Origin of the sequence: Nesterenkonia flava, assembly GCF_031432335.1 — a bacterium.
Taxonomy (GTDB): domain Bacteria; phylum Actinomycetota; class Actinomycetes; order Actinomycetales; family Micrococcaceae; genus Nesterenkonia; species Nesterenkonia flava.
In genome coordinates, this window is the sequence record NZ_JAVKGT010000020.1 from 1 (window position 1) to 57,018 (window position 57,018).

The following is a 57,018-nucleotide window of genomic DNA, read 5'->3' on the forward strand; positions in this document are numbered from 1 at the left end:
CCTCCATCATCGGAAGGCCTCGACTCTTATCCAGCCACCGCCACGCCGCTGCTCCCCGTCCCTGCCTCTACACCCTCAAATACGAAGAGCCGGCAAAGCTCAGGAGTTGCGAAGCCAATACGGCATGGTGTTCCAGGACCCAGCTTCCTCTCTCAATCCACGGGTGAGTATCGGGGAATCGATCGCCGAGCCCATGGTGGTCCAGAGGAAAGGCATGAGCGCTGGGGAACGCCGGGACCGAGTGGCCGAGCTGCTGCGGATGGTCAAGCTTCCAGCGGAATGGGCGTCGCGCTTCCCTCACGAGCTTTCAGGGGGACAACGCCAGCGAATCGGTATCGCCCGTGCTCTGGCGCTGGAACCTTCCGTGCTCATCGCTGACGAGCCGACATCAGCGCTTGACGTATCAGTCCAAGCAGCAGTTTTGGAGATCTTCCAGGAACTGCAGGAAAGGCTCGGATTTTCCTGCTTATTCATCAGCCACGATCTCGCTGTTGTTGAACTCCTGGCGGACCATGTGGGGGTGCTCCAGAAGGGGCAGCTGGTGGAGAGTGGCAGGACTGCAGATGTTCTCCGTAATCCCACGGAGACTTATACCCAGAAGCTGATCGATGCGGCGCCGGTTCCCGATCCGGTGGTGCAGCGTGCACGGCGTTCCGCTGCGGTTGCATAAGGAATCGCGCAGGCGGAGGGGTCCCGCACTATGATGTGGCGCCATTACGTTTGGGCACTATCTTGACTGCGTCTGGGCAGGCTTCACCCTGGTAACGGTCTCAATTCTCGCCCTTTATTGTGCATGCCTTTGATGTGGACCATGGGGTCTTTCCCTGCGCGCCGTGCGGTCGCGAGTCGCTCACCCCGCGGTCCAGTCCGCTGGAGAAGTGCCTTCTTGACGTTCGTAAGGCGAATCTTCGGCTGTCCCAAGGGGGTGCAAGAACTTGCTCAATCAGCTCGTTCCAACAGTTGACACCGTTCCCAAAGTGGGTAAGGCTATATGCGTTGGGAACGCTCCCAACTGTTCATCTTTCCCTGTTTCAAAGGATTCATAGCGCTCATGAGCGAAATCATTCCCGTCCCTGACGACTTTGAGGCGTGTGTTCAGCACGCCCTGGACCAAAACGACAAGGCCCGGGCCATTGTGGCTCAGGCGGTGGAGAAGGGTGTGGACAAGGTGTTCCTCGTCGGATGCGGCGGCTCGCACTTTGGAACCTACCCGGCTTTTGATCTCCTTGACCGTTATGCGCGTGGGTTGTCAGTACAACGCCTGACCAGCGCCGAATTTACCTCCCGAGATCCCCAGGGAATTGACGAGACAGCCCTGGTCGTGCCTGCTTCCCACTCCGGCAACACTCCGGAAACCGTTGCCGCGGCAGAGTCCGCCAAGGAACGAGGTGCTACTGTCGCGGTGATCGCCCGCGAAGGCGACAGCGGGTTGTCTCGCGTGGGGGACGTTCACCTGGATTATCCGGACACCATCTCCATTACCGAGCCCAAGCTGGTGCATAACGAGCAGATCGCACTGGCGCTGCTCGAGGCGTTCGGTGCAGAGGACCGGGCGGCTACGCTGCGCGCTGCACTGCCGGCCCTTCCTAAAGCTCTGCGTCTCGTCAAGGATGAGGTGGCTATCGCTGGAGAGCGCATCGCCGACATTCTGGAGGACTCGCCGCTTTCCTATGTCGTCGGCGCGGGGCCGGCCTACGGTATGGCCAAGATGATGGCCTGGTGTTATTTCCAGGAGATGCAGTGGATGAACTCCGCAGCGATCAACGGAGGGGACTTCTTCCACGGGCCTTTCGAGATGATCCTTGAGGAGACTCCCCTTATCGCCCTCTTGGCAGAGGACAGCAGCCGTCCTTTGGGGGAGCGCGTCGTCACGTTCGGCCAGAAGTACACGTCTAAGCTGGGTGTGGTCGATACCAAGGAGTTCAGCCTCCCAGGCATCGAAGGGCAGGCTCGTGAAGACCTGAGCGTCATCGCCCTCATGAGTGCCGAACGTCGGGTGCTCGACCACGTTGCTGCTCGTCGTGGGCATGACACCTCTGTCCGTCGATACATGTACAAGGTGCAGTACTAATGAAGATCCTCGGAGCCGGCGACAACGTCATCGACCGTTACAGGCGCCTAGGCGTCGGCTACCCCGGTGGCAACGCGGTCAACGTCGCCGTCTTCGCCTCCCGGCTCGGAGCCCGTGCGGCATACATGGGCGTGTTGGGAGATGACGAGGGCGGCAGGCATCTGAAGCGGGCGCTGGAGGTGGAGGGCGTCTCCACTGACCTGACAGAGGTGGCTCACGGTCACAACGCTTATGCCGAGGTCGAGATCGTGGATAAGGACCGGGTGTTTGTTGGCTCCGATCGATCCGTCCAGCCCTTCGACCTGAGCCAAAGCCAACTGAAGGCTATGGCGAACTTTGACACGGTCCATACGGCGTACACCGGGTCGCTGCGGTCGAACATTCCCGAAATGGCAGGACAATCGAAAGTGTCCTTTGACTTCGGCAGCCGCTTCACTCTCGAAGAGTCGGTAGAGCTGGCCCAGCACCTCTTTGTGGCTAGCTTCTCGACAAGCCATCTTTCACGGGAGGAATCCCTCGAGCTGGTAGAGGCAATGCTGGAACGGGGTACCAAGAACGTCATCGCCACGCGTGGGGGTGAGGGGGCCTACCTGGGCACTCCGGAAGGTGTGCTGTTCCAGAAGGCTGAGCGGGTGGCCGTGATTGACACCCTGGGGGCGGGGGACGCCTTCATAGCCTCGGTGCTGGTAGGTCTGCTCAGTGGCCGTGATGCCAAAACGGTAGCTGCCTCGGCGAGTGCCCATGCGGCCCAGGTATGCCTCATCCACGGAGCATTCGGACATCCGATCTCCTATCATCCCGTATCCGAAACAGACCCGAAGGTAGTCAACTCATGAGTCTTCGTATCGGTGTCGACACAGGTGGGACGTTTACCGACGTCGTCGCCTTCGACGACGTTACCCAGCATGTGCATGTGCGTAAGGTATCCAGCACCCCCGACGATCCGGGCCGGGCGATCCTACGTGGCGTTTCCGAGATCCTTGATCAGATCGGGGGCCGAAATATTAGCGAGGTCAACTACTTCGCCCATGGCACCACAGTCGGTACCAACGCGCTGCTCACCGGCAACGGCGTGCTCACCGGGCTGATCACTACCGAAGGGTTCCGGGACCTTCTTGAGTTGGGACGTGGCAGACGCCCCGATATGTACGACGCCCGTGCTGATAAGCCCGCCCCATTCGTGGCTCGGAGGCACCGTTTCGAGGTGGCAGAACGCCTGCGCAGCACAGGCGAGGTGGAGAGGGAGCTTGACGAGAGCGAGGTTCGCGAAGCGGCACGGCAGCTGAAGTCTGCCGGTGTTGAAGCGGTGGCCGTTTGCCTGCTTTACAGCTATGTGGACCCGAAGCATGAACGGCGCATCGCTGACATCATTCGGGAAGAGCATCCCGAGGCTTACGTCTCCCTGTCTAGTGAGGTGCTGCCGGAGTTCCGTGAGTATGAGCGGCTTTCTACCGTGGTCACCAATGCATATGTTGGACCTGTCGTTTACCGCTACCTTGCGGCTCTGCGAGAGAAGCTTGCCGCCGAAGGCCTCACCGCCGTTCCACACATCACTCAGAGCAACGGCGGAGTCATTCCCTTCGCGACTGCCGAGGCCATGCCGGTGCGCTTGGTCCTCTCAGGCCCGAGCACGGGTGTAGTCGGGGCGGCGCAGATCTGCTCTGCCGCGGGCTTTGATGACATCATCACCTTCGACATGGGTGGTACGTCTTCGGACATCTCGCTGGTCCAAGGGGGACGTCCCAAGGTCACTTCTGGCATGGAGCTGGACGGCCGGCCTATTCGGTCGCCGATGTTGGACATCCATACCGTCGGGGCTGGGGGAGGCTCTCTGGGATGGATCGACACGGGTGGTCACCTGCGCGTGGGCCCGGAGAGCGCGGGCGCGTTCCCGGGGCCGGCTTGCTATGGCAATGGCGAGCGCGCAGCAGTTACCGACGCCAACGTGGTCCTGCAGATGCTCAACCCTGAATATCTGCTCAACGGGCAGATGAAGATTGACCGCGAGAAGTCTGTTGATGCCGTGCGTCGCCTCGCAGATCCCCTCGGCCTCTCCGTGGAGGAAACCGCCTTGGGGATACTCCGCGTCGTCACAGCCAATATGGCGCGTGCCTTGCGGGTGGTCTCGGTGCAGAAGGGCTACGACCCTCGGGACTATGCTCTGGTGCCTTTTGGAGGAGCTGGACCGCTGCACGCTTCCCGGCTCGCCCGGGAACTGGGGATGTCCCGCGTAGTTGTTCCCGAGATACCTGGCGCTCAGTCAGCCATGGGGTTGCTGATGACCGACGTGAAGGCAGACTTCATGCGCACTCGTATCACGAGCCTCACCCACGAGACCGCTTCACAGGTAGCTAACGTCTTCGCTGAACTCTCCGCTGAAGCCGCGGCGTGGTTCGCCGAGGAGGATGTCGCTGAAGAGGGTCGTCGCCTTGTACGCCGGTTGGACTTGCGGTACGCGGGTCAGAACTTCGAGTTGCCGGTGGAAATGCCAGAAGAACTAGGTGAGGACGGGATGGAGGTCATTGCGCAGGCATTCCACGCAGAGCATGAGCGGGTCTATGGCTACTCCTCACCGGAAGCCCGTCTTGAGGCGGTGACGTTCCGAGTAGAGGCCCAGGGCAGCGCCCCTCGCGTGGAACTGCGTCATAGCGAACTGGGCGGGGAAGATCCTTCGGGCGCCGCAATCGGGACGCGTGAGACCTGTTTCGACCCGAAGGAGGGATTCCGCAGCATCACGGTCTACGACCGCAGCAAGTTGATGCCCGGCAACGTGGTTCAAGGTCCTGCCGTTGTCGAGCAGATGGACACCACCACAATTCTGTTGCCCGGGGACCGTTGCGTCGTCGACTCCCTGCGAAACCTCGTGATTACGATCGGAGAAGAAGCATGACAACTTCAGCACGTGCCACTGGCCAGCTAGACCCGGTCATCGTCGAGGTAGTGGGCTCAGCTCTCTCTACCATCGTCGAGGAAATGGGCGAGACATTGGTGAAAGCAGCTTTCTCCCCCAATATCAAAGAACGACGGGACTGTACCGCGGGCCTCTTCGACGCTGAGGGCCTAGCGCTGGCTCAGGACGAGGGCGGTTCCCCTATGCATCTCGGCTCTCTAATGGGCATCGTTGGTGCCATCAGGGGCCGCTTCAGTGAGGCGGATATCCGTGAGGGAGATGTCTTTATCGGCAACGATCCCTACACCGGAGGCGGCTCGCACCTGCCCGACATCGTCCTGGCATCCCCCATCTTCGTGGGTGGTCGAATTTCTGCGTGGGCGGCTACCCTGGCCCACCATGCGGACTTTGGTGACCGTGGGCACGCGCACATCTTCCAAGAGGCGATCCGCATCCCCCCGGTGCATTTGGTTCGCGAAGGGGTTCAGCAGGAGGAATTACTCAGTCTTATCCTGCTGAACTGCCAAATCCCCGAGGAACGGACTGCGGACCTGCGCGCACAGGAAGCTGCATTGGGCGTGGCCATCACTCGGTATCAGGAGCTCTGTTCACGCTACGGAGTAGATGTCATTGAAGGGGTTTCGTCGAACCTTCTTGACTACACCGAGCGTAGGACTCGTGCTGCTATCACTGAGTTTCCTGACGGTGAGTACACTTTCGAGGATCTATTCGACGCTCCCGAGCTGGACGAAGAGCTGACTCTGCGCGTCCGGATCCGGATCAGCGGGGACGAGATGCTCTTCGACTTCTCAGGTAACCCCCCGCAGGTGCGGGCCAGCGTCAATGTCGTTTGGACAGGGCTCTATGCGACGGTTTACTACACCTTAAAGACACTGATTGACCCCGACATCGTGCCGAACGCGGGACTGTACCGGCCGGTTACGATCGTCGCGGACGAGGGATCCATCCTCAACTGCACGGCGCCAGCGGCAGTCAATGGCCGTATCGAGACGTGCCAACGAGTCGTCGACCTCATTCATGGTGCTCTCGTGGATGCTCTGCCCGAAAGAGTGACTGCAGCCTCAAACGGAGCCGTTACGGGGGTGCACTTCTCCGGACATGACGCTTCCCGCGGTCGAGACTTCGTGTACTTGGAAACGATCGGGGGCGGCAGTGGAGCCTGTCATGACAAAGACGGCCTCGATGGAGTGCAGGTGCACATGACTAACACCTCCAACCTGCCGGTGGAAAGTCTAGAGGCCGAGTACCCACTGGTAGTGGAGTCCTATGAGCTGATAGAGGACTCCGGCGGCGTAGGACGCCACCGTGGTGGCATGGGTATCCGGCGCAAGATTCGGGTGGAGGCCCCCGACGTCCACTTCTGGTTAGATACGAGCCGACAGAAATCGCAGCCCTGGGGGCTCTTTGGAGGCGGCCCGGGGCAATCTGCCCGATGTGTTCTTAGCGAGGACGCACAGCCCGTCGACCACGGTTACACCGTCCTGCAGCCGGGACAGACCGCCTCGATCGAGACAGCGGGCGGCGGCGGCTATGGTCCTCCGGAGGAGCGTGCGGAAGCGCAGCTCGCAGCGGACCGCGCCGATGGACGCATTTCCGAGGCAACCGCGCAGCAGTACCGTCAGGACTGAGCTTCTGGAAGCCAGGGTCGCCTGTAGTCCGGCCCGTACGCCTGTGATACAAGCGTGCGGGCCGGTCTTTAACGGCTAGGTCTCCCACCCAGGTAGCTGGGCTCGCGGCGCTTGAGCGCGCCCACCACCGCATAGGTCACCGGCAGCAGCACCCATTCGATGAGGCACTTGTAGATCACGCCCAGCACCAGGTAGTTGCCGAACTCGCCCCAGCTCATCATGGGCTCCAGCCCGAGGAACACGGTGAACGCGCTGAAGGCCACCAGACCGAACAGGAACGTGTCCACGATCTGCCCGAAGACGGTGGACGACATCAGCCGTGCCCAGAGGTTCCGTTCGCCGAAGCGCGCCTTGATCCGGACGATCACCACCGCATTGACCAGCTGTCCGGCCAGGAATGCCAGCAGTGAGGCCACCAGGATCCGCAGGTAGACCCCGTCCCAGCCGAAGAGGATCTCGAAGGCTTCCTGATTCCACGCGCCCTCTGTGGCCGGAGAGGCGGTGACCAGACCGAAGACCACCGCGCCGATGACCATCACACTGAAACCCACCAGCACGGCCCGGAACGCGGCCCGGAAACCGTAGACTTCCGCGATCACCCCGCCGATCAGATAGGTCAGCGGGAACAGGAACACCCCGCCGTCCACCACCCATTCAGTGAAGCCGAGGTCAAAGGCCATGGTCTTGGTCGCGGCGATGTTGGAGATCAGATAGAACGCGGCCAGCAGCGCCAGCAGGGTCGGGTAGAACCGGCTGCCGACCTGGGCGAAGGGGGTCTCAGGAGTGCTCATGATGTCCTCGGGGTCTTGGTCAGCGTGATCAGGGTCTCGCAGAGCATCTGCGCCCAGCGATGGTCATGGGTGGTCAGCAGTACCGCGCAGCCGGCATGCGCCAGGCCGCGCAGCAGACGGGTCAGCCGCTCCATCGAGGGCCCGTCGCGGCCCAGGGTAGGTTCATCCAGCAGCAGTACGCGCGGCTGCAGCAGCAGCGCCGCGGCAATCACCACATCCTTGCGCTGGGCAGGCGTCAGGTCATAGGGGTGGGTCTGGGCGTGCTCGGACAGCCCGGTGCGCCCGAGCACCTCGGCCACCTCGTCCGCCGAGGGTGCACGACGACGTCGCCCCTCACCTCTGCGGGTCTGCCGGAGTTCCTTCTCCACCGTGGAGGCGGAGAGCTGCACCCCGGGATCCTGCCCCACCCAGGCGAGGTGGCCGGCGCGCTGATAGGCCGGCAGATCCGTGAGGTCGACACCGTCGGGGCCCAGGACAGTCCCAGATACCGTGGTGGCCCCCGCGCCGGAGGTTCTGTTTGGCAGAAGCCCGGCCACGGCACGCAGCAGCGTCGATTTCCCCGCTCCGTTGGGACCAAGCGCGCCCGTGATGCTGCCCGGGATCAGGGACAGGTCTACGCCATTCAGAACAGTGCTCCCGCCCCGGACAACGGTCAGGCCTCGGGTCTGCAGGAGGGGCGACCACCCCGGTGCGGAGGACGGCCCGGAGACCGGAACCTCTGCGATGGTGGGGGACGCTGCGGCCCCGGTGGTATCCCACACCCCGCGGGCGGCACGAGTCGGGCTTCCGGCGTTGTGTGAGGAGCGGTCTGCTGCAGTGCGGGCATCGTCGACAGCTGCCGGACTGAGGAGGCGGGCGACGTCGTCGTCCCGTTTCTCGGTGTTCGTCAGTGACGCGTTCTGCAGCGACCCGGCCTCTAGGAACAGGGTGCGCGGACAGAACGCCGTCACCTCGTCCCACTGGTGGGCGGCGATCAGCACGGCCCCACCCGCCGTGCAGTGCTGCCGCAGTGCGTTGAGCAGGCGAGCCCGGGCCGCGGCGTCGAGCGAGAGACTGGGCTGATCCAGGATGAGGACCGCCGGGTCCAGCGTGAGCAGGGAGGCCAAGGCCGTCAGCTGGCGCTCGCCTCCGGAGAGCTCCTCCACCCGGCGGCCGGCAAGCTCAGCGATGCCCAGCAGATCCATGACCTGCTGGGCCCGGTCAGCGCACTCGGTCAGCGGCAGCCCGGTCAGCCGCCCCGGGAGCTGGATCTCATCCAGGACCACCGAAGCCATGCCGGTCAGCTGGGCCTCCGGATCATCGCCCAGCAGGGCCACAGGTGCCGCCCCGCTCAACCGCGCGGGTTCCTGAGCCGGCAGCGCAGCGTCGCAGACGGTGACGCTGCCGGTGAGCCGCCCGTGTTCGGCCAGCAACCCGGCGGCGGCACGGCACAGAGTTGAGGTCCCCGACCCCTGGGGGCCCAGCACGGCCACGGCGTCACCGGCGGCCAGGCTCAGGGTGACGTCCCGCAGCGCAGCCGGCGCAGTTGCGTGGTCGGACGTCGCCTCCGGGTACCAGAAGCCCACACCGCGCAGCTGCAGCAGGGGGGTGGACCCGGCGGGACGGGCAGAAGGAAGATCAGCCACGGAGCACCTCCAGCAGGTCGCTTGCCGAGGGCAGCGGAAGAACATCGGTCAGGGAGGCGATGACCAGAGCCACGCTCAGCACCGGTGCCGCCCACCGCAGTGCGCGCTCGCCGGTGCCCTCACGGTAGGTCCGCGCCGGCGTGGGATGACGGTGCCGGCCGAATCCGCGCTGCACCAGCGCATCGTGGCGCTGATCCAGCTGGACCAGTGAGGTGGTCAGCAGTCCGGCGAGGATCCCGGGCAGCAGGCACACCCGAACAGCCCACCGGTCCGTCGCCCAGCCACGGGCCGCCCGGGAATCCAGCGCCTGGGACGTGCGACGACGGATCAGCGGCACCAGGGTCATGGCGGTGGCGCAGATATAGGCCACGCTCAGGGGCAGACGCAGCCCCACCAGGCCGTCGAACACCCGCGAGGCGTCAGAGGCGAAGGCCAGCAGGGCGCACAGGGCAATCATGGCCGCCACGCGCAGCCACAGCTGAGCCGCCACCGCCAGTCCCTCCACCGTGAGGGCGGCGGGTCCAGCCTGCCAGAGCACCGTGACGGCCTCTCCCGGATAGAAGAGCCCCTGGATGATGCCGACCATGACCAGCATGGGACCGGCCAGTACGACCAGCGCCGCCAGCCAGCGCGCAAAGCGCACGCGCGCGGAGAACACGGCCCCCAGGCAGGAGAGCACCAGGACCGACGCCGGCACCACCGGTGAGGCCACCCCGTAGACCAGCAGCAGGGCACAGCCCAGCAGCACCAGCTCGGTGGAGGGGTGCATCACGGTCGGCGCCGGCGTCCCAAGAGAACGTGGGCTGCCGGCGTCGTCGTCGTGGGTGGTGGTCACCGGGTGCGCGGTGAGGTGCGCCGGAAGGAATGCGCTGTGAAGGGGAACCGTCCGCGCATACGGCGCGGCAGGGCCCACAGCACGGCACAGGCCAGCGCAAAGATGATGGCCTTATCGGCGATGTCGCTGACTACCGACTGGGCGAAGGTCGCGTGCAGCATTTCCAGGCCGGCGGCCTGCAGGGTGGCCACGGCGCCGCCGGTGCCCACGCCAAGTCCGCCGCCGAACAGGTACGCCGCCACGGGTGCACCCAGTGCGCCGGCGGGAACTCCGGCCACGGCCCCGGCCAGTACGGCCCACCACAGCGCGCGGAAGGCGCCGGAGCGGGCGGCCCAGCCGGCGGCGGCACCGATGAACGCCGCGCCGGCGGTGAAGGCGATGACGGTGGGGTTGATGGTCACGCCCCAGATGACGTTGCTGAGGATGCCGGTGAGGGCTCCGGCGGCGGGACCGGCGATGACGCCGATGACGACCGTGCCCAGAGAGTCCAGATAGAGCGGGATGGGCGTGAGGGTGCCCACCACCTGACCCACCACGATGTTCAGAGCGATCGCGACGGGCATGAGCGCGTAGACGCTGCGCGGAATGCGGGGGAGTGTGCCGGCGGCGATGAGAGCGGCACCGATTAGATAGCCGAGCATCACACCCAGGGTGGTGTGGCCGAGATCCTGGCCGAGCGTGGCCGGCTGGGTGGTCAGCACCCAGAGATAGGTGCCGAGAATCACGAGGGAGCCGGCGGCGATGGCCGCCAGAGTCCATGCGGGAGCAGGAAGCGGTCGGTACAGGGATTCAGTGTGCTGGGATTCTCCGGGATCCGCGGCGGCTGCTGCGGACCCCTGCCCAGAGGTGGGCTCAGTGGCCATGGGGTGATGGTCCTTTCTTCAAGGTGTCGGTCAGATGGCTGAGGAAGGCCTCGGCGTCGATGCTGCGGATGAGCTCGGCATTGGGCTTCCGGCTCCAGCGGCCAAGCCAGTCGGCGACGGTCTCGCCACGGGTCAGGGTGCCGGCCAGCTCCACATCAACGGTGGTGGTCGCAGTCTGCGCCCAGGGGATCCGCTGCCGCTCAGCCTGGTCAAGGGTACCGTCACACTGGGCCAGTCCCCAGTGCAGGGCGGCGGCGGTCACATAGGGATCATGAATATGGGCCAGGTAACCGTGCCCGTCGGTCTCGTGGAATTCGAAGTAGAAGCGCAGGGCGGCGCCGAGCTCCTCCAGCCAAGCGGACCACTGCGGGGAGCACAACGACGCCGTCACCTCCGCCAGCCGCGCGGGTGTCATCTCCACTGCCTCGGTGGCCTCGAGGGGCGCGATGACGGGCAGCTGCTCAGCGGTGCTGAAGGCATCGATCACCTCTTTGGCGGCCTCGGGATCGTAGGTGACGTTCCACTCTGTGGTGGGGCGGGTGTTGCCCCGGTAGTTGAACGCTCCGCCCATGATGAACAGGCGCTTGAGCAGCCGCGGCAGCTCCGGTTCGATCCGCAGCGCCAGTGCAAGATTGGTGGCCGGGGCCGTCAGCACGCCGATGAGCTCACCGGGGTGCTGTCGGGCGGCGCGGACCCACGCGTGGGCGGCGTCGACGTCGCTGGCCCCGGGCACCTCAGCGGGCAGCCGCGCGTAGCCGGCTCCGGTGTCTCCGTGGGTCTCTTCGGCGTACTCGGACTTCCCCGCCAGGGCGTGGTCGGCGCCGGGATGCACCGGTATCTCGGCGCGGCCGGCCAGCGCGAGCCAGCCCAGGGTATTGGTCACTACCTGCTCGGTGGAGACATTGCCCCCGGAGGCCGCCAGACCTACGAGGTTCACGTCGTCGCGGCAGAAGAGATAGCCGAGGGCGACGGCGTCGTCGATGCCGGGGTCGCAGTCCAGAAAGAGGGGAATCACCCCGCTATTGTCCCGCGACTGTGCTGGGCTCAGGGCCCTCAGGCACCGCGTGAGGTGTCACGGCGCATCGAGTGGCACATTTTTCCCGCTTTTCTGGCCGATTTCAGGGCACAGAGGGGAGAAATCTTCCACTCGATGAAGGGATCAGCCGGCGTAGCTGCCGGTGAGCAGCACACCGCCGCCGTCCACGCCCTTGGCGCCCTGGACGAAGTCCTGACCCGCCTCGGCGATACGCGGCTCATCGGCGCTGTAGGCGCTGACCTCACCCATGATCCAGGCGTTCTGTCCGGATGCTGTGAGGTGAGCGACGGCGTCGTCGGCCTTGTCCGGGGCGACGACGGCGATCATGCCCACTCCCAGGTTCCAGGTCCGCTCGGCGTCGGCCTGCGGCACGGCACCCAGGTCGCTGAGCACGCGGAAGACTGGCTGCCAGGCCCACGTGGAGCGGTCCACGGTGGCCATCAGGCCCGCCGGCAGCACGCGGGCGAGGTTGGCGGCCAGCCCGCCGCCGGTCACGTGGCTGAAGCCGCGCACCGGCAGATCCTCGCCCAGCTCACCCTCGGCCGGATCACCGTTGAGCGCGGTGACCAGGTCCAGGCAGGGCTGGGTGTAGAGACGGGTGGGCTCCAGGAGCTCCTGGCCCAGGGAACGGCCGAACTCGGGCACTTCGCGGGCGTAGGCCCAGCCGGCTGCGGCGCAGATCCGCCGCACCAGTGAGTAGCCGTTGGAGTGGATGCCAGAAGAGGACATGCCGATGATCACGTCCCCGGCGCGCACCCGCTCGGGGCCCAGCACCGCGGAGGCGTCCACCACGCCGGTGGCCGCACCGGCGACGTCGTACTCGTGCTCTCCGAGCAGGCCCGGGTGCTCCGCGGTCTCCCCGCCCACCAGGGCGGTGCCCGCCTCGGCGGCGGCCTTGGCGATCCCGGAGACGATGGAGGCGATCCGTGCCGGCTCCACCTTGCCGCAGGCGATGTAATCGGTCATGAACAGCGGCTTGGCGCCCATGACCACAATGTCATCGACCACCATGCCCACCAGGTCGTAGCCGATGGTGTCGTGCAGATCCATGGCTTGAGCTATCGCCACCTTGGTGCCCACACCGTCGGTGGAGGTCGCCAGCAGGGGACGCGGCAGCCGCTTGAGCTCGCTGGCGTCATAGAGCCCGGCGAAGGCGCCCACCCCGCCCATCACGGCAGGGGTGTGGGTGGCTTCGATGTGAGCCTTCATCAGCTCCACGGCGCGGTCCCCGGCCTCGACGTCCACACCGGCGGAGGCGTAGGTGATGGGGGTGCGGCTGCTCGTCTCAGTCATCGGCTCGCTTTCGTGGTGAGGGACTCCGGGGCGGCGGCCGGTGCGTCGTCGGCATCCGCGCTGCGGGGCTGTGCCTGCGGCTCCTCCCGAGCGGTCTCGTCCTCGAGGATCTCCTGCCGCAGGGACGGGTCCTCGGCGCCTCCGGCGTAGCCTTCCGCACTGCTCTGGCCGTCGGCGTCTGAGGTCCCGGGGAAGAGCTCGAACTCGGCGTCCGGGCCGGGCTCGCAGCCGGCCTGCACGCGACGGTTGGGCATCCCGGGAAGAAGCGGCTGCTCCAGCAGGAGCTTGCCGCGACGGTCCTCGGGGGGCAGCTCAATCGGGTACTGGCCTGAGAAGCAGGCGGTGCACAGCGTGGAGCGCGGCTGTCCGGTGGCGGCGATCATGCCGTCTTCGGAGATGTAGGCCAGCGAATCGGCACCCACCGCCTGGGTGATCTCCTCAAGGGTGGCTCCGTTGGCGATCAGCTCAGCCCGGGTCGCGAAGTCGATGCCGTAGAAGCAGGGCCACTTGATGGGCGGGGAACTGATCTTCACGTGAATCTCCGCGGCACCGGCCTCACGCAGCATCCGCACGATCGCCCGCTGAGTGTTGCCGCGGACGATGGAATCGTCGACGACGACGACGCGCTTGCCGCGGACCACATGAGCCTGAACGTTGAGCTTGAGCCGGATGCCCAGCTGCCGCAGCGTCTGGGACGGCTGGATGAACGTACGGCCCACGTAGGAGTTCTTGATGAAGCCCTGGGCGAAGGGCAGCCCCGACTGCTCGGCGTAGCCCACCGCTGCAGGGGTGCCGGACTCGGGCACGGGGATGACGATGTCGGCGTCGTGCGTGTCCTCCCGTGCCAGCTGGCGGCCCATCTCCACGCGGGACTCGTAGACGGAGCGGCCGTTGATGTTGGCATCAGGGCGTGCCAGGTAGACGTACTCAAAGACGCAGCGGGCCGGCTTGGACTCGGCAAACCGGTGGGAGCGCACGCCGTCGGAGTCGATGGCGATGAACTCGCCGGGCTCGATCTCGCGAATGATGGAGGCGCCCACGGTGGCCAGAGCCGACTGCTCGGAGGCGACCACCCAGCCGCGATCCAGGCGTCCCAGCACCAGGGGGCGCACGCCCTGCGGGTCACGGGCGGCGTAGAGGGTGTGCTCGTTCATGAACACCAGGCAGAACGCGCCCTTCAGCGTCGGCAGCAGGGCCATGGCCTGCTCCTCCAGGGATTCGCCGGGCTGGTCCTTCAGCAGGGCGGTCACCAGGGCGGTATCAGTGGTGTTGCCCTGGGCGAGTTCGCCGAAGGTCGTCTTGCCGTGGCGCTCCACGAGGCGGTCGCGCAGATCCGCGGAGTTGGTGAGGTTGCCGTTGTGCCCCAGCGCCACGGTGCCGTGGGGGGTATCCCCCAGGGTCGGCTGGGCATTGGACCACTGGTTGGCGCCGGTGGTCGAGTAGCGGCAGTGGCCCACCGCAATGTGTCCGGAGAGGGCGCTGAGGGTGGACTCGTCGAAGACCTGGGAGACCAGGCCGATGTCTTTGTAGACGTGGATGCGCTTACCGTCGGAGGTGGCGATGCCCGCAGACTCCTGACCGCGGTGCTGCAGCGCGTAGAGCCCGTAGTAGGTGAGCTTGGAGACTTCTTCGCCGGGTGCCCATACCCCGAAGACCCCGCATTCATCCTGCGGAAGAGGGTCCTCGTCCAGAAGGTTGTGGTTCAGCAGCCCGTCGCCGCGTCTCACGATGCGGTGCCCCTCTCGATACGTTCAATGGTGCGCCTCTGCGCCTTGGTGCGGCTGCGCTTCTCCAGCAGGAGCCATAGCGTGGCAAAGATCGCCAGGCTGGGGAAGGCGAAGACGAAGGTCAGGTACCCCAAGGAACTCCCGCGCGAGTAGTCCTGGGCGGGGGCGGTGGAGTACACCACGACGACGGCGGCAGTGAACGCCACGGCCACAGCGGCCACCAGGAAGGGGACCAGCTTGGGGGTGGAACGAACTGTCACCTGCCGGTGCTGCTCGTGCGAAGACATATCCACCAGTCTACTGGGTAAACGGACTGTGAATTTTCCGGTGCCGGACTCGGTGTCCTAGCGCGCCAGCAGCGGCAGCACCGCGGAGAGGTCCGCGCGGATTCCGGAGGCGGAGATGCGGCCCGCCGCGGAGGCATCCTCCCAGCTCAGGCGGCCCGTGGCGAGCTCAAGCCAGGTGGCGGCGTCGAACTCCACCACATTCGGAGGTGTGCCGCGGGTATGGCTGGGGCCCTCGATGCACTGGGTTACGCCCAGCGGCGGCACCCGTACCTCCACAGAGTTGCCCGGGGCCCGCTCGGCCAGCTCCTCCAGCAGGAACCGGACCGCCGTGGCGGTGGTGCGACGGTCCACGGCGCGGCCTTCGGTGTGGGCGGTGGCCCAGGAGCTCACCGCCGCGGCGCCTGTCTCGTGGGCGATGCGTCGTCGTGCCATATGCTCCTTAAGACTTTCAGGCGTGATGGTCAGCGTCAGCTCACCGGGAGCCGCGAGGTCAGGGACCCGTGCGATCGGTGGGCCGGGTGTGCGCGCCACCTCGTGAAGAGCCGAGCGGGGCCCGTGCCCGCCGGCGGGACATCACAGTCGTGAGCTCACGGCCGAGGAGAGGCGCAGGCTGCCGACCACCTCATCGGAAGCCCCGCCCACAATGGGCTTGACGATCTTCTTCAGCACCTGAGACAGGGCGTCCAGGTCCACGGCGCCGTGGGCGGCCAGCAGGCTCAGGCCCACCAGGTTGTTCGCCCGGGCCGAGCCGTCGAGGGTCTTGACCGCCGCTGCCGTCCCGTCAGGGGCCGCCAGCACCAGCACGCCTTCGGCGCCGAGCTTGGCGATGATGCCCAGCTCCTCCATGACCACGGTGTTGGCCTCGCCCCGGCCGTGCACGGCCCACGGGTAGTCGAGCATGGCCTGAGCCACGGTGAAGGCATGGACCTCGGCGTCCCGGCGGCCGCGTCCACCCACGCCGACGGCGGAGGAGATCCTGCCCAGCCCGCGCGCCAGCCCGGTCAGGGAGACGGTCGGCGTGGGGGCTCCGCAGCCGTCCACCGCCACGGTGCCGGGCTTCTCCCCACAGTACTCCTCAATGACCTCTAGCACGGTCTGCTGCAGTGGGTGCTGGGGATCGGTGTAGGTGGCCAGCCGCCAGCCCCGTGTCCGGCAGGCGGCGAGGAACGCGGCGTGCTTGCCCGAACAGTTGAAGGCCAGCCGGGACTTTTCCTTGCCGGCCTCCAGGTGAATCTTCAGATCCTCGGTGCGCGAGGGGTAAGCGGTAGGGCAGAGCAGGTACGACTCATCGAGGCCCTCGGCCTTGAGCACGTCGGCGGCCAGCTCCTGGTGTCGACGGGAGCCCACGTGGGAGCCGCAGGCCAGGGCCACGGCTTCGGGGGAGATCAGCGCGCCGGCGCGCAGCGAGGCTACGGCCTGCAGGGGCTTCAGCGAGGACCGGGGAAAGATCGGCTTCTCAGGCGCGCCCAGGGACTCCAGGACCTGACCGTCCGGCCCCACCAGCACCGCCGAGCCCAGGTGCCGCGACTCCACGGCCCCGCCTCGAGTGACCACGGCCAGCTCGGCCGATTCTGCTGCGGTGGCCGTGTGCGGAAGGTCCGGGGCGCCAGTGCCGCGCCCTGCGGCGGAGGATTCGGTGCTCATGGAGACAAAGTCTACGGTCGGGTCTTCCGGTCCAGCACGTGCCAGCCGATAGGCTGGATGATCGTGAAGGTTCTTGTGGTGGGCCCCGGCGGCCGAGAGCACGCAATCATCCGCGCCCTGCAGCGCGATCCCTCCGTGGAGACCGTGGAGGCGGCGCCCGGCAATGCCGGCATCGCACGCGACGTGCTCTGTCACGCCGTTGATGCCCAGGACGGGCAGGCCGTGGCGGCCCTGGCGGCCGAGCGCTCCGCTGACCTGGTGGTCATCGGGCCCGAGGCTCCCCTGGCCGCGGGGGTGGCCGACGCGGTGCGCGCCGCCGGCATCCCGGTCTTCGGCCCCTCGAAGGAGGCCGCCGCGCTCGAGGCCTCCAAGGCGTTCGCCAAAGAGGTGATGGCCGCCGCGGGCGTCCCCACCGCCGAGGCCGTCCACGCCGCCGAGATCGACCAGGCCGCACAGGCCCTGGACCGGTTCGGCGCTCCCTATGTGGTCAAGGATGACGGCCTGGCAGCGGGTAAGGGCGTAGTGGTCACCGAAGACCGCGCCGCCGCCCTGGCCCACGCCGAGGCCTGCTTCCAGGCGGGCGGGTCGGTCGTGATCGAGGAGTTCCTGGACGGACCGGAGGTCTCCCTCTTTGTGCTCTCCGACGGAGAGCACCTAGTGCCGCTCTCCCCGGCCCAGGACTTCAAGCGCATCTTCGACAACGACGAGGGTCCCAACACCGGCGGTATGGGCGCCTACACGCCCTTGGACTGGCTGGAGGGTTACACCGAGACCCACGACGACGGCGTCACGCGCGACTTCACCCAGATCGTGATGGACCGGGTAGCCGCACCCACTGTGGCCGAGATGGCCCGCCGCGGCACTCCGTTCGTAGGGGTCCTCTACTGCGGACTGGCCGTGACCTCCCGCGGGGTTCGGGTGGTCGAGTTCAACGCCCGCTTCGGAGACCCCGAGACCCAGGCCGTCCTTGAACGCCTCCAGACCCCGCTGGGCCAGCTGCTGCTGGACTGCGCCACCGGCAGCCTCGGAGCAGACCGCCAGCTCACCTGGCGCGACGGCTACGCCGCCGACGTGGTCATGGCGGCGCAGAACTACCCCGAGAGCCCCCGCAAGGGTGATGTGATCACCGGCGTGGAGGACGCCGCGGCCCTGGAGAATGTGGCCGTGCTGCATGCCGGCACTGCCACCGACGACGACGGCTCCCTCGTCACCGCGGGCGGTCGGGTTCTGGCCGTGGTCGGCACCGGATCCACCCTCGCCGAGGCCGTGGACCGCGCCTACGCCGGGGTGAAGAGGATCTCCTGGCCTGGGGCCCAGCACCGCACCGACATCGCGAGCAAGGCACTCGCTGGCGAGATCCAGGTGGGATACCGGGCAGGCGGGAGCACCTCCGAGTCCGGTGACGGCGTCGTCGTCTCCGGATCAGCGCCGGCGGAGACGGCACCGGAGCTGCCCGGCTGGATCCACGTGAACTCCGGCAAGGTTCGTGAGCTCTACCGTCCGGCGCCGGACTCGCCCTGGGCGGATCAGAGCGTGCTGCTCATGGTCGCCACCGACCGGATCAGCGCCTATGACCATGTGCTCGAGCCAGGGATCCCGGACAAGGGGATCATCCTGAACCAGCTGAGCTTGTGGTGGTTCAACAAGCTTGCCGAGGCGGGGATCCCGAATCACGTGGTCTCCACCGAGGTGCCGGAGCAGGTCGCAGGCCGGGCCATCATTGTGCAGGAGCTGGACATGGTCCCGGCAGAGGCCATTGTGCGCGGCTACCTCACCGGTTCCGGGCTCGCTGAGTACCGCGAGACCGGAACCGTCACCGGTATCGAGCTGCCCGCAGGCCTGACCGACGGGTCCCGGCTGCCGAGCCCGATCTTCACGCCCTCCACCAAGGCGGAGCAGGGCGATCACGATGAGAACATCAGTTTCGCCCAGCTTCAGGAGCGGCTCGGGGCAGCCTGCACGCTGCAGGCCAGCACCGACGGCGCCGACCTGGCCCGCCGAGTACGGGAGCTGGCACTGAACATCTACACCCTGGCCGAGGAGACCGCGCGCGAGGCCGGAGTGATCTTGGCGGACACCAAGTTCGAGTTCGGCCTGGACGCGGACGGCATCCTGGTGCTCGCCGATGAGGTGCTGACCCCGGACTCCTCCCGCTTCTGGCCGGCCGAGGAGTGGGAGCGGCACGTCGCCCAGGGCAAGCCCCAGCCCAGCTTCGACAAGCAGTACGTGCGCAACTGGCTCACCAGTGAGGCCTCTGGATGGGACCGCGCCTCCGGTCAGGTCCCGCCGGCGCTGCCGTCCGAGGTGGTCGCCGCGACTCGCGAACGCTACCTGGATGCCTACCGGCGCCTGACGGGTTCTGACCTGCAGCTCTGAGGTCAGGAGGCAGTCCGGGCTGAACCACACGGTTCAGGAATCATCCAGGAAGCGTCCAGCCGGAGTTCCCCTGGTGTCAAGCCGGCTCTCCCATGATGGGGAACAAGACAGGCTGGCGCCGTGCCAGCGCCCCCATTGCCCAAGGAGAACCACCATGCTTGAGTCACTTCTGGCGGCCCCCGTCATCGCCACCAACAACACCGGCCTGCTCAGCGGGGTCGGCATTATTGGTCTCATCCTGATCATCGTGGCGATCGTCATGGTCTGGCGCTCGAGCCTGGGCACCGTGCCGAAGGTCCTGCTGACCATCCTGGCGATCATCTTCCCGGTGGTCGGCTCGATCATTGCGATCGTCATCGCCGCTACCCGCAAGGCCTGACACGCCTCGTCGCACAAGCCCCGGCCGAGCAGATGGGCCGGGGCTTGTGCGTGTGTGCCTGCACCGCGCCAGCCCGGTTCGCTTCCCGGGGCCGCTGACTTTCCGCCGCGCTCGCGCCCTGCTTGCGCCGCGCTCGCGCCGCGCTCGCGCCGCGCTGAGCGCCTCGCCCTCCGCCCGTCGCGAAAACGAGTGGAACATTTCTACCGCAAAACGGCGCTCTGACCGCGTGATTCCGGGAAAAATCTTCCACTCGATCCGGCAGTCGCTGATCTGACGCCCTGGCGCTGGCCTAGTACCGTATGTCCAGGCCTATTCTGCGCACAGGGAAGAGCTGCATGAACTTCAAGAAGATCTTCACCGGCCCGCTGTTCTGGATTCTCCTGGCAGTGGTGCTTCTGCTCGTCGTCGTGCCCCTGCTCTTCAGCTCCTCGGGAGCCGGACAGCGTGTGGACACCAACGTGGGCATGGAGCTCATCGAAGAGGGGCAGGTCAAAGAGGCCAGGGTCGACGACGGTGACTCCCGCGTAGACCTCACCCTCACCGAGCCCTACGAAGAAGACGGCCGCGAAGTGGGCGAGTCCGTCCACTTCCACTTCTCCGCAGCACGTGCTGAGACCGTGGCGCAGACCATTGCCGACGCTGACCTCGAGGGCTACACCGACGAGCCCGAGCAGTCGAACTGGCTGCTGTCGATGCTCGGCTTCATGATCCCCTTCCTGCTCATCGCCCTGCTGTTCATCTGGCTGCTGACTCGTATGTCCGGCGGCGGCTCGCGGGTCATGCAGTTCGGCAAGTCCAAGGCCAAGATGTTCGACAAGGACATGCCCCAGGTGACCTTCGCCGACGTCGCCGGCGCTGAGGAGGCCGTGGAGGAACTCCACGAGATCAAGGAGTTCCTCTCCGAGCCGGAGAAGTTCCAGCGCCTCGGTGCGAAGATCCCCAAGGGCGTGCTGCTCTACGGGCCGCCCGGCACCGGTAAGACCCTGCTGGCCAAGGCCGTGGCTGGTGAGGCCGGGGGCTCCTTCTACTCCATCTCCGGCTCTGACTTCGTGGAGATGTTCGTGGGTGTCGGCGCCTCCCGAGTGCGCGACCTCTTCAAGCAGGCCAAGGAGAACGCCCCGGCCATCATCTTCGTGGATGAGATCGACGCCGTCGGCCGTCAGCGCGGCGCAGGCGTGGGCGGCGGCAACGACGAGCGCGAGCAGACCCTGAACCAGCTGCTGGTGGAGATGGACGGCTTCGACGCGAACACCAACATCATCGTCATCGCTGCCACCAACCGCCCCGACGTGCTGGACCCCGCTCTCCTGCGTCCGGGCCGCTTCGACCGCCAGATCCCCGTGGAGGCCCCGGACTTCGCCGGCCGGAAGGCCATCCTGGCTGTCCACGCCAAGGGCAAGCCCATGGTGGATGACCTGGACCTCGAGTCCGTGGCCCGGAAGACCCCGGGCTTCACTGGTGCCGACCTGGCCAACGTGCTCAACGAGGCCGCGCTGCTCACCGCCCGCTCCAACGCCGACCTGATCGATGACCGCGCCATCGATGAGGCCATCGACCGCGTCATGGCCGGCCCGCAGAAGCGCACCCGTCTGATGAAGGACCACGAGCGCCGCGTCACCGCCTACCACGAGGGTGGCCACGCCCTGGTGGCGGCTGCCCTGAACTACTCGGCCCCGGTCACCAAGATCACGATCCTGCCCCGCGGCCGCGCCCTGGGCTACACCATGGTGGTGCCCGAGGATGACAAGTACTCGACCACCCGCAACGAGCTGCTGGATCAGATCTCCTATGCCATGGGCGGGCGAGTCGCTGAGGAGATCGTCTTCCACGACCCCTCCACCGGCGCGGCCAACGACATCCAGAAGGCCACCGACACTGCGCGAAAGATGGTCACCGACTACGGCATGAGCGCCAAGGTCGGCTCCGTGAAGCTCGGTTCCGGGGACACCAACCCGTTCCTGGGTAAGGAGATGGCCACTGGCAAGGAGTACTCCGAGGCGCTTGCCGCCATCGTGGACTCCGAGGTGCGGGCCATCATTGATGAGGCCCATGACGAGGCCTACTGGGCGCTGACCGAGAACCGGCACGTGCTGGACCGCCTTGCGGAGGAGCTGCTGCGGGTGGAGACCCTGGGCGCCAAAGAGATCGCTGAGATCTTCCGCGACGTGAAGAAGCGCCCCAAGCGCGAGGTGTGGGAGTCCTCCCCGGGACGCCCCATCGTGGTGACCTCTCAAACCGTTGATCAGGATGGCCAGTGACGCTCAGCTCTCCGGAGACTACGCTCTCCTCCATGTCAGTTGACCTGCCACGCATTGAAGCCGCCGTTCGCGAGATCCTTCTCGCCGTGGGGGAGGACCCCGAGCGCGACGGCCTGAAGGACACCCCCGCCCGAGTGGCGCGGGCCTACGAAGAGGCCTTCCGCGGCCTGCGCGAGGACCCAGCCGAGCTGCTGGGCACCACTTTCGACATCGGCCACGAGGAGCTCGTGCTGGTGCGCGACGTGCCTTTCTACTCGATGTGCGAGCACCACCTGGTGCCCTTCTACGGCAACGCCCACATCGGCTACATCCCGGCCGCGGAGGGCAAGGTCACCGGACTGTCCAAGCTCGCGCGGCTGGTGGACACCTTTGCCAAGCGCCCCCAGGTCCAGGAGCAGCTGACCACCCAGGTGGTCGACGCCCTCATGGAGCATCTGCACCCTCAGGGCGCGATCGTGGTGGTCGAGGCCGAGCACCTGTGCATGTCCATGCGCGGGGTCTCCAAGCCCGGGGCCAAGACCATCACCTCAGCTGTGCGCGGTCAGCTGCGCGACTCCGCGACCCGAGCGGAGGCCATGAGCCTGATTCTCCACGGCCGATGAGCATGCAGAGTTCCTGCTTCCGCAGTTCGAGTCACTTCGGTGCCCGTCTACGGCCCCAGGAGGGTGCACCGTGACTCAAAGTGCTGAAGCAACGCCGGGGACCGCAGGGTTGAGGCCCCGCACCCTGGTGATGGGCATTCTGAACGTCACCCCGGACTCCTTCTCCGACGGCGGCCAGCACGACGACGTCGACTCCGCCCTCGACCACGCCCGGCGCCTGCTCGCTGAGGGCGCCGACATCATCGACATCGGCGGGGAGTCCACCCGCCCCGGTGCAGACCCGGTGTCCCCGCAGGATGAGCAGCGGCGGATCCTGCCGGTCCTGGAGCAGCTGCTGGCCCTGGGGGTTCGCCTCTCGGTGGACACCCGTCACCCGCAGACCGCCCGCGCAGCCTTGCAGCTGGCCGGCCCCCGGGCCCCAGAGCTCATCATCAACGACGTCTCCGGCCTGCTTACCCACCCGGAGATGCCCGCCGTCATCGCGGAGTTCAGCACCAATGAAGCGGGTCCGGAGATCGTCATCACGCACAATCGCGGCGACTCCCGGACCATGCAGCAGCGCACCGACTACGCCGACGTCGTCGCGGAAGTCCTCGACGAGCTCATGGAAATCCGCCAGCGGTACCTGGCGGCAGGTGTGCCCCAGGAACGGATCATTCTGGATCCCGGGATCGGGTTCTCCAAGACCCACGAGCAGAACTGGGAACTCATCAAGCACCTGCACCGCTTCACGGCCACCGGACACCGATGCCTCCTGGGCGTCTCCCGCAAGGGATTCCTCGGTGCGGTCCTCGCTGCCGACGGCGTCCAGGGCGAGCCCGAGCGCCGGGACGTGCTCACCGCCATGCTGAGCGCCCAGGCTGCTGAGACCGGGTTCTGGGCGGTACGTGTGCATCATGTGCAGCTCAACCGCGATGCCGTGACCTATGCCTCCTTCACGGGTGCGGCGCCGCGTCCGTAGGGCGGGACGTCCGCGCCCGAGTCCTTGCGTGGTGGCGTAGCCTAAGAAGGACAACGAGCTGGAACCCCGACGCAGCCGCAGGATGCGGTGGGAAAGCGAGTGAAAGTGAGTGACCTGATCCGGCTGACCGGTCTTCGCATGACCGGCTACCACGGCGTCTTCGACTTCGAGAAGACCGAAGGCCAGCCTTTTGTGGTGGACGCGGAGCTCGAACTCGACCTCACCGCCGCCGCCCGGACCGACAATGTCATCGACACGGTCTCCTACGCGGACGTCGCCGACCTCATCGAGGACGTCGTCAGCAAGGAGCGCTTCGACCTCATCGAGACTCTCGCCGACACGATCGCCCGGGCCATCCTCTTCTCCGATGAGCGAATCCGGGCCACCACCATCACGGTGCACAAGCCCCGGGCTCCGCTCACCCAGGAGTTCGACGACGTGTCCATCACCGTACGCCGGGCGCGCGAAGATCTGGACCCGATGCTGGTGACCATCGGCACCGGCAGCGTCCCGCGCATCATGAAGCAGATGGAGGCCGAGGCCGCCGCCGACAATGCCGCCCCCACCCGTGACCCGGATCTGCCCGCCTCCTTCCCGGTCCGTGCGGTCCTGGCGCTGGGCTCCAACCTGGGGGACTCCCGTGCCACCCTGGCCTCCGCCGTCGATGCGCTGAAGGCCGCAGAGGGCGTTACCCTGCTGAACACCTCGCCGCTGGCACGCACGAAGCCCGTCGGCGGACCGGACAACCAGCGCGACTACCTCAACCAGGTGGTGGAGATCGAAACTCAACTCTCCCCCCACGAGCTGCTGAACCTGGTGCAGCGCGTCGAAGAGGAGCACAACCGGGTCCGCGAGGAGCGCTGGGGTCCGCGCACCCTCGACGTCGACATCGTCACCTACGCGGGGGCCGTCATCGATTCCCCACGTCTGCAGGTCCCGCATCCCTCGGCTGCCGAGCGGGCCTTTGTGCTGCTGCCCTGGTCCTGGATGGACCCGGTGGCGCTGCTGGACGGCACCCCCGTCCGTGAACTGGCCGTCCAAGCCGCCGACCACGGTGATGTGGAGCGCCTCGAGTGAACCAGCTGCGCCCCCTGTGGCTGCTGATCATCGCCGCCTCGGCCGCGCTGGCCGGGTATCTCGCGACGATCGGCATGGTCTCCGCGGGTCAGTCCTCACCGGTACTTCCCCTGTCCTCGGCCGTCACCCTGGCGGCGGTGGGTCTGATCGTCCTGGTTCTCGGGATTGTGGTGGGCTGGGACCAGCGGCGCCTGCAAAGCGCGGCTCGTGAGTCCCAGCGGCAGAAACGCAGCGGGGAGTCGCCGTCGTACTCGCGCCCCCGGCGTCGTCTGCACCCGCTGCAAGCCGCCCGCGTGGTTGCCGCGGGCCAGGCCTGCGCCTATGCAGGAGCGCTCATCGCGGGCTGGCACGGGGGAGTGCTGCTGGACCTGGGGTCCGCCGCAGGGCTGAGAGCCCCTAATGCCTCATCAGCACTGGTGATGATGATCGGTGGCCTGATCTGGGTGATCATTGGGTTTGTGGTGGAGTCCCTGTGCCGCATTCCCCCTGAGGACGGCGGCTCCCTCGGGCAGAGGGATGACACCACGCGCGGCTTCGATGAAGAACCCGGCACCGGCTACGCCCGTCAGGCGCTGCCTCGCCACATCCACCGATGACGCGCACCGCCGTCCGAACCCGGACGGCGCGTGAGAACTTTTCATACTCTCTACGAAGGAGGGACATGCGCTCAGAGGCCATCGACCCGACCGGTGTCGAATGGGCACGGGTGGACCCCACATACATCCCCATCCGTGTGGTGGGCACACTGGTGGGATGGCTCATCACCGCCATCGTGATCGCCGTTCCCCTGGTGCTCAGCTGGACCGGGGTCTGGGTGCAGTTTCCCCTCTGGCTGCAGATCCCGGTGATCGTGGTGGTGGTTCTCTGGGCTGCCGCAGACCTTCTCCTGACTCCGCGCCGGGTGCGCGCCATCGGCTACTACGAGCGCGAGGACGACCTGCTCATTCGTAGCGGCCTGCTGTGGCAGCGCGTGGTGGCGGTGCCCTACGGTCGTCTGCAGTACGTGGACATCGAAGCCGGCCCCATCATGCGCCGCTTCGGCATCTGCACGGTGCAGCTGAAGACGGCCTCGGCCTCGACCGATGCCAAGATCCCCGGCGTCCGGCGCGAGGAGGGTGCACGCCTGCGCGATGAGCTCTCCGCCCGCGGTCAGGCCCGACTGGCAGGCCTGTGATGAGCAGCCCGCACGACGACGCCTCACCCGAGCGCACCGGGCCGGAAACCGTCCCGGCCGAGGCCGGCCCGACACCGGCCAACGAGGCCTGGTTCGACGTCTCCTGGCACAAAGTCCATCCGCTGAGCCCGCTGGTGCGCGGCTGGACCATCATAGTGGGCCTGCCCGCGGTGGTCTTCGGCTACAACTGGGAGATGTGGGCGGATATCTGGCAGGCCTGGCGCTCCGGGGAGCTCGCCGAGAACCTGCAGCAGAACCCCACCCCCTACATGATCGGCGGAGCCATCTTTGCGCTGGTGGTGGTGCTGATCTTCGGCGGCTTCGTCCTCTCCTGGTGGTTCACCCGCTACCAGATCACCGATGAGCACGTCATGGTCAAGTCCGGGATCTTTGTGCGCCAGCACCGTCAAGCACGCATTGACCGGGTGCAGGCTGTGGACCTGCGGCAGCCCCTGCTGGCCCGCTTCACCCGGCTGGCCGAGCTGAAGTTCGAGGTCGCCGAGGGCGACGGGACCGCGGCCACTCTGGCGTTCCTGAAGAAGTCCGAGGCCGAGGAACTGCGCAACGAGATTATGGACCGCGCAGCCGGGCGCACCGCTGCTCCCACCGCCGAGACGCACGACGCCGACACCTCCCCCGGCTCCCGCCCCGCGCCGGGCTCCGAGGGCGAGCTCAGCGGTGGCCACGAGCACTCACCAGAGGGGGCCGAACGCGGCGGTTTGGCACCCGGGGGTACACCTGTGCGACCCGGGATTCACGACCGGCACATCACCCAGGTGCCCGTGGGGCGCCTGATCGGTTCGGTGATCGTGGGTGTGGGCACCCTCATGCTGCTGGGACTGCTGCTGGGATGGGCGGTGGTGCTGGGCGGCATCGGGCTGGTGGTGCTGGCGTTCACCGAAGAGGGTTTTGAGGAGCTGTCCGGGGCGCTGAGCACGGTGCCATTCCTGATCCCGGTGCTGATCGCCGGAGTCTTCAGCTACTACAACGAGTTCTCCTCAGGCTTCCGCTTCACCGCCACCATGACCGGCGCCGGACTGCGTCTGAAGTACGGACTCCTGGAGACCACCACGCAGACCATTCCGCCCGGACGCGTGCAGGCCATTCAGATCCAGCAGCCGATGCTGTGGCGGCCCTTCGGGTGGTACCGGGTGATCGTCAACGTCGCCGGCTACGGAGAGACCGGTCGCACCACCCTGCTGCCGGTGGGACGGCGTGAGGACGCCATGCTGATGGCCTCCGAGATGTTCCCTGACCTGCAGGTGGAGAACCCGGAGCAGCTGTTCCTGCACGGACTTCAGGGCAGCGGCACCGAACTCGGCTTCAGTGAGGTGCCGGCCCGGGCGCGCGTCTTTGACCCGCTGGTGCGCCGTCGTCGGGGGTTCTTCGCGACCCCCTCCACGCTGATGATCCGCGACGGGCGCCTAACCCGCCAGCTGACCATGGTGCCCCATGAACGGATCCAGTCGGCGTCCCTGGAGCAGGGTCCGTTGGCGCGCAGCAAGCGCATTGCGACCCTGCTGCTCCACTTGCCCTCAGGGCCCATCACCCCGCGGGTGAAGAACCAGGACATCGACGCCGTCCGGGACCTCTTTGAGCAGGAGGCCGCCTATGCTGCCGTGGCCCGCCGCCTGTCTGACCGCAACCAGTGGATGCTGCCCGAGGAGCTCCACGAGTTCGAGAAGATGGTCGAGGACGTTGTCCAGGAGCAGGACGAGCCAGGGCCGCAGGTCGGGCAGAGCGAGCCGGCCGAGACGGCGGAACAGGCCGCGCCGATGGCACCGAGCGGGCCCACTGCACCGGGCCGCCCCGGGACACCCCAGGGATCCCGGGTACGCCAGGACCCCGGCGGCACCGGGCAATTGTGAGCGCTCTGGTCGGAGGCGGCCGCGGCGAGCGGCGAATAGTCGTTGCTTCCGCACTTGTCGCCACCGAGGAGGGTCGCTGACCTCAAAAAGTCGATCCTGGTGACTCATACTGCGGAAGCAACGGACTAGGCTGGTCCGCTGTGAGCACCCCGATCGATCCCTATGCCTCAGATCTGCCGCCTGCCCAGCGGGAGGGCCGCCTTGGCGTCGGTGTCATCTCAGCCGGCCGAGTCGGTGCGGTGCTGGGCGCGGCGCTGCGCAATGCCGGTCACCAGGTGGTGGGCGTCCACGCAGTTTCCGAGGCCTCCCGGGAACGCGCCGAGGCGCTGCTGCCGGAGGCCCCTGTGCTGGAGATCCCCGAGATCCTGCGCCGGGCAGAGCTGGTGCTGCTGGCCGTGCCTGATGATGCTCTGGAGCCGCTGGTCACCGGTCTGGCGGAGGCTGGGCACTTCCACACCGGTCAGCTGGTGGTACACACCTCGGGGCGCGCTGGCACCGGCATCCTCAGTCCGGCGGAGCAGGCCGGGGCACTGACCCTGGCCATCCATCCTGCGATGACGTTCACCGGCATGAGCCTGGACCTGCAGCGGCTGTCTGCCTGCGCCTTCGCGGTCACGGCTGACCCCTCGGTACTGCCGGTGGCGCAGGCGCTGGCCGTGGAGATGGGCGGGGAACCCGTGGTCATCGTCGAGGAGGACCGCGGCATCTACCACGCGGCCCTGGCCCACGCATCGAACCACCTGAACATCCTGACGGCCCAGTCCGCTCAGCTGCTGCGCGGGATCGGGGTAGAGCAGCCCGACCGGGTGCTGGGGCCACTCATGCGGGCGTCTCTGGACAACGCGCTGGCCTCCGGGGAAGGATCGCTCACCGGGCCTGTGGCGCGCGGGGACGTGGGCACGGTGCGCCAGCACCTGATGCTGCTCGCCGGCTCCGGCCTGCCCGCCGATATCCGCGGTGCCTACGTGGCCATGGCGCGCTCGGCCACGCAGCGAGCGTTGGAGCGCGGTCTGATCAGCGAGACCACCGCCGCGGAGCTCCTCGACGCCCTCGCCTAACGATCAGCTGCTCTGCCCGCCTCAGCCTCCCGCGCGAGCAGGCTGCGCTTGATCTGAGTGCCGAAGGCGAATCCGCCAAGCCCGCCATCGGTGCGGATCACCCGGTGGCAGGGCACAAACAGTGCCGCGGCGTTGCTGGCACATACGGAGGCAGCCGCGCGCACCGCGGCCGGATTGCCGGTCAAGTCCGCGAACTGGGCATACGTCACCGGGTGCCCGGGGGCCACAGTTCGCAGGACCTCCCAGGCTCGGATGCGGTACGGACCTGAGATTTGCCTCACGGGCACCTGATCGATCGCGGCGAGATCCCCGCGGTAGTAGGCCTCTGCGGCGGCCACCGCCTGCTCGAGGGCCGCGCCCGCCCCGGGCTCCAGCAAGGCGGGCCGCAGTCGCGGGTGCGTCCGGCTGACCAGGGCTTCTGTGTCATCGGTCCACCCGGAGGCGAGGACGGCGTCGTCGTCGGCAATGATCGTCAACGGGCCGTCAGGTGTGCTGAGGGTCGCGTATCCGGCGTGGATATCCATGCAGGCACTGTAAAGCAGCCCGGCGGACGTGGCTATGCTGTCCCGGTGAGAAAACCCCAGGTCTTCACCACCGTCCAGGATTTCCGCGCAGCGCTCAGCGAGTTTGTCCGCCACCACTCGGCCCTGAAGCCCACCGTGGGCCTCGTGCCAACCATGGGCGCGCTGCACTCTGGGCACGCCGCGCTGATCGACGCCGCCCGCGCCGACTCCGACATTGTCCTCGCCTCCATCTTTGTGAACCCGCTGCAGTTCGACGACGACGCCGACTACCGTCACTATCCGCGCGACCTCGACTCCGACCTCGAGCTCCTCGGCGCCCACGGTGTGGACCTGGTCTTCGCCCCGGACGTGCAGGAGATGTACCCCGGCTTCCCCGAAGCTCCGCAAGTTAGCGTCACCGCCGGCGCGATGGGCCGGCTGTGGGAGGGCGCCTCCCGCCCGGGGCACTTTGACGGCGTGGCCACCGTGGTGACCAAGCTGTTCGCGATCATGAAGCCGCCGGCCCCCTCCAGGTTCCACGCGTGGTTCGGAGAGAAGGACGCCGAGCAGGTGGCCATCATCCGCCGCATGACCACCGACCTGAACTTGCCGGTCACCATTCGCTCCCTGCCGATCGTGCGCGATGACCAGGGGCTCGCGCTCTCCAGCCGCAACCAGCGACTCAGCCCGGAGGACTACGAGGCCGCGCTGCACCTTTCCCGGGCGCTCTTCACCCTGCGCGAGCGCGCCGCGGCCGGCGAGCCGCTGCGCGTTGACGAGGTCACCGCCCAGCTGAACCAGGCCGAGGGTGTGGACCTGGACTATCTGGTGGTCGTGGACCCCCAGACGCTGCAGGAGATCGAGCCGGCACAGGAGCCGGAAGGGGCCACCGCGGCGTCGGGTCCCCTTGCCTCGGAGGCCCTGGTGCTGATCGCCGCGCGGGTGGGACCGGTGCGGCTGATCGACAACATGCTGCTGACCCCGGCGCACTAGTGTGCTGAAACTGCAGCAGCAAAGGCCCCCACGCCTTCGATGCTGCAGTTTTGGCACACCAGATCCGCGAGCGCTCCTGGGCAGGCCTTAGGCTGGGACAAAACTGTCGGCAACGAAAGGCGTCCCCAGCCATGACTGCGACCTCCTTCCCCTATCTCGACGAGTCCGTGCGCCCGCAGGATGATCTGAACCTTCACGTCAACGGGCAGTGGCTCAAGACTGCCGAGATCCCTGCAGATCTGGACTCCTACGGTTCGTTCCTGGAACTGCGAGACAAGGCGGAGGCCGATGTCCGCGCCATCGTCGAGGAAGCCGCGGTGGCCTCCGCTGACTCCACCCCCCTGGACCCGGAGTTCGGGCCGATCCAGCAGCGTATTGGGACCTTCTACGCCGCCTTCATGGACGCCAGGCGTGCCGAAGAGCTCAAGCTGGCCCCCATCCAGGACCGGCTGGAGCGGATTGCTGGTATCAGTACCCCGGGTGAGCTGGTGCGCCTCTCCGCCCAGTGGCAGCGCGCCGGCATCGATGGTCTGCTCGCCGCCGGTGCCATGCGCGACGCCGGCAACCCCGAACGCATGCTCTGGCACCTTTTCCAGGATGGGCTGGGGCTGCCTGATGAGGCCTATTATCGCGAGGAGTCCTACGCGGAGATCCTCACCAAGTACCAGGAGCACCTGGTGCGCCTGCTGCGTCTGGGAGGAGTCGAAGCCGCCGAGGAGGCGGCAGCCGCCGTCGTCGCGCTGGAAAAGCGTCTGGCCCAGGCCCACTGGGACGTGGTCACCCTGCGGGATGCTCAGAAGCGCTACAACCTGAAGCCCCGCGCTGAGGTTGAAGAGCTCATGCCGTTGATCAGCGAGGCGATCCAGGGCTGGGGGCTCACCGAGTCTCAGGCCGCAGAGATCGTGGTGTCCCAGCCGGATGTCCTGCCGGCCTTCCAGAAGGCCCTCACCGAGGAGGCGCTGGAGACCTGGAAGCACTGGCTGCGCGTGCAGCTGCTGCGTGCCGCCGCCCCGCTGCTGCACCGGGAACTGGTGGAGGAGCACTTCGACTTCTACGCCCGCACCCTTAACGGCACACCGGAGCTGAAGGAGCGGTGGAAGCGCGGGGTGGCGCTCACCAACGCTCACCTGGGCGAGGATGTGGCGCAGATCTACGTGGCGCGCCACTATCCGCCCGAAGCCCGGGCTGCCATGGATGAACTCATCGAAGCGCTCATCGAGGCCTATCGCCGCTCTATCGCCACATTGGACTGGATGGGGGAGGAGACGCGTGCCAAGGCCCTGGAGAAGCTGGAGGCCTTCCGTCCCATGGTCGGCTACCCCTCCCGCTGGATCGACTACTCCGGGGTGGAGGTTGACCGGCAGGACCTGGTCGGCAATGTCATCCGCGCCTCAGAGGCGGCCTGGGACCGCGACGTCGCCAAGCTCGACGACGGTCCGGATCCGGAGGAGTGGCACATGACTCCTCAGACGGTCAACGCCTACTACCACCCGCTGGAGAACGTCATCTGCTTCCCGGCGGCGATCCTTCAGCTCCCCTTCTTCAGTGCTGAGCGGGACATGGCGCAGAACTTCGGAGCGGTGATCGGTCACGAGATCGGCCACGGTTTTGACGATCAGGGCTCGCGCTACGGTGCCGACGGTTCACTGACCAACTGGTGGACCGCTGCCGACCGCGAGGCCTTCGAGCAGCGTACGGCCAAGCTGGTGGATCAGTTCAACGGCCTGGCTCCCACCGTGGCGCCGGAGCACCACGTCAACGGAGAGCTGACCCTGGGAGAGAACATCGGTGACCTGGGCGGCATCGGCATCGCCCACAAGGCCTACAAGCTCTGGCTTCAGGGCCTGACCCTCTCCGAGTCCGCAGGCTCCGGGGAGGAGGAGGGGCCTTCATCCGGCGGTGCCTCCGCAGCCGCGACTCGCCGCGGTGACGGTCCTGACGATGTGCTCGACGGGCTGACCGGCGACCAGCGGTTCTTCTTCGCCTGGGCACAGGCGTGGCGCCACATCATCCGCAAGGAGCGGGCCATCACGCTGCTCTCGATTGATCCGCACGCCCCCGCTGAGTTCCGCGCTACCCAGCCGGTGAAGAATGTGGACGCCTTCCACGAGGCCTTCGGCACTGTTGAAGGGGACGGAATGTACCTGCCCCCGGAAGAGCGTGTCTCCATCTGGTAGTTCCGCCGCGGGAGAGTGACCAATTGCTCAAGTTCTACACCGTGTAGAAAATCGGCTGGTCCCCTAGAATAGCGGGGTGACTGAGCAGACTCCCTCCCCAGCAGCGTCCTCGACCGCCGAGCTCGACACCAATGACCAGCGCGCCGTGCGCATGGACAAGCGTGCCCGCCTGCTGGAGAAGGGGCTGCAGGCCTACCCTGTCGTGGTCGAGCGCACCAGCTCTCTGGCTGAGGTGCGCGAGCGTTTCCCCGACCTGGAGCCCGGCGCCTCCACCGGGGAGACCGTCTCGGTCACCGGACGGGTGATGTTCATCCGCAATACCGGAAAGCTCTGCTTCGCCACGCTCCAGGAGGGCGGCCCGCGGGGTCAGGGGACCCGGCTGCAGGCCATGATCTCCCTGGGTGAGGTGGGGGAGGAGGCGCTCGCCGACTGGAAGGCGCTCGTGGACCTCGGTGACCACGTCCGAGTCACCGGTGAAGTCATTGCCTCACGGCGCGGCGAGCTCTCCGTGATGGCCACGAGCTTTGAGATCGCCTCCAAGGCCATTCGTCCGCTGCCGGTGCTGCACGCTGACCTGAACGAGGAGACCCGGGTTCGTCAGCGCTACGCCGACCTGATTGTCCGCGACGAGGCCCGGCAGATGGTCTACACCCGAGCTGCCATCACTCGCTCCATCCGTGACACTCTGCACTCCCACGACTACGTCGAGGTGGAGACCCCGGTGCTGCAGCTGGTCCACGGTGGCGCTCACGCCCGGCCGTTCGAGACGCACCTCAACGCGTTCGACCAGGACATGACTCTGCGTATTGCCACCGAGCTCTATCTCAAGCGAGCCGTCGTCGGTGGAATCGACCGGGTGTACGAGATCGGTCGCGTCTTCCGTAACGAGGGTGTGGACTCCACCCACTCCCCGGAGTTCACGACCCTGGAGTCTTACGAGGCCTGGGCGGATATGTACGTGATGGCCGATCGCATGAAGGAGATGATCCTCAGCGCCGCCGACGCCGTCGGAGCCGGCCGCCAGATCGAAACCCCTCAGGGCACCATCAACCTCGACGGCGACTGGGCCTGGATCAGCGTCTACCCTGGCTTGTCCGAGGCGGTGGGACAGGAGATCACCCCGGAGACTGACGCGGAGACCCTTCGTCAGATTGCCGCCCAGCACGAGGTGAAGATTGACCCCGCATGGGACGCCCAGAAGCTCGTCATGGAGCTTTTCGGAGAGATCGTGGAGCCCACCCTGATTCAGCCGACTTTCGTCTGCGACTACCCGCCCATTGCCCAGCCTCTGGCGCGGCAGCACCGGGACAACCCGGACGTGATTGAGGCCTGGGATCTGATCATCGGCGGCATGGAGCGCGGCACTGCCTTTTCTGAGCTGGTGGATCCTGTGATTCAGCGGGAACGGCTAGTGGAGCAGTCCCGGAAATCAGCGGCCGGCGATGATGAGGCCATGCAGTACGACGAGGATTTCCTGCGCGCACTGGAGTACGGCGCCCCTCCGATGGGGGGCCTGGGGCTTGGCATTGACCGGTTGGTCATGCTCTTTACCGGCGCAGGAATCCGCGAGACCATTCTCTTCCCGCTCCTTAAGCCCGAGGCGTAAGGCGAATTCTCATGAATACCTTCTGGACCTATTTTGAAGTCCTGGCCCCCTCTATCGGCGTGGGTCTGGTCTTCTGGCTGGCCATTCGCTCGATTTTCCGCGCTGACAGGCAGGAACGCGCCACCGAAGCGCAAGTTCGACAGAGTCACGCAGAGAAAGACGATTAACCTGGTAGTTAGCTGGGAATTTTCGGCTTGCCCTTAAAACCGCTTTCTTGACACACTGGCCGCAATGCTAGAGCGTTCAAGCGCTGGTAGCATAAGTACTCATCCGCCCGCTCGGGCCTTCCCAAAGAAGAAGTATCCCGAGGGGCCTGTCATTGAGCAGTGAGGTGCTTTGAGTGGCTCAAAAAGTGGAAGTTGTCCTGGTCGATGATCTCGACGGCAGCGAAGCGAAAGAAACGGTCACTTTCGGCCTAGATTCTCGTCACTACGAGATCGATCTGTCCGAAGAGAATGCCAAAGAGCTCCGCGACACCCTGAAGAAGTACATTCGCAAGGGGCGCGCTGTTCCGCCGCCGTCGCCGCAGAACGAGGCCAAGGAAATCCGCGAGTGGGCAATCGCCAACGGCTATCAGGTCTCCAGCCGCGGGCGTCTGCACCGCGACATCGTTGAGGCCTACCGCAACGCCAAGAAGCGGTAGTCGCCGACCAAGCCCACGACGAACGGCCCGGCAGTCTGAGCACTTCAGGCGCCGGGCCGTTGTCGTCTTCGCCGAGTGCCCCGTCGTCGCACCTTTCCCCTGTGGCGAACAGGGGTGGAGACCTGCGGGCAGGGCCGTACTCTTGAGGTCTGGAGCATCAACGCTAGGAGTGTCTGTTGGCTATGTTCGAGAGATTTACTGATCGCGCCCGTCGCGTGGTTGTGCTGGCCCAGGAAGAGGCCCGCATGCTGAACCACAACTACATCGGCACCGAGCACATCCTGCTCGGCCTCATCCACGAGGGCGAAGGCGTAGCCGCCAAGGCCCTCGAATCCCTCGACATCTCGCTCGGCGGTGTACGCGAGAAGGTGCAGGAGAAGATCGGCCCCGGCCAGAACGCGCCCAGCGGCCACATTCCGTTTACCCCGCGCGCCAAGAAGGTGCTCGAGCTGTCTCTGCGTGAGGCGCTACAGCTGGGCCACAACTACATCGGCACCGAGCACATCCTGCTCGGGCTGATCCGCGAGGGCGAGGGCGTCGCCGCCCAGGTGCTCGTGGAGATGAACGCCGACCTCAACAAGGTTCGCCAGCAGGTCATCCAGCTGCTCTCCGGGTACTCCGGAGGAAGCCAGCAGGAGAAGGCCGGCGCCGGCGTCGGCAGCGGCGGTGGATCCGAGGGCGCCCCCGCAGGCTCCGTGGTGCTCGACCAGTTCGGCCGTAACCTCACCGCAGCTGCCCGCGAGGCGCAGCTGGACCCGGTAGTTGGCCGCGACTACGAGCGTGAGCGGGTCATGCAGGTGCTCTCCCGCCGTACCAAAAACAACCCCGTGCTGATCGGTGAGCCCGGCGTCGGTAAGACCGCCGTGGTGGAGGGTCTGGCCCAGGCCATCGTCAACGGCGATGTGCCGGAGATCCTCAAGGACAAGCAGCTCTACACCCTGGACCTCGGGTCTCTGGTGGCTGGCTCCCGTTACCGCGGTGACTTTGAGGAGCGCCTGAAGAAGGTGCTCAAGGAGATCCGCACTCGCGGTGACATCATCCTCTTCATCGACGAGATCCACACCTTGGTGGGTGCCGGTGCCGCCGAGGGCGCCATCGACGCCGCCAATATTCTGAAGCCGATGCTGGCCCGCGGTGAACTACAGACCATTGGTGCGACCACCCTGGATGAGTACCGCAAGCACATCGAGAAGGACGCCGCCCTGGAGCGTCGCTTCCAGCCCATCCAGGTGGCTGAGCCTTCGGTGGAGACCACCGTGCAGATCCTGCGCGGCCTGCGCGACCGCTACGAGGCCCACCACAAGGTCTCCATCACCGAGGAGGCCCTGGAGGCTGCGGCCAACCTGGCCCACCGCTACATCAACGACCGGTTCCTGCCGGATAAGGCGATTGACCTGATCGATGAGGCCGGTGCTCGTCTGCGCATCCAGCGGATGACCGCTCCGCCGGAGCTCAAGGAGTACGACGCGAAGATCGAGGACATCCGGCGCGAGAAGGAAGCCGCGATCGACGCTCAAGACTTCGAGGGTGCCGCCGCGCTGCGCGACAAGGAGCAGAAGCTCGTCGAGGAGCAGGCGGAGAAGAAGCAGTCCTGGGAGCGCACCAAGGATGACGAGATCGCCGAGGTGGATGCCGACCTGATCGCCGAGGTTCTGGCGTTCTCCACCGGCATCCCGGTCTTCAAGCTCACCGAGCAGGAATCCGACCGCCTCCGCCGCATGGAGGAGGAGCTGCACAAGCGGGTTATCGGCCAGGACGAGGCCGTCAAGAGCCTCTCCCGTGCCATCCGCCGCACGCGTGCGGGTCTGAAAGATCCCAACCGGCCTTCGGGAAGCTTTATCTTCGCCGGGCCCACCGGTGTCGGCAAGACCGAGCTGGCCAAGGCTCTGGCAGAGTTCCTCTTTGGTGACGAGGACGCGCTCATCACCCTGGACATGTCGGAATTCTCCGAGAAGCACACCGTCTCTCGCCTCTTCGGTGCCCCTCCCGGCTACGTGGGCTACGAGGAGGGCGGACAGCTCACCGAGAAGGTGCGGCGTCGTCCGTTCTCCGTGGTGCTCTTCGACGAGGTGGAGAAGGCCCATGCGGATCTGTTCAACTCTCTGCTGCAGATCCTGGAGGACGGCCGTCTGACCGATTCTCAGGGCCGTGTGGTGGACTTCAAGAACACCGTGATCATCATGACCACGAACCTGGGCACCAGGGACATCTCCAAGGGCGTGATGACGGGCTTCACCAGCTCCGAGGACACCACTACCAACTACGAGCGGATGAAGGGCAAGGTCAACCAGGAACTGCGTCAGCACTTCCGTCCTGAGTTCCTCAACCGCGTGGATGACACCATCGTGTTCCCGCAGCTGGAGCAGTCCGAGATCGTCAAGATCGTGGATCTGTTCGTGGATCGCCTTCGCAAGCGCCTTGCTGAGCAGGCGATGACTCTGGAGGTCTCCGGACCGGCGCGCGAGTTCTTGGCTGACAAGGGCTACGACCCGGCGATGGGCGCGCGTCCGCTGCGTCGGACCATCCAGAGCCTGATTGAGGACCAGCTCTCCGAGCGCATCCTCTACGGCGAGATTCCGCATGGTGCAGAGATCAGCATCGGGCTTAAGGGTGAAGGCGCAGACCGCGAGCTGACCTTCGACTGGAAGCTGCCGGCTGACCAGATCGAGGCCGCTGAGGAGCCTGCAGCTATCGAGAGCTGAGACCCGAGCAACCAGCGTATTCCTCTTCAGGGGGCCAGTCCTACGGGGCTGGCCCCCTCGTGTGCTCGGTAGTACTTGCCGTTTCGGCTTCTTGAAGGAATGGCCCCGTACGCCGCGTTCATCTGCGTGCCCATCTATGCCGAGGAGGGGATCTTGGGGACGCACCGTGATCGACGACTCTGCGACTGCCGGGTGTCACAGACGCTGTCCCACCCCGCCAGTAGGCTGGTCCAGACGGCCGGCGCCCCGGCCGGTCGCCACCACAGAGCAAGAGAGCAGAGCAATCAGTGGCCAAGAGCAAGTCCTCCAAGACTGCACCGACGTTTGAGTGCAGCGAATGCGGATGGCAGACCGTGAAATGGGTCGGCCGCTGCCCAGAGTGCCAGTCCTGGGGCACCGTTCAGGAGAAGGGGCAGACCGTGGCGCGCACGACGGCGGCCACTCACCTCGCAGCACCCGCCAAGACGATTGCTGAGGTGGACTCCTCGGTGGCGGAGTTCCGCGCCACCTCCATCGGTGAGCTTGACCGGGTGCTCGGCGGAGGGCTAGTCCCCGGAGCCGTGATTCTCATGGCGGGTGAACCCGGCGTCGGGAAGTCCACACTGCTGCTTCAGGTCGCCTCTGCGGTGGCGCGGACCCACCCTTCTGAGTCAGTCCTTTACCTCACGGGCGAGGAGTCCGCGGCACAGGTGAAGAAGCGTGCCGAGCGCATCGACGCGCTCGCCGGGAGCCTGTACCTCGCCGCGGAGTCAGATCTGGGGCAGGCGCTGGGCCAGATCGAGCAGCTGAACCCTCAGCTGACCATCATGGACTCCGTGCAGACCTTCTCCTCCGCGGAGGTGGAGGGCGCCGCCGGGGGCGTGACCCAGATCCGGGAGGTTACGGCCTCCATGATCGAAGCTGCCAAGCGCAAAAACATGACCACGATCCTGGTCGGGCACGTCACCAAGGACGGCAGTATCGCGGGCCCCCGCATGCTGGAGCACCTGGTGGACGTGGTGTGCCAGTTCGAAGGTGACCGGCACTCCCGCCTGCGTCTGCTGCGCGCGGTGAAGAACCGCTACGGTCCCACCGACGACGTCGGATGCTTTGACCTCAACGAGGACGGTCTGACCTCCCTGCCGGACCCTTCCGGGCTCTTCGTCTCCGCCATGACGGAGCGTGTTCCGGGCACGTGTATCACCATCACGCTGGAAGGCCGACGGCCCCTCACCGCGGAGGTCCAGGCACTAGTTGCGGAGTCTCAGGCTTCCCAGCCCCGCCGTGCCGTCTCCGGCCTGGACTCCCCGCGCGTCTCGATGCTGCTCGCGGTGCTACAGCGCCGGGCCAAGCTGGCGACCCTGATGAAATCCGAGGCGTATGTGGCCACGGTCGGGGGGGTGAAGATCACGGAGCCCGCCGCAGACCTTTCCATTGCTCTTGCCGTGGCATCCGCCGCGCTGGAGAAGCCGCTGCCCAATAAGTTCCTTGCCTTCGGAGAGGTGGGCCTCGCCGGGGAGGTACGCCCGGTCTCCGGTCTGCGCCGTCGCCTGCAGGAGGCCAAGCGGCTCGGCTTCACCCATGCCATCGTGCCGCGCAGCACCGGCACCAGTGAGCAGGAGACCATCCCCGCCGGCATGACCGTTCGCGAGGTGGGGTCGCTTCCGGAGGCGCTGAGCCTCGTCCTCGCCTGACTGCCCTGGTCGGTGAGGAGGACAGCTCCGTCGAGCCCGCCCTGAACCAAGAACTATCGGATTTGCGGTGCCCTTCCGGGCTTTTCGGCCCGGTGGGGGCAGTGAATCCGACACTGCAGGGGCTTAGCCCTAGGAGCACCTCGGGGAGAGTTCGCCCTAGGGCCACCTCGTGGAGTGGCGCGGTCTCCCCGCCCGCGGGACTAGCTCAGATCCGGGAGCTGGGTGTCGGCGTCGTCGTGGTCCAGCCCGGTGGCCTCCAGAAGGTCCACCACCATGGTGCGCAGCAGCAGCACTAGGGTCTCGCCCTCCAGATCGTCAATGTTCAGCCGCCGCGGATGCAGCTGCGCGGCCGCGGCGGCCAGGGACTTCTGGGCCGCGTTCATTCCTCGATCGAATCCGGGGCCCGTCTCGCGCACCGCGCGTGAGAGCAGCATGGAGGCATCGGCGAGCTCATCAAGCAGATGCGCCAGGCTCTGCATACCCTCGTCGCTGAGCGTGGCGTGGTCGATGGTGCTGACGGCGCGGCGCACCATCACGCGCAGGCTGCGCACCGCTAGGTCCAGCTTGTCCGCCGTGCGCTCGAGCCGCCGCATGTAGCTGCGGTGCCTCCGGTGGGCGGGGGAGTAGCGGGTCAGTTCACGCGCCGCAGCCAGGGCGCTGGTGACGTCGTTGATCTTGGGCTGAATGCCGCGCGAGCGGATCAGCGCGTGCCAGGCCTCACGCGAGTCTGAGCTGCGCACCGCAGAGGCAGTTTCCCGCAGGGCGCGCGTGAGCTCGTCGGTGACCCCGCGAATCTCGCGCAGCGGCTCCATACGTGGGTCCTTGGGGGTCAGCAGTGCAATGGCCAGCGCGGTCGCGCCGCCCACCACGGCATCGGCGCTGCGGGTGAACGGCCCCAGCGGCGAATCCGTGGGTGCCGGCAGCAGCACCACCAGCAGCGCCTGGAGGCCCATCTGCATGGCAAACGTGGGCCCGGAGTCGAGGAACCGCGCCAGCATGATGGAGAGGAAAAGCACGACGACGGCGACGGACCAGCCCTGCCCGAACACGTGAACCAGCATGTCGCCGATCAGCACGCCAAAGGTGCAGCCAATGGCGACCTCCAGGACCTTGCGCAGCCGGGGCTCCTTGGCGAAGCCCATGGCGATGAGCGCGGCCACCGCGGCGAAGATCGGAGCGTCATGCCCGAGCAGATTCTCGGCCAGCAGGTAGGCGCCCACGCCGGCTGCGGTCATCTGCAGCGCGGGGATCACGGACCGGCGGGCGCGCACGAACCCCGCACGGGAGCGGTTCATGGTGAACCGGGTCCCCGAGCGGAGGAGGTGGCGCGCGTAGCCGAATCGCTTCGAGGTCACCTGAGAAGTCTAGTTCTTCACTGCGCCCCGGGTGAGGCGGGAAGCACCTGATGAGACGGGTCCTGCGGGGAGTCCAGCAAGCCGGGCAGGGCGATGACCGTCTCGCCCGGCTCCTCGGGGTCCGTGCTGATGCCGCGCACCGCCAGACCGTCGGCCACCAGTGATTCGAGGCAGCGCAGCCGCTGCTGGGCAGTGGCCTCAGGAAGCGGCAGCTGGTCCAACAGGCGCCACTGAAGCACGGGCCGGCCCTGTCGCAGTGCGGCCATGATGGCTCCGCGCACCTGCCGGTCGGTGCCGGCCCAGGCCTGGCCCCGGGTCTTCTCCTCCTCGGTGGCCGGGGGCGAACCGGCCAGGCGCCACGCGCACAGGTCCGCTACCGGACAGGACGCGCACCGGGGCGCTCTTGCGGTGCATATCAGTGCCCCCAGCTCCATCGCGGCGATGTTCCACGTGCAGGCCAGGGCGCCGTCGTCGTCGAAGGTTGCCGGCATCACCTCTCGAGCCAGCTGGCGCTGGGCCGCGGTGTAGGTCTTGCCCGGAAGGGCTTTGCCGCTGAACACCCGGGCGTGGACACGGCGAATATTGGTATCGACCACCACCTCGGGCCGCTGAAAAGCGAAGCAGGCCACCGCTGCAGCGGTGTACTCCCCGACCCCGGGAAGGTCGCGCAGCTCCTCGGCGGTGGTGGGAACCTCACCGCCGTGACGCTCGACCATCGCCGCCGCCGCGGCCTGCAGGCGCAGCGCTCGGCGAGGGTAGCCCAGCCGGTCCCACACGGTCAGGATCTCAGCCGCCGGAGCCGCCGCTGTTGCCGCGGGTGTCGGCCAGCGGTCCATCCACTCCAGCCAGCGCGGGAGTACGCGGGCCACCGGAGTCTGCTGCAGCATGACCTCGCTGACCATGACACCCCAGGGCGAGCATTCGGCCCGCCGCCACGGTAGGTCCCGGGCCGCGTGTGCATACCAGTCCGCCAGGCGCTCGTGCACCAGCCCCGCTTCAGTCATAGGCCACCATTCTAGGAGGGGCGCCTTGGGTCTCAGAACCGGAATCGTCGTCGTGCCCAGAGGGCCACATAGACCAGTCCCACCAGCACGGGCACTTCGATCAGAGGGCCGACGACGCCGGCAAGCGCCTGACCGCTGGCAGCACCGAAGGTGGCGATCGAGACCGCGATGGCCAGCTCAAAGTTATTGCCCGCCGCGGTGAAGGACAGGGTGGTGGTGCGCTCATATCCCAGGCCCAGCGCCCATCCGATCACCATTGAGGCACAGAATGTGCTCACGAAGTAGACCAGCAGCGGCACCGCAATCCGTGCCACGTCCCACGGGGCGGCCAGCACCTGCTCGCCCTGCAGAGCAAAGAGCATCGCGATGGTGAACAGCAGGCCGTAGAGCGCCCACGGCCCCAGCCTCGGCAGCACCTGGGACTCATAGGCCTCCCGGCCCATCCGACGCTCGCCCAGCCACCGGGTGAGAAAACCTGCCAGCAGCGGAAGGCCAAGGAAGACGAGCACCGAGAGCGTGATGGACCAGAAGGAGAACTGTGCCGAGGTGGTGGGCAGCCCGAGCCAGGCCGGCAGCACCTGCAGGTAGAACCAGCCGAGCACGCCGAACATCAGGACCTGGAACACCGAGTTGATGGCCACCAGCACGGCCGCGGCCTCCCGGTCTCCGCAGGCCAGGTCGTTCCAGATCAGGACCATGGCAATGCAGCGCGCCAGTCCCACAATAATGAGTCCTGTGCGGTACTCCGGCAGATCCGGCAGGAAGATCCAGGCCAGAGCGAACATCAGTGCCGGGGCCAGCAGCCAGTTGATGACCAGTGAGGTGATCAGCAGGCGGCGATCGCTCAGCACGTGAGCGGTCTCTCCGTAGCGGACCTTGGCCAGCACGGGGTACATCATCACCAACAGTCCCACGGCGATGGGCACGGAGACCCCCGCCACTTCTACAGCGTGCAGCGCCCGCCCCAACCCGGGGACGACGACGGCGCAGCCCAGTCCCAGCGCCATGGCCGCCAGAATCCAGACCGGCAGCAGCCGGTCCAGGGCGGAGAGGCGCCCGGTGACGGCCACGGGGGACGGGGCTGGCTGGCTCAGCGTCATGGAGTACTCCTGGATCGAGGAACGTCGATCTGGAGTATTCCCCTCTTCATCGATATGTGTCAATATTGATCTATGTCGATGAATGCGACGTCCCCGTCGCCCCGCCAGGGGCTTTCCCGTCAGGAGGCATCATGTCTGCGTCACCTCACCCGCTGAAAACCGCGAAGACAGAGGAATCCTTCGGCTGCTGCACGCCTGCGGTCCCTCCCCCGTCCCTGGAGAGCGAGGACGCGGTGGAGCTGGCGGCACGCTTCAAGGCGCTCGCCGATCCCAACCGCCTGATCCTGCTCTCGCTGATTGCCGCCGCAGAGAACGGCGAGGCCTGTGTCTGCGACCTCACCGCCCCGGTCGGCCTCGGTCAGCCCACGGTCTCCCATCACCTCAAGATTCTCACCGACGCCGGGTTTCTCACCCGCACTAAGCGGGGTACCTGGTCCTACTACGCCGCCGTCCCCGGCGCCCTGCGCGTGCTGTGCGAGGACCTCTGCTCGGACACCTCGCTCAACGCCGTACTGACCAGCTCGCCGGAGGCGGGATCAGGGCAGGTCGCTGCCGAAGCCAGCAAGGAGTGCTGCTGATGACGGCGCAGACCTCCTCGCCGGCAGGTGCTCGGCCTGCGGTCCTATTCGTCTGCGTGAAGAACGGCGGCAAGTCACAGATGGCCGCCGGACTGATGCGCAAGGTGCTCGCCGACGCCGGGACTCCCGATGCCGTCATGGTCGCCTCCGCGGGTACCCGCCCGGGAAGCAGCGTCAACGCGCTCTCCGTGGAGGTGCTTGCCGACGTCGGCGTCGATATCTCTGCTCAGGTGCCGCAGCAGCTGACCGAGCGTGCCATGCATGAAGCGGGCTACGTCGTCGTCCTGGGTTCAGAGGCCCAGGTGGAGCCGCCTGAAGGCGTGACCCTCGAGCGCTGGGAGACCGATGAGCCCAGTCTGCGCGGCATTGAAGGGCGCCAGCGCATGGAGCTGATCCGCGAGGACATCTACGCCCGGGTCCAGAAACTGGCTGACCGGCTGCGCAGCTGAGGAGGCGGATCGTCTCAGCCGGCGGAACCTGCGGCATTGCGGGGCGGCCATGCAGGGCTCGCCATATATTCTGGAGGGCATGAATTCTCAGCCCCGCCGCCGGCCGTCCCCCGCGGTCTACCGCCGGCGCCGGCTCGTGGTGGGGCTAGCCGGGATTCTGGTGCTGGTGCTTCTCATCTGGGGAGTCTCCAGTGTGATCGGCGCCTTCACCAACGACGACGCCGAAACGGAGCCCGCGGGCCAGGCCTCGGATTCCTCCGGTGAGGCAGAGGGTGATTCTGCAGGGTCGGAGTCCGGCGGCGAGGGAGAAGCGTCCAGCCCCAGCCCTACCGCGGAATCCTCTCCTACCCCGGAGGAGGAGCCCGTGCCTGAGGGGTACTGCGCCCCCAGTGACGTGCGGGTGACCGCCTCCACCCGGCAGGAGACCTATGCCGCGGATGAGGCTCCGCTGCTGATCATGGAGATCGAAAACGCAGGGTCCGAGGCCTGCACTCTGGACGTCGGGACCTCGCAGCAGGTCTTCTCCATCCGCCACGGCGGTCGCGAGATCTTCAACACCGCCCAGTGCGGAAGCCGCGGGCGTTCCCTGGAGATGGAGTTCGAGCCTGGCCAGACCGAACGTGCTCAGCTGACGTGGCCGCGATCGGACTCCTCCATCAGCTGCACCGAGCCAGCCGAGCTTCCCGGCGGCACCTACGAGCTGACTGTGCGGGTCTCCGGCATCAGCTCGGAGCCATACCCATTTGAGATGAAGGGCCACGAGTCATGAGCGATTCCCCCAGCCACCACAACCAGCGCAAGGGATTCACCGTCCGTCCGGCCCGAACCACCGATGTCCGTTCCATCATCGAGATGGCTGGCCCCCTCGTGGAGAAGCGCCTGCTGGTGCCCAAGGAAGCGGTGGCCTACTACGAGTCCATCCAGGAGTTCCTGGTGGCCGTGGACGACGACGGCACACTGATTGGCTTCGGCGCGCTGCACGTGATGTGGGAGGACCTCGGCGAGGTGCGCACACTGGCCACCGACGGCTCCTGGCGTGGCCGCGGCGTCGGCTCTGCCCTGCTGCGTGGACTGCTGGAGCGGGCCCGCTCCCTGGGCGTTCAGCGCGTCTTCTGCCTGACTTTTGAAGTGGAGTTCTTCACCCGTCACGGCTTCAGCGTCATGGAAGAGCAGTCCGCGGTGGATCCGGAGGTCTATGCCGAACTGCTGCGCTCTCCCGATGAGGGCGTGGCGGAATTCCTGGACCTGGCCCGCGTCAAGCCCAATACCTTGGGCAACACCCGGATGATCCTCCACTTCACCGACTGAACCGTCACAAGTGACTCCCGAGTAGGCGATTGACTGTTCCAGTTCAATTCCAGCTCATTCGTTCACCAACTGTTCACTTTTTAAGCACCTGCCGGTCACCTGAAATGGCCTCTCTCTTCACCTGGGACTCTTAGCGTGGCATCTGGTTCGCGAACGGTTGCCGGTTTCTCTTAACGGAAGCCGCGAACAGTACCCCAAGCCAAGCACCTAGGCACCGGACACAAGAACTCGTCCGACTGCGCCAAACCTGAGAGAGGGACAACGTGAAGGTAGCAAGCTTCGGTCGCGCAGCGGCCATCCTGTCTGTGGCATCGCTGGCACTGGTTGCCTGCGGCGACGACAACGGCGACGGCGGAAACGACGCTGAAGAGAACGGCAGCACCACTGAGAACGGCGCCAACGGCGGCGGCGAAGGCGGCGAGGCCGGCGGCGACCTGGCAGGTGCTGAAGACGTCTCGGGCGACTACTACGGTGGCGGCGCCTCCTCTCACGAGACCGCCATGCTCGAGTGGATCTTCGCCTTCGAGGAGCAGTCCGGCGGCGCAGCCGTTGAGTACGCCTCCGTCGGATCCGGCAACGGCCGTTCCGGCTTCCTCTCCGGTGAGTACCAGTTCGCAGGCTCCGACGCTGCGATGAGCTCCGAGGAGTACGAGGAGTCCACCAGCCAGTGCGGCCCCGACGGCGCGTTCCACCTGCCCACCTACATCGCTCCGATCGGTGTGGCCGTGAACGTCGACGGCATCGACGAGAACCTCAACCTCGACGCCGACACCCTGGCTTCCATCTTCTCCGGTGAGATCACCTCCTGGGACGACGAGGCTATCGCCGAGCACAACGAGGGTGTAGACCTGCCCTCCACCCCCATCACCGTGGTGCACCGCCAGGACAACTCCGGCACCACCGAGAACTTCACCGAGTACCTGGAGCAGGCCTCCAGCAACTGGGAGTGGGAGGCCAGCGGTGACTGGCCCTCCGAGATCACCTCTGAGTCCGCTGAGGGCACCGGTGGCGTGATCGGTCTGGCCGCCGACATTGACGGCGCTGTCACCTACGCCGACGCTGGCCGCATCGACGACAACTTCGTCATGGTCAACGTCGAGGTCGGCGGCGAGTACACCGAGCTGTCCCCCGAGGCTGCTGCCACCGCAGTGGGCGCTTCTGACCGTGTCGAGGGTGGCGCACCCAACGACATGGCTTTCGAGATCGCCCGCGACACCGAGGAGCTGGGTGCTTACCCGATCGTCCAGATCGCCTATACCATCTGGTGCAACGAGTACCCGAGCCAGGAGGAGGCTGACTTCGCTCAGGCCTTCGCCGCCTACATCGTCTCCGAGGATGCTCAGAACCTCGCCTCCGACCTGGCCGGCTCCGCGCCGATCAGCGACGAGCTGCGTGACGAGGCCCTCGAGGCCATCAGCCAGATCTCCGCAGGCTGATCAACGGGACTGGTCACAGTCCCCGCTTAACGTGGCTTGATCCGTCAGGCCATTCTCAATGGTGCGAGTGAAAATACGGACGTCGGGGTCTGGACTTAGGGGGCTGTCACAGTCTCCTAGGCCAGGCCCCGACGTCCGTAGCCAGCACCGATTCTTGATACCTGCGCCATTGGCAACTATGGACTTTCAACGCATCCTCGTAAGGGAGACCACGTGAGCTCGGACGAGTCACAGTCATCCGGACACACCGTCCAGACCCGGAGCAGCCGCAAGGCTGACCGAAACAGCGCGGCCGGCGAGAACCGTCTGGTCTCGGGAGACAAGGCCGGCGCCGGTCTGGACCGGGGTTTCGCCGGACTGGCCCGCTTCGCCGGCATCGGCATTCTGATCATCCTGGCGTTCGTGGCCTTCTTCCTGGTGTACAACTCGTGGGGAGCCATCTACCACGACCAGGACGGTCAGGCGGACACCGCCAGCTTCCACATCGGTGAGTTCCTCAGCCACGCCTGGCCGCTGGTCATCGGCACCGTCATCGTCTCGGTGATCGCGCTGCTGATCGCCGCGCCCATCGCCATCGGTGTGGCCCTCTACATCTCGCATTACGCTCCGCCGCGGGCCTCCCGCACCATCGGTTACATCATTGACCTGCTGGCTGCGATCCCCTCCGTCGTCTACGGCGCCTGGGGTATGACCTTCCTGGCGCCGACCCTGGTGCCCTTCTACGGCTGGCTGAACGAGTACCTCGGCTTCATCCCGATCTTCGGCGGAGCGCCCTCCCCGACGGGACGTACGGTCATCACGGCAGGCGTCGTCCTCTCCGTGATGGTGCTGCCGATCATCACCTCCGTCTGCCGCGAGATCTTCATCCAGACTCCCAAGCTCCACGAAGAGGCAGCACTGGCCCTGGGGGCCACCCGCTGGGAGATGATCAAAATGACCGTGCTGCCTTTCGCGCGCGGGGGCATCATCTCCGGCATCATGTTGGGCCTGGGACGCGCGCTGGGCGAGACCATGGCCGTGGTGCTGGTGCTGTCCTCCGGACCCATCGCCTGGTCCATCATCCAGTCGGGACGCCACGACACCATTCCTTCGAACATCGCCTCGAACTTCCCGGAGTCCCGGCAGGGCTCCGTGCACTGGCACGAGCTCATCGCGATCGGCCTGGTGCTGTTCATCATCACGCTGCTGGTCAACATGATCGCCCGCTGGATCGTGGCCCGCCACAAGGAATTCTCAGGAGCCAACTGATGTCAGAGAGCACCAGAACCAAAACCCCGACACCGGCCTCCGTGGACGGTCCCGCGGGAGCTCTGCAGGAGGAGCAGGACCCCACTGAGCTGCTCCGGCCCAACAGCCTCACCGGCAACATCCAGCCCCGCTGGTTCCTGCCCGCATGCGCCGCCGCGGCCATCGTCCTCGGCTTCGCCCTGATGGTGCTCTTCGCAGACAACGAAGAGTTCAGCATCAACTGGGCGCTGTGGTTCATCTTCGCGGCCATCATCCACCTGGCGCTGGCCTACTTCATCACGCTGGCCCGCATCAACCGGCGCAAAGCCACCGATATGCTCTGGCGCAACGTCATCTACCTGGCGTTCGTGCTGGCGCTGCTGCCGCTGGTGTCGGTCATCATGTCCGTGGCCATCGTCGGGGTCCAGGGCCTGACCAACGCGGGCTTCCTGACCAGTGACATGCAGGGCATCAACGCCAGCGCCGACGCCGGCACCCAGGACGGGGAGCACGGAGTCCTCGGAGGTATCCGCCACGCGATTATCGGCTCGCTGATCATCACCGTGGTGGCCACCCTCATCTCGGTGCCTGTGGGTCTGCTGACCTCCATCTACCTGGTGGAGTACTCCCAGGGCGGACCGCTCTCCCGGGCCATCACCTTCTTCGTCGACGTGATGACCGGTATCCCCTCCATCGTGGCCGGCCTCTTCGGCGCTGCGGCCATGACCACCTTCCTCAGCCTTGCCGACTCGATCGGTCTGCCGGTGCCCGGGCGTTCCACCATGGGCGTCACTGCGGCGATCGCCCTGAGCGTGCTGATGATCCCCGTGGTAGTCCGCACCACCGAAGAGATGCTGCGCGTGGTGCCCAACGAGCTGCGTGAGGCGTCCTACGCCCTCGGCGTGCGCAAGTGGCGCACTATCCTCAAGGTGGTCATCCCCACCGCCATCTCGGGCATCGCGGCCGGTGTGACGCTTGCTATCGCCCGCGTCATCGGCGAGACGGCGCCCATCCTGCTCACCGCGGGCTTTGCGACGCGCGTGAACTGGAACCCCTTCGAGGGATGGATGACGACCCTTCCGGTGTTCATCTACCAGCAGTTCACCCGACCGCTGCACCCCACCTATCACGACCCGTCCTTCCAGCGAGCATGGGCGGCCGCATTGGTCCTGATCCTCATCGTGATGGCCCTGAACCTCATCGCCCGCATCATCGCCACGATCTTCGCCCCCAAGAAGACCGGCCGCTAGAACTCGCCGAAGAAGAAAGAGTGAGATAACAGACATGTCCAAGAGCATCACCGCCAAGAATCTCAACGTCTACTACGGTGACTTCCTTGCGGTCGAAGGCGTCAACATCGAGATCGCCGCAAAGTCCGTCACGGCATTCATCGGTCCCTCCGGCTGCGGCAAGACCACGTTCCTTCGCACCCTGAACCGCATGCACGAGGTGCTGCCGGGGGCACGCGTGGAGGGCGAGCTTCTGCTCGATGACGACAACATCTACGGTCCCGGCGTGGACCCGGTGACCGTGCGCACCATGGTCGGCATGGTCTTCCAGCGCCCCAACCCGTTCCCCACCATGAGCATCCGTGAGAACGTACTGGCCGGCTATAAGCTCAACGGCGCCCGGATGTCCACGTCCAAGGCCGATGAGATCGTGGAGACCGCGCTGCGCGGCGCCAACCTCTGGAACGAGGTCAAGGACCGCCTGGACAAGCCTGGTTCGGGCCTCTCGGGCGGCCAGCAGCAGCGCCTCTGCATCGCCCGCACCGTGGCCGTCAAGCCCGACGTGATCCTGATGGACGAGCCCTGCTCGGCACTGGATCCCATCTCCACTCTGGCGATCGAGGACCTGATCAGCGAGCTGAAGAAGGAGTACACGATCGTGATCGTGACTCACAACATGCAGCAGGCTGCCCGTGTGAGCGAGAAGACTGCCTTCTTCAACATTGCAGGCACCGGCAAGCCCGGCAAGATGATCGAGTACGCCGACACCACCACCATCTTCAACAACCCCTCCAACGAGCAGACTGAGCGCTACGTCTCCGGAAAGTTCGGATAAGCCTCGCCGCTCGTCACCGATGAAGGCCGTCTCCCCATCAAGGGGAGGCGGCCTTTGTCTATACCAGCAGCAGGGGGCTGATGGTGAGGGTGAGGATCACCGTCAGCAGCCCGGTGACCACGGGGGTGGCGGCCCAGTACGCCCCTATGCGACGGAACTGCCGCCAGTTCACCGTGGCGAAGCGCTGGTTGGAGCCGGCGCCCATGATGGAGGATGCCGCGGTGAGCGAGGTGGACAGGGGCAGAGACAGTCCCAGCGAACCAAGGTGGAGCAGACCTGCCGCCGTCGTGGCGGCCACCGCACCGCGCAGCGGGTCTACGGCCACCAGCCTGTGAGCCAGGACATGGCCGATCCGCCAGCCGCCGGTGAGGCAGCCGGCACCGATCAGAAGCGCGAAGGCCACATAAGCCAGCGGCATCCACGAATCGGCGTCCTCAATGCCGGCCGCCGTCAGTGCCAGCAGCAGCAGGAACGAGAACCGCTGCCCCTGCTGCAGCCCGGTACCCAGGGACGTCAGCCCCACGCAGACGGACTGCACGGCGCGGCCCACCCGGTTGACGCTTTCAGGGTCCTCGCCGCTGGCCAGCTTGGCCGCGCCAAAGACCAACAGGTAGGCGATGGCAAAGGCCACCAGCGGAGAGACCAGCAGCGTCAGAAGCGGGGTCATCCAGGGCAGCGCGAGAACTCCTGAGGTGTCCAGGTCACCCACCGCGGCGGCCCCCAGAGCTCCACCGAGCAGCGCTGCAAGCAGGGCATGAGTGGTGGAGGTGGGCATGCCCTTGAGGTAGGTGAAGATGTTCCACGTCAGCAGGGCAGCCAGTGAGCTGAGGACCACCGTGAGCACCAGGCGGGGCTCCATGCTGGGGAACTCGAACCAGGAGTACAGGTGGATGCCCAGAGGCAGGGCAACCAGCACACCGAGCGTGTTGAATCCGGCGGCCAGACGAGCGGCGATCTTCGGGGTCAGGGCCCGGGTGCGTACCGGCAGCGCAATGGAGTTGGCGACGTCGTGGAGGCCCGCCACATAAAGCGTCGGCGCCATGACGACGCCGACGAGGATCAGGAGGAGCAGCTCGACCACTTAGACGATGTCACCCGCCCAGCGGTACGAGGCGCCGCACTGCAGAGCGCCCACGCTTATGACTCCCGCACGATGATCGCCCCGCAGGTCACCGCAACAGAGCGCTGGGCATGCACCGCGGCGAGGATCTGCTCGGCGATCTCGGTCTGCTGCAGCGCGATGTTCGGCTGGAAAGCGGTGTCGGTGGAGGTTACCCAGTCGCGGTGGGTGCGGTTGGCCTGCTTGGCCAGCCGCTGGACCTGCACCCAGTACTCCTCCAGGTGATCGAAGTCATCGAGCACGCTCATGGCCGCCACGGTCAGCTCGGCCTGCCGGGAGAGCGTCTCCACCTGCGAGGCGCAGGAGGAGGGAAGCTGCAGGTTCTTGCGGGTGATGATGAGGTCACCGGCCGCGGTGACGTGCTCCATCACGCGGTTCAGCTGCTGGGAGAGCATGTAGATGTCCTCACGCGGCAGCGGTGTGAGGAACACGCTGCGGATCTGAGTCATCAGGTTGAAGTGAAGGTCCATCACCTGGCCTTCGAGGCTCAGCAGTTCTTCGCGCTGAGCAGCCCGCTCAGAGGAGGGGGTGCCCAGCAGCTGGCTGAGCAGGCCGACGCCGTCGGCCACGCGCCGAGCGATCTCGGCGAGCAGGCCAGTGGTCTTCAGCTGGCGCTGGCTTTTGAGCGCGATCATGCAGTGAAAGCTCCCGGAAGCGAGTGAAGGTGAACAGAAGGTGACGTACGAGCCTGAAGTGTATAGCCAGAACGTTAACGAGGCTCATTCTGTGACGGGATGGTGGAACGATTCAATCCCGCGGAGAACGGACGATCGGGATTCCCGTGCTGGTCAGGTCGCCCGATCAGCGTGGCCTGATCGAAGAAAAGAAGGTGGGTGCCGGACTGGGAACGCCTCACGGCGCGTGGCCGCTCGCAGCGGCTAATGGTTGGAGCCCGGGGGTTACCTGCAGCCCGGCACCCGCATTACAGTGTCCTCGGGGTGGCCCCTTCAGGTCAAACGCAAGCAGCTCCGGAGACCAGGGGTCACGGATAGGGGCGAAGAATCTCACGTGACGGCATCCATCGCGCACGCCGCTGCGCGAGGCCGCGGCGCGGATTGCGGGTGATCAGCGCAGGTGGCGCGAGGTGGTATCCGGGGCTAGGGCCATCATGACGACCACGGCGGCCACCACCGCGGCCAGGCAGACGGCGAAGGCCCCGGCCAGACCCAGAGCCGGTTCCATCCAGGTGATGAACACCAATGGGCCCAGGCCCGCTCCCACCCGGGAGATCGTGGAGGCCCAGCCGAACCCGGACCCGCGCAGGGCGGTGGGGTAGAGCTCGGAGACATAGGCATAGAGCACCGGGATCGCGATCTGCACCACCAGGCCGAAGCCCAGCAGCAGCCCCAGCACGGCCCCGGGCAGATGCATGTTCCAGCCCAGCACCACCAGGAGTGCAGCGGAGGCCGGTGCACTGATCGCCAGGAGGTACCGGCGCCCGGTGAACTCGACCAGTGCTGTGGAGATGATCACCCCGAGGATGCCCACAGCCGCCATGCCGGCGGTGCGGATGAAGGATTGGGACTCCTCGTAACCGGCCTCAATCAGTAGGGTCGGCATCCACTGCAACGCAATGTAGTAGACGGTCATGATCGCCAGGAAGAGCACCCAGGAGACTGTGGTGATGCGCCAGCTGTGGGTCCACACCGCGCGCAGCTGCTCCCAGACCGCGCGGTAGCTCATGGGCCGGCCCGCCGTCGTCGTGTCGATCCGGTAGTCCCGGGGCGCGGCCCCGGTGCGGACCACCAGATCGTCGATGACCTTGCGGGCCTCGGCTTCGCGCCCCTGGCGTATTAGGTAGAGCGGGGACTCGGGCACCCAGAGCCGCACGGCGAAGACCAGCAGGGCCGGAAGGATCATAGCCAGCAGCGGCAGCTGCCAGGCGCTCCACACAGCCAGCAGGCCCGCCGAGACGAAGAAGGCACAGGCTGCGCCGATGGGCCACCAGATGTCCATGGCGGTGAGCACGCGTCCGCGGTGCTTAGCGGGCGTGAACTCGCTGACCAGCGCGTAGTCCACCGGGATGCAGCCACCGAGTCCGACGCCGGCGAGGAACCTGAACAGCAGGAACCACTCCAGGGTGTTGGTCGCCGCCCCGGCGATGGTGAAGATCGAGAAGATCAACAGGGTCCAGGCGAAGGCCTGCTTGCGGCCGATACGGTCGGCGATGGTGCCCCAGAGGACTGCACCCACAGCCATACCGATGAGATTGGCGGTGCCGATCAGCGCAGCATCAGCGGCGGTGATGTCCCATTCGGCGGTGAGCAGCGGGATGAGCACACCGTTGAGGGACACGTCCCAGGCGTCGAACATGAAGCCCAGGCCGCCGATGAGGAAGATGCGCCCTTGGGCGCGCCAGCGCCACGGCAGGGTCTGGACAATCTCTTCGCCGGTGGGCAGCGAATGCCGCGCTGTCTGCGCTGATGTGCTCACAGCCAGCGAGTGTACGCCTGTGCGTCAGGCGGTTGAGGTGCGCCGCCGCATCGAGTGGAAGATTTTTCCGGGTTTTGGGCCGAAAACACCGGATTTTCTCGGAGGATTCTTCCACTCGATGTGCCGGATACTAGTCGGCTGCCGAAATCATCGAGAGGGAGTCTGCGGCCTGCTCGCGCAGCTCCTCTGGAATCGGTACGGTGCCTCCGAAGTCGGCTACCAGCTCCTGGGCCTCCTCGGAGTGGATGTACTCGGCAAAGGCCGCCGCCAGCTCGGCCTCCTCCTCGGTGGGGTATTCGGTGCACCATGCGGTGTAGGTGATCCTGACCAGCGGGTAGTCGTCGTAGAGCTGAACGTAGTCGTGGTTGAGCACCAGGTCGTGCTCGGCGGCGCCGTCGACTGACTGGATCGGCACGTCGCTGAGGTACAGGCCCACAGCCTCCTCGCTGGGCTCTACGTAGTTCTCCTCGAGCCCCAGGGCCACCACGGTGAAGTCGGGGTCAACCACGGCCCAGTCCACGTAGCTGATGGCGCCCTCAGCCTCCTCCACGGCCTCGAGCACGCCGAAGGTGCCCTGCGCGGTTTCGGCGGCGATGTCCTCGGGCCATTCGGCGTCTGGGTCCCACTCCCAGGTATCGGGTGCGGCAGCAGCGAGGTAGGAGGTCATGGTCTCGGTATCCCCGGCCAGCTCCTCGCGGTGAACCACTGTAATGGGAGTATCGGGAAGGTCAGCATCGGGGTTGTGCTCAGCGATGGAGTCGTCGTCCCAGGTGGTGATCTCCCCAGAGAAAATTTGGGCAAGGGTCTCAGGGCTGAGGTTCACGGTCTCGATCCCGGGCAGATTGGTCACCACTGCTAGGGGACGTGCTGCGGTGGGCAGGTGGAAGGCGCCGTCGGGACCGCAGATCTCCTGCGACTCTTCGATGTCCTCCTCGCTGAGTGGTTCATCGAGTCCCACAAAGTGAACGTCCCCGGAGAGGAACTCCTCAGCGCCGTTGAGCGAACCGATGGGGGAATAGGTGACGACGCCGCCCTCGGCCTCCTCGAATTCCAGCACCCAGTCATAGAGGACCAAGTCCAAGGTAGAGGAGCCGCTGCCGAGAAGCTCCTCGTCGAATGCGCTGGCTTCCTCCTCGTCCTCCTCGAAATCTTCGGTGGGCCCCTCACTCGGCACTGGTTCGTCGGTGGGTGTCGGTTCCGGTGATGGAGTCGGTGTCGGCTCGGTGCGCTCGCGGGTCTCGGAGGTGCGCACTTGATCGTCGTCGTCATCTCCTAGCACCAGCAGCAGCACTAGCGTGGTGGCCCCAGCGAGCACCAGCGTCCACACCACCACGACGGCGGTGATCAGTGTTGTCCTGACCTTATCGGCCATACCGTGTCTCCGTTCCTCTCCCCGTGTCAGCCCCGTTCCCTCGGGCACCAGTGTATGGAGGAGACTGGAAGGGGTGAAGGGGAGCGCACGGGCACGGCGAGCCGCGTGGGAGCCAGTGTCCTGGTGGGGCGAGGTTCAGTCGAGGGTGCCGGCCCGGTAGGCGCGGGCAGAGGATTCGAGCTCTTCTGCGGTGCCCACCAGCTGAGAGGCCTTGGAGGTGAGTCGCCGGGCTTCGGCGGGGGCGACGTGGTGCCGATCGGCCCACAGCGCCTGGCCCCGGGCGATGACCCGGCAGAAGGCGGCGGCACGGTCAAAGGCGACGTCCACGTCACCGGAGTACATCCCGGCCAGAAGCATGTCGGCCAGGCGGGTCATCTCTTCGGCCGTCGGCGGGTCTGCCACGCCGGCGATCACTGAGGGGGCGGAGTGGCTGCGCCCCAGCCGGTAGTACTCGCTCATGCGCTCGGGGCTCTTCTGCACCGCGCTGCGCAGCGCATAGATGCGCCACAGTGAGCCCGCCAGAGACCGGGCGGGGGAGTGGGACCACAGCTCCGCGATCGCCTCGATGCCTTCGGTCTCGGCAAGGCGCACGAACCTCTCGGTCACTTCCGGATCGGCGGTGCCGCGGCCGCGGTTAATCAGCGCGTGGGCGGTGTCGTGTGCGGCCTGGGAGATCTCGGCGGGATCCGCGCCGCCCTCCCGGCGGTCGAAGGAGGCCGGGTCGCTGTAGACCGGGCGCCTGAAGCGCTGGTTCTGGCTCATCGTGCTCCTTCGTTGAACTCGTGCCGGGATACGTCCCTTCAGGCGTATCGCGGAGGCCTTCCAGGGGCCGAATACTATGCCGCACCTGGTAGTGGGTGGGCAAGTGTCCACCTTATGCCCAGGTTCTGTTTCGACAGTGGTGAGGGATACGGAAGCTCACCAGAGAGGATACGCAATGCAGGACGCGACGACGGCGCACCGTGAGCCGGCGGGGTGGGAGCCCGGGGGCCGGAACTTGGGGCGGGGTCAGAGCCCCTCGAGGAAGCTCCGGCAATGAAGCCGCAGGGACGCATCCGCTCGCAGCTGTCGAATCACCGAGGGCGCGGCGTACTGGGAGGCGGGGTGGCCGCCGCACTCTTGCTGGCCGCCTGCGCTCCCGCCGAAGAGCCTGAGGGGGCGTCGTCGTCGGGCGAGCAGCAGGAGGCAGCCGAGCTTCCCGAGGACGCGCAGGACGACGACGTCGTCGACTCTCCCGCGGAGTTCTGCGCCTCAGGGCCGGAATCCCAAGCGCCGGAGTTGCAGGAGGAGGACGAGGAGCGGATCGAGGATCTTCGAGTCTCCATCGGCGATGACCCCGTAGCGGTCCCGATGCCGTACCTGGAGCAGCTCGAGGGCGACGCCGACTACGTGGCGCCCAGTGCTGAGGGGCCGGCGGAGAATGTGCCGGCGCCGCGGATCCCAGCGCTGCTGTGTGAGGACAGCGTTGAGGGGCGTATGGCCGCGCTGAGCTACTGGTCAGAGGTCATGCTCTACAGCGAGCTCAGCCGCGACCCGCATCTTCTGGAGCAGCTGCATGCGGAGGACTGTTACGGGTGCGAAGACCTCGTGCAGGGGTTGGAGAGCATCGCGGAGAACGATGAGTGGGTGGTGGGTGATCCGCTGGAGGTGACCCTGCATATGTGGATGCCGGGTGAGAACCCGGACCATCTGGCGGCGTTCCTGGAGACTCACAGAGCTGACTTCACTTACTACCGCGGGGAGGGCGATGCGGGTTCGGAACGCGCCGAGGAGCGGTCCACGGCCGCGGTGGAGTTCGTCTATGACGAGCAGGATGGTCATTGGAAGCAGGCCGCCCAGCTGGATGCCGCCATGGGGGACGAGGCGTTGGAGCGGATGCAGCAGGATGAGCCGGAGGCCGCCGAGATTCAGGCTCCGGAGATGCCCGGGGAGGTCCGGGAGAATTCACCCGAGGGTGCACTGGCGGCTCTGGACTACTGGTTCGAGCTGTTCGACTACACGCGGGTCACGGGCGATACCGAGCCCATTGAGATGATGATGGATCCGCGGAGCGACCGGCTTCCGGAGCTGTTTATGTCCACGGTGGCGCTAGTGGAGGACGGCGCGGTGATCGAGTTGGACGGTGAGTCCCGCGCGGAGGACGTCAGGGTCTACCTCGAGGCGGTGCAGACGGAGGACGCGGCCATGATCGAGCTGCACCTGCATGAAGCCGGTTTTGACGCCTATGAGGGCGCTGAGCACCTGGGTGCCCATGACGGGTTCGAAGGGGTGGTGACCTATGCGCTCTTCTACCACGACGACGTCGGGCACTGGCAGGTCTTTGAGACGGTCTCGGCGAGCATGGAGGAGATCTTCGCCGAGGGCGAGGTAGAGGCCGGGGAGCCTGACCTGACCCGCGACTGAGGACGCGTGACCGAGGGGCGCGAGTTCACGGCGCGAACGGGGCCGAGCGGGGGTAGGGGGAGGTGCGGTAGCATGGAGGCTGGCCAATTTCGGCCGCACCTCACACAGACCAGGGCCTTTAGCTCAGTTGGTAGAGCATCGGACTTTTAATCCGCTGGTCGCGGGTTCGAGCCCCGCAGGGCCCACCCTATGAGGTTTGTTCCAATAAGGCGTCCAAAGCGAACTTTGTGACTCTTGCTGGAGCAGCCTCCCACAGAAGGCGTCGCCCATTCGGGCGGCGCCTTTCTTGGTTCCAGGCGGTGCTCCTGGGTGGTGCTTGGCCCAGGCATCAATAGCTTTCTCGCGCGTGCGCTTGAAGCGCCCTGGGTTTGATGGAGACTCCATTGCTGGGAAAGGATCATGGAGTCA

At 66.4% G+C, this 57,018-nt stretch carries 49 protein-coding genes, 1 tRNA gene and 1 pseudogene; 32 read left to right on the forward strand and 19 right to left on the reverse strand.

The window, feature by feature from the left end:
• Positions 1 to 106 precede the first annotated feature (106 nt).
• The 5 genes from RH857_RS08520 (at position 107) to RH857_RS08540 (ending at position 6,610) form a co-directional block, all read left to right on the forward strand.
• A complete protein-coding gene (locus RH857_RS08520; protein WP_374761144.1) occupies positions 107 to 670 on the forward strand; it encodes an ABC transporter ATP-binding protein in 564 nt (187 codons plus the stop codon).
• Positions 671 to 1,051: 381 nt separating this feature from the next.
• Positions 1,052 to 2,071 carry an SIS domain-containing protein gene (locus RH857_RS08525; protein ID WP_310537553.1) on the forward strand — a complete coding sequence of 340 codons (1,020 nt, stop codon included), beginning with the start codon at positions 1,052 to 1,054 and terminating at the stop codon, positions 2,069 to 2,071.
• Entirely contained in the window at positions 2,071 to 2,907 is an 837-nt protein-coding gene (locus RH857_RS08530) for a PfkB family carbohydrate kinase (RefSeq protein WP_310537554.1), read from the forward strand. Before RH857_RS08525 ends, RH857_RS08530 begins: the two co-directional genes overlap by 1 nt.
• Positions 2,904 to 4,961: a hydantoinase/oxoprolinase family protein gene (locus RH857_RS08535; RefSeq protein ID WP_310537555.1), complete on the forward strand. Its 2,058-nt coding sequence runs from the start codon at positions 2,904 to 2,906 to the stop codon at positions 4,959 to 4,961. The genes RH857_RS08530 and RH857_RS08535 overlap by 4 nt, the downstream gene beginning before the upstream one ends.
• Entirely contained in the window at positions 4,958 to 6,610 is a 1,653-nt protein-coding gene (locus tag RH857_RS08540) for a hydantoinase B/oxoprolinase family protein (RefSeq protein ID WP_310537556.1), read from the forward strand. The genes RH857_RS08535 and RH857_RS08540 overlap by 4 nt, the downstream gene beginning before the upstream one ends.
• A 68-nt stretch (positions 6,611 to 6,678) precedes the next feature.
• Here RH857_RS08540 and RH857_RS08545 read toward each other — a convergent pair whose 3' ends face one another.
• The 10 genes from RH857_RS08545 to RH857_RS08590 form a co-directional block, all read right to left on the reverse strand.
• Positions 6,679 to 7,401, reverse strand: a complete 723-nt coding sequence (locus RH857_RS08545; RefSeq protein WP_310537557.1) for a queuosine precursor transporter — start codon at positions 7,399 to 7,401, stop codon at positions 6,679 to 6,681.
• Entirely contained in the window at positions 7,398 to 9,026 is a 1,629-nt protein-coding gene (locus RH857_RS08550) for an ATP-binding cassette domain-containing protein (RefSeq protein ID WP_310537558.1), read from the reverse strand. The genes RH857_RS08545 and RH857_RS08550 overlap by 4 nt, the downstream gene beginning before the upstream one ends.
• Positions 9,019 to 9,861 carry an energy-coupling factor transporter transmembrane component T family protein gene (locus tag RH857_RS08555; RefSeq protein ID WP_310537559.1) on the reverse strand — a complete coding sequence of 281 codons (843 nt, stop codon included), beginning with the start codon at positions 9,859 to 9,861 and terminating at the stop codon, positions 9,019 to 9,021. The genes RH857_RS08550 and RH857_RS08555 overlap by 8 nt, the downstream gene beginning before the upstream one ends.
• Positions 9,858 to 10,724: a histidine kinase gene (locus RH857_RS08560; protein WP_310537560.1), complete on the reverse strand. Its 867-nt coding sequence runs from the start codon at positions 10,722 to 10,724 to the stop codon at positions 9,858 to 9,860. Before RH857_RS08560 ends, RH857_RS08555 begins: the two co-directional genes overlap by 4 nt.
• The gene (locus tag RH857_RS08565; protein WP_310537561.1) at positions 10,714 to 11,739 is read right to left on the reverse strand and encodes a nucleoside hydrolase; all 1,026 of its coding nucleotides are present in this window, start codon (positions 11,737 to 11,739) and stop codon (positions 10,714 to 10,716) included. The genes RH857_RS08560 and RH857_RS08565 overlap by 11 nt, the downstream gene beginning before the upstream one ends.
• A gap of 144 nt (positions 11,740 to 11,883) precedes the next feature.
• Complete coding sequence (purM, locus tag RH857_RS08570) at positions 11,884 to 13,053, reverse strand: phosphoribosylformylglycinamidine cyclo-ligase (RefSeq protein WP_310537562.1); 1,170 nt, start codon at positions 13,051 to 13,053, stop codon at positions 11,884 to 11,886.
• Complete coding sequence (gene purF / locus RH857_RS08575) at positions 13,050 to 14,780, reverse strand: amidophosphoribosyltransferase (protein ID WP_310537563.1); 1,731 nt, start codon at positions 14,778 to 14,780, stop codon at positions 13,050 to 13,052. The genes purM and purF overlap by 4 nt, the downstream gene beginning before the upstream one ends.
• Positions 14,777 to 15,067, reverse strand: coding sequence for a hypothetical protein (locus RH857_RS08580; protein ID WP_310537564.1), 291 nt, complete (start codon positions 15,065 to 15,067; stop codon positions 14,777 to 14,779). The genes purF and RH857_RS08580 overlap by 4 nt, the downstream gene beginning before the upstream one ends.
• Before the next feature lie 57 nt (positions 15,068 to 15,124).
• The gene (locus tag RH857_RS08585) at positions 15,125 to 15,499 is read right to left on the reverse strand and encodes a sterol carrier family protein (RefSeq protein WP_310537565.1); all 375 of its coding nucleotides are present in this window, start codon (positions 15,497 to 15,499) and stop codon (positions 15,125 to 15,127) included.
• A gap of 141 nt (positions 15,500 to 15,640) precedes the next feature.
• Positions 15,641 to 16,711 (reverse strand): asparaginase, encoded by a 1,071-nt coding sequence (locus RH857_RS08590; protein WP_310537566.1) that lies wholly within the window; start codon positions 16,709 to 16,711, stop codon positions 15,641 to 15,643.
• Between the two features lie 57 nt (positions 16,712 to 16,768).
• Between RH857_RS08590 and purD the strand changes: the two genes are divergently transcribed.
• The 10 genes from purD (at position 16,769) to RH857_RS08640 (ending at position 28,464) form a co-directional block, all read left to right on the forward strand.
• A complete protein-coding gene (purD, locus tag RH857_RS08595) occupies positions 16,769 to 19,087 on the forward strand; it encodes a phosphoribosylamine--glycine ligase (RefSeq protein ID WP_374761143.1) in 2,319 nt (772 codons plus the stop codon).
• 154 nt (positions 19,088 to 19,241) lie between these two features.
• Entirely contained in the window at positions 19,242 to 19,466 is a 225-nt protein-coding gene (locus tag RH857_RS08600; RefSeq protein WP_310537568.1) for a hypothetical protein, read from the forward strand.
• Positions 19,467 to 19,801: 335 nt separating this feature from the next.
• On the forward strand, positions 19,802 to 21,724 hold the full coding sequence (gene ftsH / locus RH857_RS08605) for an ATP-dependent zinc metalloprotease FtsH (RefSeq protein WP_310537569.1): 1,923 nt from the start codon (positions 19,802 to 19,804) through the stop codon (positions 21,722 to 21,724).
• 32 nt (positions 21,725 to 21,756) lie between these two features.
• Positions 21,757 to 22,326: a GTP cyclohydrolase I FolE gene (folE, locus tag RH857_RS08610; RefSeq protein ID WP_310537570.1), complete on the forward strand. Its 570-nt coding sequence runs from the start codon at positions 21,757 to 21,759 to the stop codon at positions 22,324 to 22,326.
• 70 nt (positions 22,327 to 22,396) lie between these two features.
• Positions 22,397 to 23,287 carry a dihydropteroate synthase gene (gene folP / locus RH857_RS08615; protein WP_310537571.1) on the forward strand — a complete coding sequence of 297 codons (891 nt, stop codon included), beginning with the start codon at positions 22,397 to 22,399 and terminating at the stop codon, positions 23,285 to 23,287.
• A gap of 105 nt (positions 23,288 to 23,392) precedes the next feature.
• Complete coding sequence (gene folK / locus RH857_RS08620; protein ID WP_310537572.1) at positions 23,393 to 24,364, forward strand: 2-amino-4-hydroxy-6-hydroxymethyldihydropteridine diphosphokinase; 972 nt, start codon at positions 23,393 to 23,395, stop codon at positions 24,362 to 24,364.
• A complete protein-coding gene (locus tag RH857_RS08625) occupies positions 24,361 to 24,960 on the forward strand; it encodes a DUF3180 domain-containing protein (protein WP_310537573.1) in 600 nt (199 codons plus the stop codon). The genes folK and RH857_RS08625 overlap by 4 nt, the downstream gene beginning before the upstream one ends.
• Before the next feature lie 65 nt (positions 24,961 to 25,025).
• Positions 25,026 to 25,538 carry a PH domain-containing protein gene (locus tag RH857_RS08630; RefSeq protein ID WP_310537574.1) on the forward strand — a complete coding sequence of 171 codons (513 nt, stop codon included), beginning with the start codon at positions 25,026 to 25,028 and terminating at the stop codon, positions 25,536 to 25,538.
• Positions 25,538 to 27,406: a PH domain-containing protein gene (locus RH857_RS08635; RefSeq protein ID WP_310537575.1), complete on the forward strand. Its 1,869-nt coding sequence runs from the start codon at positions 25,538 to 25,540 to the stop codon at positions 27,404 to 27,406. Before RH857_RS08630 ends, RH857_RS08635 begins: the two co-directional genes overlap by 1 nt.
• Before the next feature lie 140 nt (positions 27,407 to 27,546).
• Entirely contained in the window at positions 27,547 to 28,464 is a 918-nt protein-coding gene (locus RH857_RS08640) for a Rossmann-like and DUF2520 domain-containing protein (RefSeq protein ID WP_310537576.1), read from the forward strand.
• Here the strand turns inward: RH857_RS08640 and RH857_RS08645 are convergent.
• On the reverse strand, positions 28,461 to 28,988 hold the full coding sequence (locus RH857_RS08645; RefSeq protein WP_310537577.1) for a methylated-DNA--[protein]-cysteine S-methyltransferase: 528 nt from the start codon (positions 28,986 to 28,988) through the stop codon (positions 28,461 to 28,463). The genes RH857_RS08640 and RH857_RS08645 overlap by 4 nt on opposite strands.
• Before the next feature lie 45 nt (positions 28,989 to 29,033).
• Here RH857_RS08645 and panC point away from each other — a divergent pair, with 45 nt between their 5' ends.
• The 7 genes from panC (at position 29,034) to radA (ending at position 38,761) form a co-directional block, all read left to right on the forward strand.
• A complete protein-coding gene (panC, locus tag RH857_RS08650) occupies positions 29,034 to 29,960 on the forward strand; it encodes a pantoate--beta-alanine ligase (RefSeq protein ID WP_310537578.1) in 927 nt (308 codons plus the stop codon).
• Positions 29,961 to 30,091: 131 nt separating this feature from the next.
• Positions 30,092 to 32,137 (forward strand): M13 family metallopeptidase, encoded by a 2,046-nt coding sequence (locus RH857_RS08655; protein ID WP_310537579.1) that lies wholly within the window; start codon positions 30,092 to 30,094, stop codon positions 32,135 to 32,137.
• Between the two features lie 76 nt (positions 32,138 to 32,213).
• Positions 32,214 to 33,743, forward strand: a complete 1,530-nt coding sequence (lysS, locus tag RH857_RS08660; RefSeq protein WP_310537580.1) for a lysine--tRNA ligase — start codon at positions 32,214 to 32,216, stop codon at positions 33,741 to 33,743.
• 11 nt (positions 33,744 to 33,754) lie between these two features.
• Positions 33,755 to 33,910 carry a hypothetical protein gene (locus RH857_RS08665; RefSeq protein ID WP_310537581.1) on the forward strand — a complete coding sequence of 52 codons (156 nt, stop codon included), beginning with the start codon at positions 33,755 to 33,757 and terminating at the stop codon, positions 33,908 to 33,910.
• 173 nt (positions 33,911 to 34,083) lie between these two features.
• Positions 34,084 to 34,386, forward strand: coding sequence for a histone-like nucleoid-structuring protein Lsr2 (locus tag RH857_RS08670; RefSeq protein ID WP_310537582.1), 303 nt, complete (start codon positions 34,084 to 34,086; stop codon positions 34,384 to 34,386).
• Between the two features lie 182 nt (positions 34,387 to 34,568).
• Complete coding sequence (locus RH857_RS08675) at positions 34,569 to 37,088, forward strand: ATP-dependent Clp protease ATP-binding subunit (RefSeq protein WP_310537583.1); 2,520 nt, start codon at positions 34,569 to 34,571, stop codon at positions 37,086 to 37,088.
• A 287-nt stretch (positions 37,089 to 37,375) separates the two neighbouring features.
• Positions 37,376 to 38,761 carry a DNA repair protein RadA gene (radA, locus tag RH857_RS08680; RefSeq protein WP_310537584.1) on the forward strand — a complete coding sequence of 462 codons (1,386 nt, stop codon included), beginning with the start codon at positions 37,376 to 37,378 and terminating at the stop codon, positions 38,759 to 38,761.
• 200 nt (positions 38,762 to 38,961) lie between these two features.
• Here the strand turns inward: radA and RH857_RS08685 are convergent, their stop codons facing one another.
• Genes RH857_RS08685 through arsB form a run of 3 tightly spaced genes read right to left on the reverse strand, consistent with a single transcriptional unit; the run spans position 38,962 to position 42,220 of the window.
• Positions 38,962 to 40,116: an FUSC family protein gene (locus RH857_RS08685; protein ID WP_310537585.1), complete on the reverse strand. Its 1,155-nt coding sequence runs from the start codon at positions 40,114 to 40,116 to the stop codon at positions 38,962 to 38,964.
• A gap of 17 nt (positions 40,117 to 40,133) precedes the next feature.
• Positions 40,134 to 41,120: an iron-sulfur binding domain-containing protein gene (locus tag RH857_RS08690; protein WP_310537586.1), complete on the reverse strand. Its 987-nt coding sequence runs from the start codon at positions 41,118 to 41,120 to the stop codon at positions 40,134 to 40,136.
• Positions 41,121 to 41,152: 32 nt separating this feature from the next.
• A complete protein-coding gene (arsB, locus tag RH857_RS08695; RefSeq protein ID WP_310537587.1) occupies positions 41,153 to 42,220 on the reverse strand; it encodes an ACR3 family arsenite efflux transporter in 1,068 nt (355 codons plus the stop codon).
• A 131-nt stretch (positions 42,221 to 42,351) separates the two neighbouring features.
• Here arsB and RH857_RS08700 point away from each other — a divergent pair.
• The 8 genes and pseudogenes from RH857_RS08700 to pstB all read left to right on the forward strand — a co-directional run.
• Positions 42,352 to 42,684, forward strand: a pseudogene (locus tag RH857_RS08700) (ArsR/SmtB family transcription factor); the annotation flags it as partial.
• A gap of 113 nt (positions 42,685 to 42,797) precedes the next feature.
• Positions 42,798 to 43,247 carry an arsenate-mycothiol transferase ArsC gene (locus tag RH857_RS08705; RefSeq protein WP_310537588.1) on the forward strand — a complete coding sequence of 150 codons (450 nt, stop codon included), beginning with the start codon at positions 42,798 to 42,800 and terminating at the stop codon, positions 43,245 to 43,247.
• Between the two features lie 79 nt (positions 43,248 to 43,326).
• Entirely contained in the window at positions 43,327 to 44,016 is a 690-nt protein-coding gene (locus RH857_RS08710; RefSeq protein WP_310537589.1) for a hypothetical protein, read from the forward strand.
• Positions 44,013 to 44,555: an amino-acid N-acetyltransferase gene (locus RH857_RS08715; RefSeq protein ID WP_310537590.1), complete on the forward strand. Its 543-nt coding sequence runs from the start codon at positions 44,013 to 44,015 to the stop codon at positions 44,553 to 44,555. Before RH857_RS08710 ends, RH857_RS08715 begins: the two co-directional genes overlap by 4 nt.
• A gap of 263 nt (positions 44,556 to 44,818) precedes the next feature.
• Entirely contained in the window at positions 44,819 to 45,991 is a 1,173-nt protein-coding gene (locus tag RH857_RS08720) for a phosphate ABC transporter substrate-binding protein PstS (RefSeq protein ID WP_310537591.1), read from the forward strand.
• A gap of 306 nt (positions 45,992 to 46,297) precedes the next feature.
• Complete coding sequence (gene pstC / locus RH857_RS08725) at positions 46,298 to 47,239, forward strand: phosphate ABC transporter permease subunit PstC (protein ID WP_310537601.1); 942 nt, start codon at positions 46,298 to 46,300, stop codon at positions 47,237 to 47,239.
• Entirely contained in the window at positions 47,239 to 48,468 is a 1,230-nt protein-coding gene (pstA, locus tag RH857_RS08730) for a phosphate ABC transporter permease PstA (RefSeq protein WP_310537592.1), read from the forward strand. The genes pstC and pstA overlap by 1 nt, the downstream gene beginning before the upstream one ends.
• A gap of 34 nt (positions 48,469 to 48,502) precedes the next feature.
• Positions 48,503 to 49,282, forward strand: coding sequence for a phosphate ABC transporter ATP-binding protein PstB (pstB, locus tag RH857_RS08735; protein ID WP_310537593.1), 780 nt, complete (start codon positions 48,503 to 48,505; stop codon positions 49,280 to 49,282).
• Between the two features lie 58 nt (positions 49,283 to 49,340).
• Here pstB and RH857_RS08740 read toward each other — a convergent pair whose 3' ends face one another.
• From RH857_RS08740 to RH857_RS08760, 5 genes are all read right to left on the reverse strand, one after another.
• Positions 49,341 to 50,363: an inorganic phosphate transporter gene (locus RH857_RS08740; protein ID WP_310537594.1), complete on the reverse strand. Its 1,023-nt coding sequence runs from the start codon at positions 50,361 to 50,363 to the stop codon at positions 49,341 to 49,343.
• A gap of 56 nt (positions 50,364 to 50,419) precedes the next feature.
• Positions 50,420 to 51,037, reverse strand: coding sequence for a DUF47 domain-containing protein (locus tag RH857_RS08745; protein ID WP_310537595.1), 618 nt, complete (start codon positions 51,035 to 51,037; stop codon positions 50,420 to 50,422).
• A 430-nt stretch (positions 51,038 to 51,467) separates the two neighbouring features.
• Positions 51,468 to 52,835 carry an MFS transporter gene (locus tag RH857_RS08750; protein WP_310537596.1) on the reverse strand — a complete coding sequence of 456 codons (1,368 nt, stop codon included), beginning with the start codon at positions 52,833 to 52,835 and terminating at the stop codon, positions 51,468 to 51,470.
• Positions 52,836 to 52,965: 130 nt separating this feature from the next.
• Positions 52,966 to 54,207 (reverse strand): phosphate ABC transporter substrate-binding protein PstS, encoded by a 1,242-nt coding sequence (locus RH857_RS08755; RefSeq protein WP_310537597.1) that lies wholly within the window; start codon positions 54,205 to 54,207, stop codon positions 52,966 to 52,968.
• Positions 54,208 to 54,342: 135 nt separating this feature from the next.
• Positions 54,343 to 54,969: a hypothetical protein gene (locus RH857_RS08760; RefSeq protein WP_310537598.1), complete on the reverse strand. Its 627-nt coding sequence runs from the start codon at positions 54,967 to 54,969 to the stop codon at positions 54,343 to 54,345.
• 273 nt (positions 54,970 to 55,242) lie between these two features.
• Between RH857_RS08760 and RH857_RS08765 the strand changes: the two genes are divergently transcribed.
• Together RH857_RS08765 and RH857_RS08770 are read left to right on the forward strand one after the other, a co-directional pair.
• Entirely contained in the window at positions 55,243 to 56,610 is a 1,368-nt protein-coding gene (locus RH857_RS08765) for a DUF6318 family protein (protein ID WP_310537599.1), read from the forward strand.
• Positions 56,611 to 56,722: 112 nt separating this feature from the next.
• Positions 56,723 to 56,795 (forward strand) — tRNA-Lys (locus RH857_RS08770).
• Positions 56,796 to 57,018: the final 223 nt, after the last annotated feature.

Bases quoted from the DNA above. Each gene is read 5' to 3' on its own strand.
- RH857_RS08525 (WP_310537553.1), top strand. From the start codon at position 1,052: ATGAGCGAAATCATTCCCGTCCCTGACGACTTTGAGGCGTGTGTTCAG.
- RH857_RS08530 (WP_310537554.1), top strand. From the start codon at position 2,071: ATGAAGATCCTCGGAGCCGGCGACAACGTCATCGACCGTTACAGGCGC.
- RH857_RS08535 (WP_310537555.1), top strand. From the start codon at position 2,904: ATGAGTCTTCGTATCGGTGTCGACACAGGTGGGACGTTTACCGACGTC.
- RH857_RS08540 (WP_310537556.1), top strand. From the start codon at position 4,958: ATGACAACTTCAGCACGTGCCACTGGCCAGCTAGACCCGGTCATCGTC.
- RH857_RS08545 (WP_310537557.1), bottom strand. From the start codon at position 7,401: ATGAGCACTCCTGAGACCCCCTTCGCCCAGGTCGGCAGCCGGTTCTAC.
- RH857_RS08560 (WP_310537560.1), bottom strand. From the start codon at position 10,724: ATGGCCACTGAGCCCACCTCTGGGCAGGGGTCCGCAGCAGCCGCCGCG.
- purM (WP_310537562.1), bottom strand. From the start codon at position 13,053: ATGACTGAGACGAGCAGCCGCACCCCCATCACCTACGCCTCCGCCGGT.
- RH857_RS08580 (WP_310537564.1), bottom strand. From the start codon at position 15,067: ATGTCTTCGCACGAGCAGCACCGGCAGGTGACAGTTCGTTCCACCCCC.
- RH857_RS08585 (WP_310537565.1), bottom strand. From the start codon at position 15,499: ATGGCACGACGACGCATCGCCCACGAGACAGGCGCCGCGGCGGTGAGC.
- RH857_RS08590 (WP_310537566.1), bottom strand. From the start codon at position 16,711: ATGAGCACCGAATCCTCCGCCGCAGGGCGCGGCACTGGCGCCCCGGAC.
- purD (WP_374761143.1), top strand. From the start codon at position 16,769: ATGATCGTGAAGGTTCTTGTGGTGGGCCCCGGCGGCCGAGAGCACGCA.
- RH857_RS08600 (WP_310537568.1), top strand. From the start codon at position 19,242: ATGCTTGAGTCACTTCTGGCGGCCCCCGTCATCGCCACCAACAACACC.
- ftsH (WP_310537569.1), top strand. From the start codon at position 19,802: ATGAACTTCAAGAAGATCTTCACCGGCCCGCTGTTCTGGATTCTCCTG.
- folE (WP_310537570.1), top strand. From the start codon at position 21,757: ATGTCAGTTGACCTGCCACGCATTGAAGCCGCCGTTCGCGAGATCCTT.
- RH857_RS08630 (WP_310537574.1), top strand. From the start codon at position 25,026: ATGCGCTCAGAGGCCATCGACCCGACCGGTGTCGAATGGGCACGGGTG.
- RH857_RS08635 (WP_310537575.1), top strand. From the start codon at position 25,538: ATGAGCAGCCCGCACGACGACGCCTCACCCGAGCGCACCGGGCCGGAA.
- RH857_RS08645 (WP_310537577.1), bottom strand. From the start codon at position 28,988: ATGGATATCCACGCCGGATACGCGACCCTCAGCACACCTGACGGCCCG.
- RH857_RS08655 (WP_310537579.1), top strand. From the start codon at position 30,092: ATGACTGCGACCTCCTTCCCCTATCTCGACGAGTCCGTGCGCCCGCAG.
- RH857_RS08665 (WP_310537581.1), top strand. From the start codon at position 33,755: ATGAATACCTTCTGGACCTATTTTGAAGTCCTGGCCCCCTCTATCGGC.
- RH857_RS08675 (WP_310537583.1), top strand. From the start codon at position 34,569: ATGTTCGAGAGATTTACTGATCGCGCCCGTCGCGTGGTTGTGCTGGCC.
- RH857_RS08690 (WP_310537586.1), bottom strand. From the start codon at position 41,120: ATGACTGAAGCGGGGCTGGTGCACGAGCGCCTGGCGGACTGGTATGCA.
- arsB (WP_310537587.1), bottom strand. From the start codon at position 42,220: ATGACGCTGAGCCAGCCAGCCCCGTCCCCCGTGGCCGTCACCGGGCGC.
- RH857_RS08705 (WP_310537588.1), top strand. From the start codon at position 42,798: ATGACGGCGCAGACCTCCTCGCCGGCAGGTGCTCGGCCTGCGGTCCTA.
- RH857_RS08710 (WP_310537589.1), top strand. From the start codon at position 43,327: ATGAATTCTCAGCCCCGCCGCCGGCCGTCCCCCGCGGTCTACCGCCGG.
- RH857_RS08715 (WP_310537590.1), top strand. From the start codon at position 44,013: ATGAGCGATTCCCCCAGCCACCACAACCAGCGCAAGGGATTCACCGTC.
- pstA (WP_310537592.1), top strand. From the start codon at position 47,239: ATGTCAGAGAGCACCAGAACCAAAACCCCGACACCGGCCTCCGTGGAC.
- pstB (WP_310537593.1), top strand. From the start codon at position 48,503: ATGTCCAAGAGCATCACCGCCAAGAATCTCAACGTCTACTACGGTGAC.
- RH857_RS08745 (WP_310537595.1), bottom strand. From the start codon at position 51,037: ATGATCGCGCTCAAAAGCCAGCGCCAGCTGAAGACCACTGGCCTGCTC.
- RH857_RS08755 (WP_310537597.1), bottom strand. From the start codon at position 54,207: ATGGCCGATAAGGTCAGGACAACACTGATCACCGCCGTCGTGGTGGTG.
- RH857_RS08760 (WP_310537598.1), bottom strand. From the start codon at position 54,969: ATGAGCCAGAACCAGCGCTTCAGGCGCCCGGTCTACAGCGACCCGGCC.
- RH857_RS08765 (WP_310537599.1), top strand. From the start codon at position 55,243: ATGAAGCCGCAGGGACGCATCCGCTCGCAGCTGTCGAATCACCGAGGG.